The following is a 57,671-nucleotide window of genomic DNA, read 5'->3' as shown; positions in this document are numbered from 1 at the left end:
ACATCGATCCTATCGTTGACCTCGTGCATTACGGTTTGCCGCATTGGATGGAGCACGCGTTCCTCAACGCGGATTATCCAAGCCGCGTCGCGGAATACGCCGCCCGCCTTGCTGAACGCTTCCGTGGGAGGATCAAGTGGTACACGCCGCTGAACGAGCCTCGGATCACCGCATGGTATTGCGGACGTTTGGGCTGGTGGCCGCCCTACGGGCGCAGCTGGTCGAGTTTCGTTGCGGTGATGTTGTCGATCTGTCGCGGAATCGTCGAAACGACCCGTGCGCTACATGACGTCGACCCCGAAATCGTCGCGTTTCACGTCGACGCCACCGATGTTTTCGAGTCGAGCGACCCCGCCTTGGCCGAGGAGGCAGAGCGGCGTCAAGGGATCGTGTTTCTCGCGCTCGATCTCATCAGCGGGCGCGTCGATCCGCGCCATCCGCTGTGGACCTGGCTTCTGACCCAGGCGGCGGCGGAACCGGCGCTGAACGCCTTTCGTGAACGCCCGCTTGAGCTCTCCGTCATTGGGGTGAACCTTTACCCGATCTTCACGCTCAAAAGGATGTCGCGGGACCGTTTCGGGCGACTGCGCGTTCGAATGCCCTACGCGTCGGGCGCGCTCGTGACGAAGATCGGCGAGATGTATTTCGAACGTTACGGCGCGCCGATCATGATCTCGGAAACCGCGACCAAGGGTTCGGTGAGACAGCGACAGGCCTGGCTCACGGACTCCGTCGAGGCGATGAAGACGCTGCGCGCGGACGGCGTTCCGATTGTGGGCTACACATGGTGGCCGATGTTCGCGCTGGTGACATGGGCCTATCGTCAGGGGCTGCGGCCCCTCCACGATCATCTTTTGCAAATGGGGCTATGGGATCTCGATCCCGATCCATCGGGGCGGCTGGACCGTATTGAGACGCCCCTTGTCGACGCCTATCGTCGACTGACGTCCGGTGGCGCGTCTGCGGTGGGTCCGCTCGCGCCAACGCCACGGCTGTCGTAGCGCAGCCTCCACGAGCGATCGGGGAGTAAAGGCATGTTTCAGAGTTTCTTTCTCGCGGGTTTTGAGGGGTCGACAGGCTTCAACCGGCACGGCGAGTGGTTCGATCAGGTCGTCGCGACAGGTCACGACGCCAATGTCGACGAAGACTACGCCGACATTGCGCGACTGGGCTTGCACGCCGCGCGTGAGACCGTGCGTTGGCCGCTCGTCGACTGCCGCGGTCGATACGATTTCTCCTCGCTCGAACCGTTCATCGAGGCCGCAAACCGCCACGGCGTCGGGGTGATATGGGATCTCTTTCACTACGGTTTCCCTCAGGACGTGGACCTATGGTCCGAGACGTTCCCCCGGCGATTCGCCGACTACTGCTATGCGGTGGCGCGCTTCGTGGCCGCGCGCATGGAGGGTCCCTGCGTCTTCACGCCGATCAATGAGCCTTCGTTCATGGCCTATGCCGGCGGCGAGAAGGCGCTGTTCGCGCCATACGGGTCGGGACGCGGCTGGGAGCTGAAGGTCGCGCTCGCGCGCGGCGCAATCGCCGGCATTAATGCGATACGCGCCGCCTGTCCCGATGCGCGTTTCGTCAGTGTCGATCCCTTGTGCCGCGTCGTCTGTCCCAAGGACAGGCCGGACCTTGCGCCTCAGGTGCATGATTTCAATTACAGGCTTGTGTTTCAAAGCTGGGACATGTTGTGCGGCAGGCTTCTGCCCGAACTCGGCGGCAGTCCTGAACATTTGGACGTGGTGGGAATCAATTATTACTGGACCAATCAGTGGGAGTTGAACGACGCGCCCAACGCTGACGGAAACGTGCCGCCGCTTGACGACGATGATCCGCGCCGAGCGCCGCTCTCGGATCTCATTCTCTCCGTTTGGCAGCGTTACGGCCGCGAGGTCATGATCACGGAGACCAGTCACGTCGGGGACAATCGTGGACCGTGGCTGTGCGAAGTGGTCAGCGCTTGCCATGCGCTCTTGCTGCAGAACGTGCCCTTGCGCGGGGCGTGCCTTTATCCGATCCTGGGAATGCCCGAGTGGCATGATCGCGATCTCTGGACGCCTATGGGCCTGTGGGATCCGCTCTGTCACCGCGATCCCGGCGCAGGCCGGCTTCTATGCGAACCGATGGCGGAAGCGCTGCAAGGCGCAGCGCCGCTCGAAGCGCTTCATCAGGCGCAGCAGGAGGCTGAATATCGCGGCGAGCCGCAGTTCAATCTTGCGAGGCGCAAGCGCTACGCGGCGCGTTGACGAGATCCTTATCGCCGCAAGACGTCACTCCGCCGCTTCAGCACGTCTCCGCGCTTTTGAAAAAGCGCCGCCTGAAGAGATGAGCGCGTCGTGGACGCCGCGTTCGACGATTTGTCCTTTGCTCATGACGAAGATGCAATCACAATCGACAACCGACTCCAGACGATGGGTCACGAGAATAATCGTGCGTGATCCTTTCAGCCGGTGCAGCGTTTCTATCAGCCTCCGCTCCTGTTCGGGATCGAGCGCGCTCGTTGGTTCGTCGAGGACGAGGAACGGCGCGTTGGACAACAGCGCGCGCGCAATGGCGATTCGCTGCCGCTGACCGCCGGAGAGATTCGCGCCGCCCTCGGCCAGCATGGTCTCATAGCCATCAGGCAGAGGGTGAATGAATTCGGCGGCGCCCGCGTCTTCGGCCGCTCGTTCGATGTCCGCGCGTGTGGCGTTTTGCCGGCCATAGGCGAGATTTTCTGCGATGGTCGCCGGCAGCACGAGGCTGTCTTGTGCGACGAGCGCGAAATGCGCTCTTAGCGCCTCGAGCCGTACGTTCCTGAAGTCGACGCCATCCAGGCGTAGCGCCCCGCTCGTTGGATCGTAGAACCGAAGCATGAGACTCAAGAGTGTGCTCTTGCCGGCGCCGCTCGCTCCGACGAAGGCCACCATCTGGCGCGGCCGTATCGTTGCCGAAACGTCGGTGAGAATTTGCTTGCCGCTCCCGTAGTCAAAACTTACGCGTTCGAGCGTCAGAGTTCGCGGCTTGCTCGAAATCCAACGCGCCGCCGACGCATCGACAACGGCTTCCGGTTCGTCAAGCACATGAAAAACCCGTCGAGACGCGGCCTCGAAGATGCGCACTTTGGCGAAGAACTCGCTGAGCCATTTCAGCGGGTCCCAAAGCTTGCGCAAGTAGTCGATGAAAATGAGCAGCGTTCCGACAGTCATTCCATCGGCGACGGGCACGAGAAACTGGTCGCGGTACACGAGCCAGCCTCCATAGCCGAGGATGATCGCGCCGCCCACGGACAGGATGCCGTCGCGCGCGAGAGGATAGAGCTGTTCCTGCCAATTCAAGCTCAGCAGCGCCTCGACGCTTCTGCCGACCGCGCCGGAGAAGCGTCTGAATTCGAAAGCCTCGCGACGAAACGCCTGCGCCAAAGGTATACGGGCCATCGCCTGCTGAATGTGCGCGGTCAGATCAGCGTCGATCTGCTTCGAGTCAAGCGCGCGTTTGTGGATCCTGACGCCAAATCGCCAGTTGCTCCATATCATGAAGGGCGCGACGGTAAATGCCGCCAGCGTTAAACTGACGTTTCGAGAGAGAAGAATAAAGGTCATCACGGTGAGCGTTACGGCCGCAACCGAGGTTCCAATCACGACGTCGACGATGCCCCACGGGCCGAAGGCGTCTGTCGTCAGACGATAGATTGAATCGCCCTGCGGTCGGCTGCGGTGATAGGTCAGGCCAAGATTTTGAAGCTTGGTGAAAAGATCGAGCCGCACCCGCGTCGTGCCGCGATAATTGAGATAATAGTTGATCATCATGCGGCCCATCCAGGCCGTATATCCGACGAGTTGCAGTCCAAGTCCGATCGCGACCAGACCCGCGATCTGCCCCGGCTTGTCCTTCGGCAATACGGCAAGGAAGTAGCTGTGTATCCAGTTGCCTTTCGGCTCGCTGGAAAGCACGGAGTCGACAAGCACCGCCAGCGGCCACGCCTCCAGGAGGCCCACGCTCACGGAGATCGCTATCATCGCAACAAGCGCGGCGATCCGCACCCGGTCTTGTAGGAAGTATGTCAGCGCCCGGCGATAAACCGCGACGTCTGTCATGTCTTGCGTAGAATGCATGGCGCTATAACGCGCCAGCTCGCCTAAAGGTCTTCCCAGCCCACGGGTTCGAGCTTGGAGATCGCGGGCGCCGGACCGGCGCTGCGCGCCGCAGCCTCGATCAGCCCGCCAAGCAAGGCCGCGGCGGTTGGGTCCTCTCCCGGAGGATCTCGGAACAGTTTGAAGGTCGAGATCACGACGCGGCCGGTGCCGTAGTTGCGTCCGACCGCAATCGCAGCTGGACGATGAATCCATCCGACAACCAGCGCCGCGTGAACGCGCGCCTGAAAATCAAGGAGATTGCAGCCGGAGATGATATGCGTCGGGATCACACGATCAAACGCATGGTCAAGCAGCGGTCCGCCGGGAATCGCGGCAAACGGACCCTGCCGTCGAAGCCAGGCGAAGGAGGACGCCCAGTCGCCTCTCCAGAGCGTGCCGTCGCGCGCCATCACCTTGACGTTCTGCCAATGGGGAAAAAATGGCGTGAGCGAGCCCGGCGTTTCGGTCAAGAGAACCGCTCGGCCGCCGGCGCGCACATAGGCCGCCAGCGCGGTGGAAGCTTGCGTCTCGATGACGACGTCCGCCGTCTCGGCGCCTTCCGCCAATCCATAGCCAAGCGCCTGCAACCGGTCCCGAATATCGCCGTGCGACGACCATAGCGAAAGCTCCGGCAGTCGAGCCTTCGCATGCACGGCAACGTCGATTTCGTTGCTCGCGAGAAGCCGTCCGTCAAGAGAGCGCAAGCGCAGGGTGAGACGGCGCAGGCAGGAGTGCTCGACCACCGGAAGGGTCACCGACATCATGCCAAGATCGACCACGGCGCCCGGCTCGATGGACGGGATTTCCAGCGTCATCGGCTCGGCGAGCGTTATGTCGAGAGACGCCGGCTCCAACGGATTTGGCCCGCCATGCGCGACGCAGAGCGAGAGCCGAACGGCGTCTCCCGACCAGTAGGCGGGGCGATCAAGCGTGGGCAGAATAACCGTATCGGCATTGATCGAGTGAAAGAGATTGTGAAAAGCGCGCGGGTTCGACCGCATGTCGAGCAGGCCGTTCGCCTCCCAGTGACAATCGGTCAGCTCGGTGATGACGTAGCCGGCGATCTGCGGCTTCCGGCGCATGACCTCGATCTGGTATTTCAGCGCCCGAAACTGTTGCCACTGCGTCGCTTCGACGAAGCTTTCGAACGTTCCGAACACGCGGTCGAGACTCCAGTCTTGAAATCGGTTGCGAACGCCATGCGCATACATGACGCCTTCGCTCCAGTCGTGGCCTGTCTCGAACCACCAGGCTTCGGCGCCGGCCGCGTCTCTCAATTTCTCAGGGTCGGGCAGCCCCCAATTGCCAAATTCCGAGCATAGCAGCGGCTCTTGTCCCGTAATGACGGCGTCGCCCTCGGGGCTGAACAGCCATTCGGCCCTGCCGGCGAGTTCCTCGACGAACTGATCCCAGTCCTCCCGACTATCGGGAATGGCCGCATAGAAATGGAAATCCGCGAGATCGGTCTGCACGTGAAAGCTTGGCGCCAAGGGCGAATTGTCGACGACAAGCCGGGACGGATCGTAGGACTTGAGCCACAGGTACAGCTTCTTCAGCCATGCGCGGTGATAGGCGTCATGGACAAGGTCGACGCCCCAGTTCTCGTTGATCAGCGTCCAGCAAAAGATCGAAGGATGGTTTCCGTCGCGATCGATAAGGCCCTTCAGCGTGAGCTCCTTGCGCTCTCGCGAGAGTTCGGTCGAATCCCCTGCGTTCGGCAGTTCCGCCCAAATCAGCAGGCCAAGGCGATCGGCAACCTCATAGTAGCGCGGGTCCGGCACTTTGATGTGACAGCGCAGAGCGTTCAGCCCGAGTTGCTTCGCCTTGTAAAATCTGTCCTCGAGAAATTCGACGGAGGGCAGGGTGCAGATCGTATCGGGATAATAGTCCTGGTCTAGAGCGGCCCGCAGATAAAACAGCTTGCCGTTGAGATACAATTTCCCGTCGCGGGTCTCGATGCTGCGAAAGCCGAATGTCGTTTCGGCCTGGTCGACGACGACGTCTTTGCGCATCATCGAGACTTGCAGCCGATAGAGATAGGGACTGTCAGGCGACCAGCAGCGCGGCGCAGGCACAAACGAATACAGCAGGGCGTTCTCAACGCCGGCCGCGAGTTTGGCGCATGACTGCGCGACGGCGTTTTCCTCTGCGTCCAAGACCGTTATCATCACGTCGGCGGCATCAGTAAGCGGGCTCTCGAAGCGAACCTGCGCCGAAATTTCTCCGCTCGCCGGCGATGAACGCACGCGCACCGTCGCCACGTGGTCCGCGATCCGCCGTTCGAGATACACGGACTGCCATATCCCAGAGAGTGGGCCGTACCAACTCTGCTTGCCGAACGGCATTTCGGCGAATGGCGTCGTGGGGAATTCGAACGGATCGTCGGTGGGGCTTTCCACCTTTACCTTTATCTCGGCCTTTCCGTTGACGATGCGATCTGTGATGTCGAAATGAAAGGGCAGGAAGCCGCCCACATGGCTACCCACGAATGCGCCGTTAACAAACACATGGGTGATGTGAAAAACGGCGCCAAAATGCAGAAAGACCCGCTGCTCCAGCCACTCTTCCGGTATCTCCACGTCGCGGCGATAGACCGCGACGCCGCCGCGCATGCGCAGATCGGCGAATTGAGCTTGCCAAGGGCTGGGGACAAGAATCGTCCTGCTCTCGGCCGGCTTAGCGCCGTAGCCGAGATATTTAAAGTCCCATGACCCGTCTAGGGATATGCGCGCTGCGCTCACCAAACCTCACCTCGACCAAAAGCGCCGGCGCCGGAGCATCGATGCGTTGGTCGATATAACAATGAGCGATCCACAGACGATTTTCTACATAGCGACCGTCAAAACGCCAGTATTTTTATTCACGACTCAAGCTTAGCCGGATCGCGCGGCCCCGCAGAGTTTAGCTCATCATCGCGTCGCGACTTAACTATTCAGCGGCCACCGAGGCGGTAGCGAAGGCGGCGCTGTTTCGGGCAGGGATCTCCTTATTGATCCGTCGGAACGTCGCGAGCGCCTGTCCGACAACCTGATCCATATTGTAGTAGCGGTAGGTCGCAAGCCGGCCGACGAACCAAACATCTTGCTGCGCGATCGCAAGCTTCTCGTAGCGCTTGTAGACTTCGGCATTTTCCGGGCGCGGCACAGGGTAATAGGGGTCGCCTTCATCGCTGGGAAATTCATAGGTCAAGCTTGTTTTCGGATGGTCCTGACCCGTGAGATGCTTGTATTCCGTCACCCGCGTATAGGCTTCCGTCTGCGGATAGTTGACGACGGCCACAGGTTGATGCCGCCGCTTATCGAGCGTGACATGTTCGAAGCGTAGCGATCGATAGGGCAGCTTGCCGAAGCGGAAGTTGAAATATTCATCGATCGGCCCGGTGAAGATCAGTCGTTTATAGAAGACTTCGTTGCGCAGCTCCTCAAAGTCGGTCTGCAGCATGATATTGATGTTGGGGTGGTCCACCATCCGTTCGAACATGCGCGTATAGCCGTGAAGCGGCATGAACTGGTACTCATCGCCAAAATAGCGGTCGTCGTGATTGAGGCGCGTGGGCACCCGCGCCGTTACGGACTTGTCCAGCTGCGACGGCTCGACGCCCCACTGCTTTTTGGTGTAGCCGCGAAAGAATTTCTCGTAGAGTTCTCGCCCCACCGTGCTGACGACGACATCCTCAGACGTTTTGATCTCCTCACAATGTTCGGCGCGGCTCGCGAACCACTGCGCAAGCTGGTCGGAATTTAACGAGAGACCGTAGAGACGATTCACAGTGTCCAAGTTGATCGGAATGGGCACGAGCATGCCGTCCACATTCGCGAGCACGCGGTGCTCGTACGGGCGCCAACGCGTGAACTGCGAAAGATGCTCGAAGACGGCTTCGGAGTTCGTATGAAAGATATGCGGGCCGTACTGGTGCATGAGCACGCCGGCGTCGTCGTAGCGATCATAGGCGTTTCCGCCAATGTGCGGCCGACGATCGATGAGAAGGACGCGCTCGTCGCGCTGCGACGCGAGCCGCTCGGCCAGCACGCTTCCCGCGAAGCCTGCCCCGACGATAAGCCAGTCAAACAAGTTGCCCCTCCCGCGCTGATTTGGACTCGGCGCCGACGCTCGCGATGTGCAGCATCATCCTCGCCCAGGTTTTGTCCCATGACATTTCTGCAAGATGCGCATCGACGGCGCCGAGCCAGTGCGCCTTCGGCCGCGCCAGCAACAGATCAATCTTGGCGACGAACTCTTCCGCGCTCGACGCGATTTCAACGTGCCCGGCCGCGCCGTAGGGATTGACGACATCGGTGATCGGGGTTGAAACCACCGGCACGCCTGCAGCAAGAAACTCGGGCGTTTTTGTCGGACTGATAAAGCGCGTCGCTTCATTCAACGCGAATGGCATGATTCCGACGTCCCATCCGGATAGGTAATTCGGAAGCTCTTGATACTGTTTGCAGCCCAGCCAATGAATGTTTTCGGCGCGCGGCAGAGATTCCGGGCTGATCTTCGCGGTGGGGCCGATCATCACCAATTGCCATTGCGGCCGAAGCGCCGAGATGCCGGCGACGATATCCATATTCATGCGTTCATCGATCACGCCAAAGAACCCGATGCGGGGATGCGCAATCTCCCTTTGATCATCGGGATCAACGCTGCGGTCTCGCGCGCTCTTGAAGTGAGCGGTGTCGACGCTGCTCGGAAAAACGTGAATGTTGTCGTGTCGCTGACGTTTGGATTCGTACAGGCTCTGTCCGCCGACGAACATGAGATCGCACTTGGCCATCAACTCTCGTTCGAGATCGAGAATGCCTTGCGGCGCTCCAGCAAAAGCGGAAAGCTCATCCATATTGTCATAGACGCGCAGGTTGGGAGTCAGATGGCGAGTAAACTGGAGCGCCATGGGCGTATAGTACCAGCTAACCCATCGCGACGGCCGTACATCAGCGAGCAACTCGTTGACGACTCGATGTTGCGCGTTAGTGATTTCGTCCGGCGAGAGGCCTTCTGAAAGAACAGGCGTGACGACAACGACGCCGCAGGCTTCATCCCTTTGGATGTTTACGCCCCCGCCATCTTTAGAAAAGATCGGCTCTTCGACGTAAAACACGCCGAGATTTCTGGCTGCTCGACTCAAAAGATGCTGTGGTCGCTGATAAACGAAGTTCCAACGAAGATGGGAGAAACAAAAAAGATGACTTGGAACTGACATCATGCCCCACCTCAAGCCTTGCCGTTTTCTTTGCTTTTCGGTCTCCCTGAACAAACTCGGGTTCAGCAACTTTGTTCCGACAACATGAACAGTTGGACAGGTTTGAAGGCCGGCCAGTGGCCGCGGGCGCCGCGATCTCCGACACGGTCATTACATCTGTCGGAACAGCGTCTCTAACGGCGCGTTTAAGGCAGGCCTTACAAACGGCGGCGGGCGCGGGTCTACTGGCGGTCACTTATGTGGGAATGGGCGTTAGGTTGGATCGCTCCGGCCGCAACAATGATCGCCGCGATGATGACGGCCGCCAATGCCGGGGCGCGCACCACCGGATGGGGCTTCGTCGTGTTTACAGTCGGCTCCGTCGCTTGGAGCTTGGCGGCGACCTACTCCCATCAGCGCAATCTGCTGCTCACCAACCTTTTTCTCACGGCGGTCAATCTGATTGGCGTCTGGCGGTGGTTGGGCAGGCAGGCAAGGCATGAGGACGGAAGCATCAAGGCCGTGCGCAAGAGCCAGGCGGGCGGCACGCCCACGCTCTTTTCCGCCTCGGCGGCCGTTGGCGCTAGCGTCATAGACGCGAGCGGCGAAAAACTCGGCGTCGTCGTTGATTTGATGCTGAAACGCGATCAGCGCGGCCTCGCCTATGTGGTCATCGCCGAATATGAATTGGGCGGCGTCGGTGAAACGCTACGCGCCGTTGATCCGGCGTGCATAGAGTTCACGGACGGCGTTGCGCACATCAAAATGTCAAGGAAGGAACTCGACGCCCTGCCGGCGCTTCAAACCGATGACTGGCCCAGCGCCTTACCGCCTGCCGCGCAGCGAATCCCGGGCGCATCGGATCGAGCCTGAATATGGCCGACGCGCATGCGCCGGCCATTCTTCATCCGCCAAACCTTAGTCGCGCGGATAGCTGCTGCCCGAGTTCCACATCGCGCCCAGCATAAATCCCGCGGCCACGGCCATAAGCACAGTCGTCGTTGGCTGACTGCGCGCCGACTTCTCTATGGCCTGCCGGAAATTGCCGATCACATCGCCGGCGCGTCCGGCGACTTCGCTGCCCTTTTCCTGCACCGTCGACATCGCCGATCCGGCTTGCTCCATGGTCTGATTGATGCGTTGCCCGACTCTGTCGGCCGCCGCCATTGCTTTGTCGCCCATGACCGCGGCAGTCTCGCTGATCGGGCGATCCGATTGTCGGATGCGCTCCAGTTCTGGCGTCGCCATTCTTGCCTCCATCCTCGAAATAGTTCGAGCCTCGCCTTAACCCCCCGGCGTCATCGTTGTTCCAATCGCGAAAAAGGGCCTTGGGCGTCGCTGTTCGCAGCCGTTCAGCGGAACGTCTACGGCGGCTTGATTTGAATGATCTACGCTTTATTTCCTGAAAGTGCTTGCGCTTAACTGGCGCGTCCAACGCAGTTCGCGTCGCATGTGAGCGAGCCGGAGAGGAAGATCTCGGGATGGCGAACACGGCGATGTGGCGGGCGGACGACGTCGGAGGTTCGGCGGTCGAAGATACAGACCTCCTCACAGAGGCGCGTCGGAATTGCGAGACGAGCGAACTCTACGACGAAGCGATCCGACGCGGGGAGGGGGTCGCAGCCTCGACGGGTGGACTGGTCGTGGAAACCGGCGCCCACACGGGGCGATCACCGAACGATAAGTTTATCGTCTGCGACGCACTGACTGAACCGACGATCTGGTGGGACAACAATCTCTCGATGAAGCCAGAGCAATTTGCCCGGCTGCATCAGGACATGCTGACGCACGCGCGTCGCATGACGCTCTACGCTCAGGATCTCTATGCCTGCGCCGCGCCAGCGCATCGGTCAAATATTCGCGTTTTGACAGAATACGCTTGGCATTCGCTCTTTGCGCGGCACCTTTTTACCCCGGTTGAGCGCGCGAGGAGTTTTGAGCCGCAGTTGACGGTTCTCGATCTGCCCTCCTTCCGGGCCGATCCATTGCGGCACGGGTGTCGCTCCTCGACAGTGATCGCCATCGATTTCTCACGAGGCGTCGTGCTCATCGGCGGCACCCAATATGCGGGAGAGATCAAGAAATCGATCTTCACCTATCTCAACTACATTTTGCCCGCGAAAGGCGTGTTGCCGATGCATTGCGCCGTCAATGACGGCGAGGGCGGATCGGCGGTGTTTTTCGGTCTGTCTGGCACAGGCAAGACGACGCTTTCCGCCGATCCGACGCGCAGCCTGATTGGCGACGACGAGCATGGCTGGGACGCGAATGGCCTCTTCAACTTTGAAGGCGGCTGCTACGCCAAGGCGATCCGGCTTGCGCAGCATTCTGAGCCCGACATTTACGCCGCGTCTCACCGCCGCGGCGCGATTCTGGAGAACGTGGCATACGATCCCCGCGCGGGGCGGTTCGACTTCGACGACGATTCGAAAACTGAAAACACGCGGATCGCCTATCCGCTCGACTTCATCTCTAATGCTTCGAAGACCCGTCGCGCGAGCCATCCACGGAACATCGTGATGCTGACGTGCGACGCCTTTGGCGTGCTGCCACCGATTGCGCGTCTCACGCCCGCCCAGGCGATGTATCACTTTCTGTCCGGCTACACCGCCAAAGTCGCGGGGACCGAGCGCGGCGTCAAAGAGCCCCAGGCGACGTTCTCCGCCTGCTTTGGCGCGCCCTTCATGCCACGCCGGCCGACGGAATACGCCGATCTGCTGCGCGAGTTCATCTGTTCCAGCGAAGCGAACTGCTGGCTGGTGAACACCGGTTGGTCGGGCGGACCCTATGGGATCGGACGTCGAATGCCGATCGCGGCGACGCGCGCTTTGCTTCAGGGCGCTCTCGACGGGTCCCTTACGCAAGCCGACTTCCGCACGGATCCCTCCTTTGGTCTGTGCGTGCCGACGTCCGCGCTCGGCGTCGACTCAAAAATGCTGGATCCTGTCCAGACGTGGGCCTCGCGCGAAGATTTTGACCAGATGGCTAAAAAGCTGATCGGAATGTTCGAGGCGAACTTCAGCCGTTTCGCCCCCGTCGTCGACCAGCAGGTGCTCGACGCCCAGCCCGGCGTCGTCCGATAGCCAGGCGCGCGACTTGCGCAAACAGAGTCGCGCAAGCAGGACGCAACTTGAAACTTCGCTGATCCGAGAAATATAGGCTCTATCTTGGTGCGCCGTCGGAGGATGCGCATGCGCCACTGGACGCCTACTTTCGACTTTGATCTCGGCGACGTCGCCGACCGCGTGCGCAGCGCGACCGAAGCCTTCGCGACGGCGGAAATTGCGCCGCGGGCGCAGCAGATCGATGCGCAAAACGCTTTTCCGCCGGATCTTTGGCCCAAGCTCGGCGCGCTCGGCGCGCTGGGTCTGACCGTGCATGAGCAGTATGGCGGCGCGGGCATGGGTTATCTGGAACATGTGCTGGCGATGGAGGAAATCAGCCGCGCCTCAGCGTCGGTCGGACTGTCCTATGGCGCGCACTCCAATCTCTGCGTGAATCAGATCCATCGTAACGGCTCGGACGAACAAAAGCGGCGATACCTGCCCAACCTCGTCTCGGGACAAAACGTCGGGGCGCTCGCGATGTCGGAGCCTGGCGCCGGCTCCGACGTCACGGACATGAAGCTAAGCGCGGTGAAGCGCGGCGATCGCTATGTTCTGAACGGCAGCAAGATGTGGGTGACGAACGGTCCCGACGCCGATGTCGTGATCGTCTACGCCAAAACGGATCCAGGCGCCGGCTCGCATGGCATAACGGCCTTTATCGTCGAGCGCGTCTTTCCCGGATTTTCATCAAGCGCGAAGCTCGACAAGCTCGGCATGCGCGGCTCCAATACATGCGAACTCGTATTCCAGGACTGCGAGGTTCCCGAAGAAAACGTGCTCGGCCTTCCCGAGCGGGGAGTCAATGTGCTGATGAGCGGCCTGGATTACGAGCGCGCCGTGCTCGCCGGCGGTCCGCTTGGAATCATGCAGGCCTGCATGGATGTCGTGCTTCCCTATGTGCACGAACGCAAGCAATTTGGGCAGCCGATCGGCGAGTTCGAACTCATGCAGGGCAAGCTCGCCGACATGTACACGGCGGTCATGGCGACGCGCGCATATGTCTATGCGGTCGCGAAGGCAAGCGATCGCGGCCGCGTGACCAGAAAGGATGCGGCGAGCGCGATCCTTTTCGCCGCTGAACGAGCGACATGGATGGCGCTCGAATCCATTCAGTGCCTCGGCGGCAACGGTTATATGAACGAATATCCGACGGGCAGATTGTTGCGCGACGCCAAGCTTTACGAGATCGGCGCGGGAACAAGCGAAATTCGCCGCATGCTGATCGGGCGCGAACTCTTTCAGGAGACAGCCTGATTTTGGATTTACGATATGCCCCGCCTCGATAGCCTTGTTCATCCAAAAGACGCCGATTTCGCCAACAATCACCAAGTGATGACCGATCGCGTCGCCGAGTTGAGGCGGATTGCGGCGGATATTCGAGCAGGTGGCGGCGAGCAGGCGTGTAAGCGGCATCTCGCCCGCGGCAAAATGCTCGCGCGTCAGCGCATTGACGCGCTTGTCGATCCCTTTTCGCCCTTTCTCGAAATTGCGCCATTTGCGGCCCACGGCATGTATGACGGGCGTGTCGCGGCGGCGGGAGTCATCGCTGGCGTCGGGCGGGTGCGCGGCCGCGAATGTATGATCGTGGCCAATGACGCGACGGTCAAAGGCGGTGTCTACTTCCCCTTAACTGTAAAGAAGCATCTGCGCGCGCAAGAGATCGCCGCGCAGAACAACTTGCCCTGTCTCTATCTCGTCGATTCAGGCGGCGCCAATCTGACGAGCCAGGAGGATGTGTTTCCCGACCGCGATCATTTCGGCCGGATTTTTTACAATCAGGCCACGATGTCTTCGCGCGGCATTGCGCAGATCGCCGTCGTCATGGGTTCGTGTACCGCCGGCGGCGCTTATGTTCCGGCGATGAGCGATGAAACGATTATCGTGCGCAACGAAGGCGCGATATTTCTGGCGGGTCCGCCTCTCGTCAAAGCGGCGACGGGCGAAGTTGTGACCGCCGAGGAGCTTGGCGGCGCCGACGTTCACTGCCGCCGTTCTGGCGTCGCCGATCATTGCGCTGAGAATGACGCGCATGCGCTGCAGATCGCGCGGGATATCGTCGGCAATCTCGGGCCTTCCGGCGCCGTCACCGTTCCGGTGAGAAAGCCTGCGGATCCCTACTACGACCCCGCTGAGATCTACGGTCTGTTGCCGCAGGACCCACGAAAGCAGTTCGACATACGCGAGGTGATTGCGCGCCTCGTCGACGCGAGCGAATTCGAAGAATTCCGCAAGCTGTATGGTCCGACGCTTGTGACAGGTTTCGCGCACATCCATGGCTATCCCGTCGGGATCGTGGCCAATAACGGCGTCTTGTTTCCCGAGAGCGCGCAAAAGGGCGCGCATTTCATCGAGCTTTGCGCGCGACGAAAAATACCCCTGCTGTTTTTGCACAATACGACGGGCTTCATGGTCGGGGCGAAGTATGAAAGCGCCGGCGTCGCCAAGGAAGGGGCGAAGATGGTGACGGCGGTGGCGACGGCCGCGGTGCCGAAGCTCTCGATCATCGTCGGCGGCAGTTTTGGCGCCGGCAATTACGCCATGTGCGGACGCGCCTACTCTCCGCGCTTTCTATGGATATGGCCCGGCGCGCGCATCGGCGTCATGGGCGGGGAACAGGCCGCGAGCGTGTTGACCCGCGTCAAACGCGAGGCCATGGAGAAACAGCACAAGGCTTTCTCGGAAGAAGAGGAAGAGGATTTCGCGCGCCCGATTCGCGAGCAATATGAGCGGCAGAGCCTGCCGCTCTATTCCAGCGCCCGACTTTGGGACGACGGCGTTATCGACCCGCGCGACACGAGACGGATTGTCGCTTTGGCGTTATCCTTCGCGCTGAAGGCGCCGATCGAAGAAACGCGCTTTGGCTTATTTCGCATGTGAGTCATGTGCAATGACGACTTTGCTGCAATCGATTGACGCGAACGGCGTCGCGACTTTGACGCTGAACCGTCCAGACAAGCGCAATGCGCTCGACTATGAGCTTATTGGCCTTCTGAAGAATGCGCTCGAAGAATTGGATGCGCGCGCGGACGTCCGCATCATTACGCTTGAGGGCGCGGGAGACTATTTTTGCGCCGGCGGCGACATCGGCTCGATGATCCGCGTCGTGCAGCGTTCATCGAGCGCCAATGAACAGGACGCCCTGGCGCTCGCCCGAATGCTGCGGGTTTTGGACACGGTGTCAAAGCCGACGATCGCCTTGGCCAAGGGCGTCGTCGTCGGCGGAGGCGTCGGTCTGCTTGCGTGTTGCGACATCGTCGTGGCCGCCGACGACGCGTCATTCTCGCTCAATGAGGTGCGGCTGGGCTTGCTTCCGGCGATCGTCGCGCCCTTTCTCATCCGGGCCATAGGCCTGCGGCAGCTGCGCCGATATGCTTTGACAGCGGAGCGCTTTTCCGCCGCCGAGGCGCAGAAATTGGGTCTCGTCCATCGTGTGGCGCCAAGGTTGGAGGTCAATTTGGCGCATGCGGCGATCGTCGCGGACTTGCTGCGCGGCGCGCCCGGCGCGCAGGCGGACGTCAAGAGCTTCTTTGCGGAATGCTATGGCCACGGCGTCGACGCGGAACTCTTGCGCGAGGCCGCGCATCGTCTCGCCGCAAGACGATCGAGCGCGGAGGCGCAGGAAGGTCTCTCAGCCTTTCTTGAAAAAAGAGCGCCGCACTGGATCGCGGCCGATTGAGATGATGCGTAAGCTCCTCATCGCGAATCGCGGCGAGATCGCTTGCCGAATCATACGTACCGCGAAAAGGCTGGGCGTCGCGTCCGTCGCCGTTTATTCCGAAGTCGACGCACATGCGTTGCATGTCGAACTGGCCGATGAAGCCTATCTTCTCGGACCCGCGCCGGCGCGCGACAGTTATCTGTCGATCGGGAAGATCATCGAAATTGCGCATCGTTCCGGGTCGGACGCCGTACATCCGGGCTATGGTTTCCTGGCCGAGAATGCGGACTTCGCCGAAGCCTGCCTGGCCAATGGGTTGATCTTTGTCGGGCCTCCGCCCCACGCGATGCGGCTGCTTGGCTCCAAGAGCGAGGCCAAGGCCGCGATGGTGCGGGCAGGGGTGCCTGTGGCGCCGGGGTCGTCCGGGGGCGACGACGCTGAATTGTGCGAAGCGGCGCGCGCCATCGGCCTTCCAGTGCTCGTGAAGGCGTCCGCCGGCGGCGGCGGCAGGGGCATGCGCATTGTGCGCGCGCCGGAAGAATTGTCGTCGGCGATCGAAAGCGCGCGGCGTGAAGCGGGCGCCGCCTTCGGCGATGACACGCTGTTCATCGAGAAATATTTCTCGGGCTATAAGCACGTCGAAATCCAGATTTTCGCGGACTCCCATGGCAACGTCGTATCTTTTCTTGAGCGCGACTGTTCGATGCAGCGCCGCCACCAAAAGATCATTGAAGAAACGCCCGCGCCCGGTCTAACGCCCTCGTTACGTGCGCGGATGAGCGACGCGGCGATCCGCGCCGCCCGCGCCGCTGGCTACACCGGCGCAGGCACGGTCGAATTTCTCGTCGGAGAAGACCACTTCTATTTTCTCGAGATGAACACGCGGCTGCAGGTCGAACATCCTGTCACCGAGATGGTCTCGAAGCAGGATCTCGTCGAATGGCAGTTGCGCGTCGCCTGTGGCGCGCCGCTTCCCTTGACGCAGAGCGACCTGAGGATGAGCGGCTGCGCAATTGAAGCGCGGATCTGCGCGGAAGATCCTGCGCGCGGGTTCATGCCTTCGGTTGGCGAGATCGCCCATTTTCGTGCGCCGCGGGAAACGCCTTTCTTGCGCATCGACTCAGGCGTGCGCGCCGGGGATCGCGTCACGCCCTATTATGATTCGCTGTTGGCGAAACTCATCGTCTTCGGCGAAAATCGCGAGCAGGCGTTGCGTCGCCTGCAGGGGGGACTAGACGCGGTCGAGATCGTTGGCGTCGCCACAAATCTCGATCTGCTGCGGGCCATCTCCAAAAGCGACGCGATGGCGGCCGGCGATTACGACACGGAATATGTCGGGAGCAATATCGCTATGCTGACGTGCGCCGCGGTTCCGAGCACGGATTGCGACCGCGTCCTTCTTGCGGCGGCGGCAGCGGTTTTCCTGGCCGACTCTCGGCGCTCCGCGCTTGAAGCGAGTAGATCGCTCGGCGACGATTGGTCGCCCTGGGCCGGAACGGACGCGTGGCGGCTCTACGAGCGCGCTGATCATGAACTCAGGGTGACGCATGCGGGCCGGACGCTTGTTGCACACATCATGCGTCCGCAGGACGGCGGCTTCCTGCTGAATTTTGGCGACGCGGTCACGGAAGTTGGCGTTCAAACTGTCGCAGGTCGCCTCTCGTTGCTTGTGGACGGCGTTAAGCACGAAGTCTCAACAGTCGCTTTGGATCATGGCCTTGTCGTCATTCTGCGCGGGAAAAACTATGTGATCCACTGGGCGAAAGCGGCAACCTCCTCGCAAAGTGAAGGACCATCGAACGAGCAAGTGCTGGCCCCGATGCCGGCGACCGTCACGCGAGTTGCGGTGAAGCCGGGCGACGCCGTCAGCAAAGGCGAGACGCTCGTCGTCTTGGAGGCGATGAAAATGGAGATTGCCATGGCCGCGCCGCGCGATGGCGTCGTCAAAAGCGTCGCCTGCGAAGTGGGGGACATGGCGATCGAAGGCGCCGAACTCGTCACGATCCTGCGAAAGGACGAGGAGTGAGCTTTCCTGCGCGCATCAGCATCGTGGAGGTCGGCCCTCGCGACGGCCTGCAGAACGAGACGGTGACGTTGTCGCCGCAGACCCGGGCCGAACTCATCAGCCGTCTTGCGGCCGCGGGCCTATCGCGCATCGAAGCCGGAAGTTTCGTCTCCCCTACGGCCGTGCCGCAGATGGCGCACACGGATGAGACTCTTGCGCTTGCGCCAAGGCAAAATCTGCGGCTGAGCGTGCTGGTTCCAAACCTGCGCGGACTCGCGGCGGCGCTTGCGGCCGGGGCGGACGAGATCGCTGTGTTCGCTGCGGCGTCGGAGACGTTTTCAAAGCGCAATATCAATTGCTCGATCGAGGAAAGTCTCACGCGATATGCCAAAGTCGTCGCGGAAGCCCGGCGATACGGCGTCATGGCCCGTGGCTACATTTCCTGCGTCTTAGGCTGTCCGTACGAAGGAGAGGTCGATAGCGGTCGAGTGGCGTCGGTCGCCTCCGCTCTTCTGGAAATGGGCTGCTTCGAGGTCTCGCTCGGCGATACGATCGGCGTGGGCGCGCCGCTGCCCGCCCGCCGAATGGTCGAAAGAGTGGCGCGCGTCGCGCCGCTCGACAAAATCGCGGTGCATTTTCACGACACCTACGGACAGGCGCTCGCCAATATTTTCGCGTGCCTCGAAGTCGGCGTCAGCGTTGTCGACAGTTCGGTCGCCGGCCTTGGCGGATGTCCTTTTGCGCCCGGCGCCGCCGGAAATGTAGCGACCGAGGACGTCGTCTATATGCTTGAGCGAATGGACGTTGAAACCGGCGTGTCGCTCGATCGACTCTTGGAGGCCGGAGCTTTCGCCTGCCGCGAGTTGAAGCGCGTGCCGGCGAGCCGTGTGGCGCAAGCCTATGCCGCCAGATGCGGCGATCCGACTGAAGCCCCTTGCGTCGCTGACTTGCCAAAAAGCTTCGACGCGACAGATTAACGTCAACAATTGCGGTGAATGGCCGAATGTCGTCCTATTTCGAATTGAGCGCCGAGCAGCAAGCCATTCGTGAATTGGCGCGAGACTTCGGACGCGATCGCCTTGCGCCCTTTGCTCTCGACTGGGACCGCGAGCATGTGTTTCCGACAGACACGCTGCGCGAGGCGGCGGCGCTCGGCATGGCGGCGATCTTTGTGCGAGAGGCTTCCGGCGGCACGGGGCTGACGCGCTTTGACGGTGTGCTGATCTTCGAGGCGCTCGCAATGGGCTGTCCGACGATCGCCGCTTATCTCTCGATTCACAATATGTGCGCGGGCCTGATCGACGCTTTCGGAACCGAACGCCAGATCGATGCATGGCTGCCAAAGCTCGCCACGATGGAGGTTCTCTCGAGCTACTGCCTGACGGAATCGGGCAGCGGTTCGGACGCTGCGGCGCTACGCACGCAGGCGCGGCGCAGCGGCGATCACTACGTCTTGAATGGCGCGAAGCAGTTTATCTCGGGCGCCGGCGCGGGCGGCGCCGACCATCTCTATGTGGTCATGGCGCGTACCGGCGAGTCGGGGCCGCAAGGCATTTCGGCCTTCGTCGTCGAGGGTGGCGCGCCAGGCCTCAGTTTTGGCGCGCTCGAGCGAAAAATGGGCTGGAACGCCCAGCCGACGCGCGCCGTCATCTTCGACGACTGCCGCGTGCCGGCCGAAAATCTCATCGGACGCGAGGGCGACGGATTCAAGATCGCCATGGCCGCGCTCGATGGTGGGCGGCTCAACATCGCCGCCTGTTCGCTTGGCGGGGCGCAATCGGCCTTCGACCATAGTCTGCGCTACATGGCGAGCCGCAAGGCGTTCGGACGCGCGCTCGACGAGTTCCAGGCGCTGCAGTTCCGGCTCGCGGATATGGCCACGCAGCTTGAAGTCTCGCGCATATTCCTTTGGCGCGCGGCGGCGGCGCTTGACGTCAAGGCGCCAGACGCCACGACGCTATGCGCCATGGCCAAGCGCGTCGTGACCGACGCGGGCTTCGTGGTGGCCAATGAGGCGCTGCAATTGCATGGCGGCTACGGATATCTTAGCGAATATGGCGTCGAGAAGATTGTTCGCGACCTTCGCGTCCATCAAATTCTCGAAGGCACGAATGAAATCATGCGCGTCATCATCGCGCGCTCGTTATTGAAGTGAGCTTATGGATCTCGTCGCTTCGCGAGAGGGCCGTCTCGGACGTATCCTCCTCAACAGACCACAGGCGCTCAACACGCTGACGCTGCCGATGGTGCGCGAGTTCCGGCGCGCGCTTGACGACTTCGGGAGCGACCCAAGCGTCAGCGCCGTGCTCGTCACAGGGGCCGGCGATCGCGGTCTGTGCGCTGGCGGCGATGTGAGGATTCTTTACGAACTGGAGCGCTCGCAAAAGCGGCTTTTCGCCGACTTTTGGCGCGAGGAATATGCGCTGAACGCCCGCATCGCCTCCTTTCCCAAACCCTATGTCGTGATCATGGATGGCGTCGTGATGGGCGGCGGCGTGGGCATATCTGCGCATGGCAACCGGCGAGTGGTCACGGAGCGAAGCCGCGTCGCGATGCCGGAGGTCGGCATTGGATTCCTTCCTGACGTTGGCGCGACCTGGCTTCTTTCGAGAGCGCGCGAAATCGGCGCCTATCTGGCGCTTTCGGCGACGTCGGTGGCGGCGGCGGACGCGATAGAGGCCGGTCTTGCGGATGTTCTAATTCATGCGGAGGACATTTCGCCGCTGATCGACACGCTGGCGACGATAGGAGCCGCCGAAGACGTCGATGTTGCCTTGCGGCGCCTCGCCCGCCACCCAGGGAGCGGCCGACTCTCGCTGCACAGGCCGTTGCTCGCTGCAGCGACGGCGCATGAGAACGTCGCAGACGTGGTCGCCGCCTTCGAGCGTGAAGGGTCGGAATTCTCGTTGCGTGCGGCGGAGGACATCGGCGCGAAGTCGCCGACGGCGCTGAAAGTGACGCGCGCATTGCTGCTGCGCGCCGCGGGAGCGCCTGACGTCGAGACGTGCCTCACGAACGAATTCAAGGCGGCGTGCCGTATGCTGTCGACCCATGATCTTTATGAAGGCATCCGCGCCGCGATCATCGACAAGGACCGGCGCCCGAGATGGTCTCCGGACCGGCTCGACGTGGTGAGCGACAAAATCGTCGAAAACATTCTCGCCGGGGACGACACGCCGCTGCCGGCGTTCAAAAGTTGGGATTCGACCCCATATTCCGCTTGGAGGGGTTAGCTCGCCAGCCGATGAGGAGATTGTCATGAGCGCTGCCGCACCGGTCGCCATCGTCGGCGCCGCGCGCACCCCGATCGGCGCGTTTCTGGGAGAATTGAAGGACGTTTCGGCGCCGCAGCTCGGCGCGCACGCCATCGAGGCGGCGGTGACCCGCGCCGGCCTGGCGCCGAACGACATCGACGAAGTCGTCATGGGCTGCGTGCTTTCGGCAGGCCTTGGCCAGGCCCCGGCGCGGCAGGCGGCGCTCGGCGCCGGGTTGCCGGAGACGACGGGCGCCGTCACCATCAACAAGATGTGCGGCTCTGGAATGAAGGCGGTGATGCTCGCGAGCGACCAGCTCGCCGTTGGAGGCGCGCGGATCGCGGTCGCTGGCGGCATGGAGAGCATGAGCAACGCGCCTTATCTGCTCGATCGCGCGCGCACCGGTTATCGAATGGGACACCGCAAGGTCCTCGATCACATGTTTCTGGACGGTCTGGAGGACGCCTACGAAAAGGGTCGGCTGATGGGCTCCTTCGCGGAGGATTGCGCGACGGAGTATCAATTTACCCGCGAGATGCAGGACCAATATGCGTCGACGTCGCTGGCGCGCGCGCAACGCGCAACGAGCGACGACTCTTTCGCGCAGGAGATCGCGCCAATAACCCTGGGAAAAGGCGGCAACGCGCGCGCCATCGCCAGCGACGAGCTGCCCGGCAAGGCCAAGGCGCAGGATATCGCCCGGCTGAAACCGGCCTTCAGGGAGGACGGCACGATCACCGCCGCCAACGCCAGCGCGATATCCGACGGCGCGGCGGCGCTCGCGCTGATGCGCGTCGACGAGGCCGAGCGCGCCGGCGCGACGCCGCTCGCCGTCATTCGTGGCTATGTCACGGTCGCAGGCGCGCCGAGCCGCTTTTCCGTCATGCCGATCGAAGCGATCCGCAAACTCCTGGACCGGGTGGGCTGGGCGGCGAACGACGTCGACCTCTTCGAGATCAATGAAGCATTCGCCGTCGTCGCCATGGCGGCGATGCGCGAACTGGACTTGCCGCATGAGAAGGTCAATGTCCGTGGCGGCGCCTGCGCGCTCGGCCATCCGATCGGCGCGTCGGGCGCACGGATCATCGTCACGCTTCTCGCCGCTCTGGAAGCTAAAGGCCTAAAAAGGGGCGTGGCGGCGCTCTGCATCGGCGGCGGAGAAGCGACCGCGATGGCGATCGAGCGTCCGGCCTAGCCCCAGCGCCTCAGTTGCATGATCTTGCGCAGCCGGTCGGTCGAAAGTTCCATCGCGGCGTTGACAGGAGAGACGCTCTCGGCGCGCGACCGCTCCAGCGAGAGCCGCGTGTTGCGCCCGATTTTTTCCTCTATCGCCGCGAAGGCCGCCGCTTCGCCGCCGCCGCTATATTCAATGCTCGCGCAGATCACGCCGCCGGCGTTGGCGATGAAATCCGGGACGCTGACGATTCCCCGCGCGAACATCATGCGTTCCGCCTCGACGGTGGCGGGAATATTCGCGCCCTGCACCACCAATTTACAGTCGAGCATGTCAACATTGTCCGCGCGCAGCACGTCGGGGCGCGCAGCCGGGATGAAGATCTCGCAAGGCAAGGCGATGAGCGACTCGGGGTCGATGGCGCGCGCGCGCTCCAGATCGCCGACGCTCTTGCCCTGGCGCTTCAACGCGGCGAGCGCCTCGATATCGAGCCCATCCTCGTCAGCCACCGCGCCGCGGCTGTCGGATACGCCGACCATTCGCGCGCCTTTGCTCGCCAGAAACCGCGCAGCGTGTATGCCCACGGCGCCAAACCCCTGCACGACGATGCGCGCTCCGCCTAGTGAAACATCGGCGAAGGGCGCGGCTGCGCAGGCAGCGATCATCACGCCAAAACCCGTGGCTCCGATTTCATCGAGAGGAATGCCGCCAATCTCCGCCGGGAGACCGACCGAGCGGCCGATTTCGTCATGCACCCAGGCCATCGCCGTCTCGTCCGTGCCCATGTCGGGTCCGGGAATATAGTCGACGAGCTGCTCAATGGATTTGGCGAACACGCGAATGAGCCGTTCTTTGTCGGCCGGCGCCATATCGGGATCGCCGAAAATCACGGATTTTGCGCCGCCATGCGGCAATCCGCAGGCCGCGTTCTTCAAAGTCATCGCCCGAGCGAGTCGGAAGCACTCCGTGACGCTGACGTCCGGCGCCATACGTGTGCCGCCGATGGCGGGACCTGCGGCGACATTGTCGATGACGACGACGGCGCGCAGTTCGACCGAAGGCGACCAGATGTGGACGATCTTCGCGGGGCCAAATTCGTCTCGAAATGAGAAAGGATCGATTTCCGATTTGGCGGGCATGATCGGTAAATTGGACAATCGGCCATACAGTCAAGCCCGCAGCTGAGCCCCTTTTCCTGCGCTGCGGCGCCGGGAAATCGCCAAAAAAAATGTCGCAGAGCCGTGACCTCGCGTATCGCCGCGCTACTTCGCTCATCAGGAGCGGGGCGATGGGAAACATTGAGATGGGCTTCGATCTCCATATGGATCTTGTTCAGCTGTTGTCGCCGAGCGGCGAGATCAGCAAGGCGGCCAGCAATTCGGCGAAAGATATCGAGCGACTGGTCCGATTCTATCGCGCGATGACGCGAACCAGAATCTTCGACAACAAGGCGATCAGTCTTCAACGCACCGGGCAGCTGGGCACGTTCGCGTCGGCGCTCGGCCAGGAAGCGATCGGCGTCGGGGCGGCCGCGGCGATGGACGAACGCGACGTGCTCGTGCCGTCCTATCGAGATCATGCGGCGCAATTCTATCGCGGCATGGCGATGTCCGAATGTCTGCTCTATTGGGGCGGCGACGAGCGCGGCAGCGATTTCAAGAATGCGCGAAGCGACTTCCCAAACTGCGTCCCCGTCGCCACGCAGGCCCCGCAGGCGGTCGGCGCGGCTTACGCGTTGATGGCGCGGAAGGAGGATCGCGTCGTCGTCACGTTCATCGGCGACGGCGGCACCTCCAACGGCGCCTTTTACGAAGCGTTGAACATGGCCGGAGTCTGGAAAACGCCTGTCGTGTTCATCATCAACAATAATGGCTGGGCGATATCGACGCCGCGGGAACTTGAGAGCGCGGCGGAGACTCTCGCGCAAAAGGGCGTCGCCGCCGGCGTCGAGGGGCGTCAGGTCGACGGCAATGACGTCATTGCGGTGCATGAAGTCGTGCGACGGGCGATCGACAAGGCGCGATCGGGCGGCGGACCGACGCTCATTGAAGCGCTCACCTATAGGCTCGGCGATCACACCACCGCCGACGACGCATCGCGCTATCGCGATCCAGAAGTCGTGCGCGCGCAGTGGACGCGCGAGCCGATCGCTCGGCTGCGCGCTTACCTTGTGAGCGAAGGCGCCTGGTCGAAAGAGCAAGAGGCGGAGCTGCACAAGGAGTGTGCGGAAGAGGTCGATCGCGAGGTTGCAGCCTACTTGCACGCCTCGCCGCTGAACTCCGACGCCATGTTCGAGCATCTCTACGCAAAGCTCCCGGATACCCTGCAGTGGCAACGCGAAGAAGCGCGCCGATTTGCCCAGCGCAGCGCAAATGGCAACGGAAACGGTCATGGCTGAAATCACTCTTGTCGAAGCGGTCAATCTCGCGCTCGCGCGCGCAATGAGCGAAGACAAGGACGTCCTCCTGCTTGGCGAGGACATCGGCGTCAATGGCGGCGTGTTTCGCGCCACCAACGGCCTGCAGGCGCGGTTCGGCCGCGAGCGCGTCATCGACACGCCCTTGGCCGAAGGCGGCATCGCCGGCGTTGCGGTCGGCATGGCGGCGATGGGGCTGAAGCCGGTCGCCGAAATTCAGTTTTCCGGGTTCATCTATCCGGCGATCGACCAAATCATCAATCACGCGTCTCGTATGCGCAACCGCACGCGGGGGCGGCTGACCTGTCCAATGGTGCTCCGCTCGCCTTGCGGCGCCGGCATCCATGCGCCCGAGCATCACTCGGAAAGTCCGGAGGCGATGTTCGCCCACATGCCGGGGCTCCGCGTCGTCGCGCCCTCATCCCCCGCCCGAGCCTACGGGCTACTTCTGGCGTCGGTGCGCGATCCCGATCCGGTGATCTTTCTCGAGCCCACGCGCCTCTATCGTCTCTTCCGCCAAGAGGTCGAGGATGACGGCGTGGAATTGCCGCTCGACGCCTGCTTCATCCTGCGGGAAGGCGCCGACGCGACGGTCGTCACCTGGGGCGCGATGGTGCCCGAAACGCTCGCCGCCGCTGAAAAGCTCGAAGAAGAGGGCGTGATGATTGAAGTGATCGACGTCGCGACCTTGAAACCTCTCGATGTGGAAACGATCCTGCGTTCCGTCGAAAAGACCGGACGCTGCGTCATCGTTCACGAGGCGCCGCGCACGGCGGGCTTTGGCGCCGAGGTCGCCGCCGAAATCGCTGAGCGCGCGCTTTACTCGCTGTTGGCGCCCATCAAGCGGGTCACCGGCTATGACGTGGTCGTGCCGCTGGCGAAGCTGGAGAAGCAATATATTCCAAGCGTGGACCGCATCGTCGACGGCGTTCGGCAAGTGATGGAGGCGTCATGAACATCTTTCGTCTTCCCGATCTCGGAGAGGGGTTGCAGGAGGCCGAACTCGTCGAATGGCGCGTCGCCGCCGGCGAGGACGTTAAAGTCGATCAGCCGCTCGTGGCGGTTGAAACCGCCAAGGCGGTCGTCGAAATCCCATCGCCTCGGGGAGGCCGCATCGAGCGGCTGTTCGCCTCCGCGGGTGACGTGATCCGCATCGGCGCGCCGCTGGTGGGTTTCGAGGGCGCGGGAGAGGACACGGGCTCAGTGGTCGGCGCCGTTCAGCAGGGCGCTGGCGTCGTGCGCGACCAGCCGATCTCAGTCGGCCACGTCGGCGGCGCGGTGCGGGCGACGCCTGCCGTAAGGGCCCTCGCGCGAAAGCTGAACGTCGATCTCGCCATGGTGACGCCCTCCGGCGCGGACGGGCTGATCACGACGCAGGACATCGAGCGCGTCGCGCGCATTCTCAGCGAGACAGAAGCCGCCGAGCCGCTGCGGGGCGTGCGCCGCGCCATGGCCCATAATATGGCGCAGGCGCAGGGGGAGGTGGCCGCGGCCACGATCGTCGACGACGCGGACATCCACGCGTGGGCCGCCGGGACAGATACAACCATCCGTCTGATCCGCGCTCTTGCCCAGGCCTGCAAGGCGGAGCCTGCGCTCAACGCCTGGTTCGAGTCTCATGCCTTCGCGCGCCGCGTGATGAAGAAGATCGACCTTGGCGTCGCCGTGGACCTCTCGGAAGAGGGCCTGTTCGTTCCTGTCTTGCGGGATGTCGGCAATCGTGACGCGCAGGACTTACGCAAAGGTCTGGACCGCCTGCGGCAGGACGCAGCGGCGCGACGAATTCCGCCCGAGGAGCTGCGCGGCGCGACCATTACGCTTTCAAATTTCGGCATGATCGCCGGGCGCTACGCCGCCCCGATCGTGTTGCCGCCCACGGTCGCGATTCTTGGGGCCGGGCGGATCCGCGACGAGGTGGTCGCTGTCGATGGCGCGCCAGCGGTGCATCGGATTTTGCCTCTGAGCCTGACCTTCGATCACCGCGTCGTCACCGGCGGCGAAGCAGGCCGCTTCCTGGGGGCGGTGATCGCCGATCTGACGCTCGCGGCCTAAATCTATTCGGCGTCCGGCTGCGCCTCTGGACGCGCTTCCATGAAAGCGGGGTGCGCGGCGCAAGCCGCCTCCACCGCAACGATGCGCGGGCAGGTGTCGAGGGAGACGTCAAAGCGTCGCGCGTTGTAAACCTGCGGAACGAGGCAAATGTCAGCGAGCGAAGGCGCTGCGCCAAAGGCGAAGGGGCCAGCCGCGATGAGCGCCTCGACCGCTGTCAGACCCTCTGCGATCCAGCGTCTGCGCCAAGCGGCGATCTGATCGTCCCTCGCGCCGAATTCCCCTTGCAGCGCCTCTATCACCCGCAGATTGGCGAGCGGATGAATCTCGCAGGCGATCGTCAACGCCGCCGCCCGCGCCTGCGCCGCCAGGACGGGGTCCTTTGGCAAGAGCGGCGGCTGAGGCTTCAGCGCGTCGAGATAGTCTATGATCGCCAGCGACTGGGTAATGAGTCGACCGTCATCAAGTTGGAGGGTCGGCACGATGCCCAGCGGGCTCTTCGCGCGATAGCCGGGATCACGCTGTTCGCCGTGCAAGAGATGGACGCGGCGGCGTTCCACAACGAGCCCTTTGAGCGCGATGGCGATCCGCACGCGATAGGCCGCCGACGAGCGATAATAGTCGTAAAGGATCATAGGCCTTTAACCGGATCGGGAACGCAATATCTAAATAGCAGGTCAGCCAAAGCTGTATATAGGGCCTGCTCATGGACTCGACGCTTGGCGGCGCTGGAACGCTCGCCGAAAACCCGATGGGAACGGACGGATTCGAATTTGTCGAATTCGCGCATCCCGATCCCGCGCAACTCGCCTCGCTGTTCGAGAAGATGGGCTTTGTCGCCGTCGCGCGTCACCGCTCCAAGGACGTGACGCTATATCGGCAGGGGGAAGTGAATTATGTGCTGAACGCGGAGCCTCACAGCTTCGCCGCCGAATTCCAGAAGGCGCACGGCCCGTCGGTGTGCTGCATCGGCTTCCGCGTCGTCGACGCCGCAAAAGCGATGCGCCGCGCTATTTCTCTGGGCGCCAAGCCTGTCGCCTTCGGCGTTGGCCCGATGGAGCTGAACATTCCCGCCATCGAAGGCGTCGGAGGTTCGCTCATCTATCTCGTCGACCGTTATGGCGATCAGGGTTCGATCTGGGACATCGACTTTAGGTGGATAGGAGAGCGCGATCCTAATCCTCCAGGCGTGGGGCTGACCAATATCGACCATCTGACTCACAATGTTCGGCGTGGCCGCATGGACGCGCTCGCGGCATGGTATGAGCGCATCTTCAATTTCCGTGAAATTCGCTACTTCGACATAGAAGGCAAGATGACGGGCTTGCGCTCTCGCGCCATGACGAGCCCCTGCGGCAAGATTCGTATCCCGATCAACGAAAGCGCCGACGAAAAAAGTCAGATCGAGGAATTCTTGGACGCATACAGGGGTGAAGGGATTCAGCACATCGCCTGCGCGTGCCGGGACATTTACGAGACCGTTGTCGCAATGCGCAATAACGGGCTCGATTTCATGCCGGCGCCGCCGGACGCCTATTATGAAGCGCTGGAGCATCGGCTTCCTGGCCACGGAGAGCCGACGCAGCGTCTTAAGGAACTCGGCATTCTGGCCGACGGACTCACGACGGACGCCCACCGTCTGCTGCTGCAGATTTTCTCCAAGACGGTCATCGGACCCATCTTCTTCGAATTCATTCAGCGCAAGGGCGATGAAGGTTTCGGCGAAGGAAACTTCCGGGCGCTATTTGAATCGATCGAAGAGGATCAGATCCGCCGCGGCGTTTTGAACCGGGCGGTAGGCTAGGCATGTCGCCCCCGCGCTATTTGCATGGCTTCGGCAATGAGTTCGAGAGCGAAGCTCTGCCCGGCGCGTTGCCGATGGGGCAGAACTCGCCGCAGCGGTGCCCTTATGGCCTTTACGCCGAACAATTGTCCGGCTCGGCATTCACCGCGCCGAGCCATCTCAACAAACGCTCCTGGCTCTACAGGATACGACCTTCCGTCCTGCACGTCCGCAACCCCAGGGACATCGAGCAGAGCCACTGGAAGACCGCGCCCTGCCGCGAGGCTGACGCGCCGCTCGGGCAGCTGCGCTGGGGCGCGAGCGACGTCCCAGAAGACGCAGGCTCCTTCATCGAAGGAATGCGCACCATCGTAACCGCGGGCGATTGCAGCCTGAGAATCGGCATGGCGGCGCATCTCTATCTCGCCGGCCAGTCGATGGTCGACGACTATTTCTACGACGCCGACGGCGAGTTGCTGATCGTCCCGCAGTTCGGCGACCTGCGCACCTTCACCGAGTTCGGCCTCATGGAATGCTCTCCCGGTGAGATATGCGTCATACCGCGCGGCGTGAAATTTCGGGTTGAGCTCTCGGCGGGCCCGTCTCGCGGCTATGTCTGTGAAAACTACGGCGCGCCATTTACATTGCCCTATCGCGGCGTCATCGGCGCGAATGGACTCGCCAATCCGCGCGACTTCTTTTCGCCGACCGCCGCGTTCGAAGACAAGGAAACGCCCTGCCGCCTCCGCGTCAAATGGGGCGGCCGCTTCTATCGCTGCGACATCGACCATTCGCCGCTCGACGTCGTCGCCTGGCATGGAAATTACGCGCCCTATAAATATGATCTGCGAAAATTCTGTCCGGTCGGCGCCGTGCTGTTCGATCATCCCGATCCATCGATATTTACGGTGCTGACCTCTCCTTCAGACGAAAGCGGCGTGGGCAACGTCGATTTCGCGATTTTCCCGCCGCGTTGGCAAGTCGCGGAACATACGTTTCGGCCTCCGTGGTATCATTTGAACATTATGAGCGAGTTCATGGGTTTGATTTACGGACGCTACGACGCGAAGCCGTCCGGCTTCGAGCCCGGCGGCATGTCGCTGCACAATGCGATGCTGCCGCATGGCCCGGACGCGGAAGCTTTCGAGCAGGCCTCTGAGGCCGATCTAAGCCCGGTGAAGATCGACGACGCTCTCGCCTTCATGTTCGAATCCCGACTGCCGCTCTATCCGACCTCTTTCGCCATGTCGCTTGAAACCCTGCAGCAAGATTACGCGGAGTGCTGGTCGGATTTGCGCCGCAACTTTACCGGCAATGGACCGTGAAGCTCGCATCCCTGAAGAGCCGACGGGACGGCGCCCTCATCCTCGTCTCGCGGGATCTCACGCGGGCTGTTGCGGCCGGCTTCGTCGCGCCCACTCTGCAGTCGGCGATCGAAGACTGGGAAACCGTCGCGCCGGAGCTGCGGGCGCTGGCGGCGCGGCTCGAATGCGGACTTCGCGAGAGCTTTCCCTTTCGCGAGCAGGATTGCGCCTCGCCGCTGCCGCGCGCCTATCAATGGGCGGACGGCTCGGCATATGTCAATCATGTCGCGCTCGTCCGCAAGTCGCGCGGCGCCGAGATGCCGGAGAGTTTTTGGAGCGATCCGCTGATGTATCAGGGCGGCTCCGACGTCTTCCTTGGCCCGCGTGACGCCATTCCCTTGCTCGATGAAAAGCACGATCTCGATCTCGAAGCCGAAGTCGCCATCGTCACCGATGATGTGCCGATGGGCGTGACGCCACAGGAGGCGCGCGAGCACATCAGGCTCGTCATGCTGGTCAATGACGTGACCTTGCGCGGGCTGGTCCCTCCGGAGCTTTCAAAAGGCTTCGGCTTTTTCCAGTCAAAGCCCCCTTCCGCCTTTTCTCCGGTCGCCGTGACGCCTGACGAGCTTGGCGACGCCTGGGACGGCGGGCGACTGTCGCTGCCGCTGCTGTCCTTCGTCAATGGCGCGCCGCTCGGCCGGCCGGACGCCGGAAAGGATATGACTTTCGACTTTCCGCGTCTCATCGCGCATGCGGCGCGCACGCGCGCGCTTTCCGCCGGCACGATCATCGGCTCCGGCACCATCTCCAACCGGGACGCCGACGGCGGGCCCGGCAGACCGATTGCACAGGGGGGAGATGGCTACTCCTGCATCGCCGAGCAGCGCGTGGTCGAGAAGCTCATCGAGGGCGCGCCGCGCACGCCATTTCTGACGACGGGGGATGTGGTGCGCATAGAGATGCGCGCCGCCGATGGGCGCTCGATTTTCGGCGCCATCGAGCAACAGGTGGCCAACTCAAGGCCTCAGGGTTAACCGGACGATCGGTGAAGGGCTTCCTCATCCTGAGGAGCGTGCGCAGCAAGCGTCTCGAAGGACGAGGAAGCCCGTTTTCGCGTAGTTTTCCTTCACCCTCGTGCTTCGAGACGGCTCCTGCGGAGCCTCCTCAGCATGAGGGTGAGGAAAACAATTGTTCACCCAATTCTGCTGTAGGATTAAGCGCTGCGCTTGGCGCGGAAATAATGGAAATCGCCGCGCGAAATGATGCGGTCTGCTGGCGCGAGCTCATGCGCCGCTAAATCAGAAGCGTTGCGCAGGCGATCATAGATGGGGCCGAAATCCTGATAACCGTCGGCGAGAAGCTTCTCGAAGCTTTCGATGACGAAATATGTCTGCTGAAAATCGCTGATGATGTAATTCGTCCGCATGACGCGTTCGAGCTCGAAGGCGACGCGGTTCGGCGACGAGTCTTCCAGCGAAAAGATCGTCTCGGAAGGCGAGGACATGATTCCAGCCCCGAAAATGCGCAGCCCTTTCGCCGTCTCGATCAGGCCGAACTCGATCGTGTACCAGTAGAGCCGCGCGAGATTGTGGAGCTGCCCGCGCGCGAGCGCGCGTCGGCCGCCCTTGCCATAGGATTCGAGAAAGCGCGCATAGGTCGGATTGGCGAGGAGCGGCACATGGCCGAAGACGTCATGGAAAACGTCGGGCTCCTGCAGATATTCAAGCTCCGACTCCGGGCGAATGAATGCGCCGGCGGGAAAGCGCCGATTGGCGAGATGATCGAAGAAGGCGTCGTCGGGAATCAGCCCGGCCACCGGAACGACGCTCCAACCGGTCATCGCCCCTAATCGGCGGCTCAGATCCGCGAATTCCGGAATGCCGGAGCGCGACAGTTCGAGCTGTTGCTTCGCCTCGAGGAACTCGTCGCAGGCCCGGCCGGGCAAGAGCTTCGCCTGGCGGGCGAACAGCCTGTTCCAGCGATCGTGCTCCTCGTCGCTGTAGGAGGCCCAATTCTGATCTATCGTCCAGTCCGCCTGTCGAGGCGCCTGCGCGTATCTATTCTTGCTTTCGCTCGTGAGCTGCAGTCCCATCGCGGGTGTCCGTCGTGGAAGCCGTCTCTCTCCGACATATAGGCGCGCGGTCTCGTCTTGCGAGGTGACAACGGCCGGACGCGCCTTAGATGAGCGAACATGGAAGAGCTTTCGCATTTTATCGGCGGTCGCCGAGTCAAGGGAAAGTCGGGCCGTTTTACTGACGCCTATGAGCCGATGACGGGCGCGGCGATCTCGCGCGTGCCGCTCGCCAGCCGCGACGAGGTGCGTGAGGCGATCGCCGACGCCGCCGCAGCGCAGCGAGAATGGGCGGCGGTCAATCCGCAGCGCAGAGCCCGCGTGCTGATGAAATTCGTCGATATCGTCGGACGCGAGAAGGAGAGGCTTGCGGCGATTCTCGCGCGCGAGCACGGCAAGACGCTCGCCGATGCGCAGGGCGAGATCCAGCGCGGCGTCGAAGTCGCCGAATTTTGTATTGGCGTGCCGCATCTGATGAAGGGCGAATTTACCGATTCCGCGGCGGCCCGCCTCGACGTTTATTCGATGCGCCAGCCGCTCGGCGTCGTCGCCGGCATTACCCCTTTCAATTTTCCGGTGATGATTCCGATGTGGAAATTCGCCCCGGCGATCGCCTGCGGCAATTCCTTTATTCTGAAGCCTTCCGAACGCGATCCTGGCGCACCCTTGTTTCTGGCCGAACTGATGCTCGAAGCCGGCCTGCCGCCGGGCGTGCTCAATGTCGTCAACGGCGACAAGGAAGCGGTCGACGCGCTGCTGGAAGACCCTGACGTCAAGGCCATCGGCTTCGTCGGTTCGACGCCGGTCGCCGAATATGTATATGCGCATGGCGCCGCCCACGGAAAACGCGTGCAGTGCTTCGGCGGCGCAAAAAACCACATGGTGATCATGCCGGACGCCGACATGGATCAGGCGGTCGACGCCCTGATCGGCGCCGCCTATGGCTCCGGCGGCGAGCGGTGCATGGCGATCTCGGTGGCCGTGCCGGTCGGGGAAGCAACCGCCGACGCGCTGGTCGCTCGGCTCGAACCGCGGGTCGAAAATCTGCGCGTCGGGCCTTCGACCGATCCTTCAGCCGATTTCGGTCCGCTGATCACCCGCGCGCATCTGGAGCGGGTCAAGGACTACGTCGCGCTTGGCGTCCAAGAGGGCGCGAAATTACGCGTCGACGGACGCGGTTTCAAAATGCAAGGCTATGAGAACGGGTTCTACATGGGCGGATGTCTGTTTGACGAGGTGCGGCCGGAGATGCGGATCTACAAGGAGGAAATCTTCGGTCCGGTGCTCTGCGTCGTGCGCGCGCGCGGCTTCGATGAGGCGCTGTCGCTGGCCAATGATCACGAATATGGCAATGGCGTCGCGATCTACACCCGCGACGGCGACGCGGCGCGCGAATTCGCCTCGCGCGTCGAAGTGGGCATGGTCGGCGTCAATGTGCCGATCCCGACGCCGTTGGCCTACTACACCTTTGGCGGATGGAAGCGCTCGATGTTCGGCGATCTCAACCAACACGGGCCGGACGCGATCCGCTTCTATACAAAGACCAAGACCGTTGCATCGCGCTGGCCGGGCGGCGTCAGGACCGGCGCGAGTTTCGTCATGCCGACCTTGTCCTAGCCATGATGCGCGCGGCTTTCATCGGTATGGGCAACATGGGTCGTCCGATGGCGGCTGCGCTGGCGCGCGCCGGCGTTGAGACGCGAGGATTCGACCTTAACGCATCGCTCGTCGAAGCCGCCGCCCAGGAAGGCGTCGCCGCCGCCAATACCTTGCGCGATGCGATCGACGGCGCTGACATTGCGATCACCATGCTGCAGAGCGGCGATCAGACGCTTGCCGTCTGGCGCGAAATCGCGCCTCAGGTTCGCGGCAAGCTCCTCATCGACTGCTCCACGATCGACGTCGAAAGCGCGCGCGCCGCGCATCGGCTCGCGCAGGAGAGCGGCGCGCGCTCGGTCGACGCGCCGGTGTCGGGCGGCGTCGCCGGCGCGAAAGCGGCGACGCTGACCTTCATGTGCGGCGCTGAGCAGGAGGCGTTCGCGGCGGCGAAGCCGATCCTCGAACATATGGGCGCGCATGTGCTTCATTGCGGCGGCGCCGGCATGGGGCAGGCGGCGAAAATCTGCAACAATCTGATGCTCGGCGTCACGATGATCGCGACGGCCGAGGCTTTCGTGCTTGCGGAAAGACTCGGCCTCTCGCATCGGGCGCTGTTCGACGCGGCGTCGATCTCCTCGGGCCAATCGTGGTCGCTCACCACCTATTGTCCCGTGCCGGAGATGACCCCCGCGTCGCCCGCGAACAATGACTACAAACCCGGCTTCATGACCGCCCTGATGCTGAAAGATTTGCGACTGGCGCAGGAAGCCGCCGCGCATGCGGGCTCGGCCTCTCCGCTCGGAGCCGCCGCGACGCAGCTCTACGCGCTGCATCATTCCGCTGGCCAAGGCGGCGCCGATTTTTCGAGCATCATCAGACTCATTCGCGGCAAATAAGCGATTTCGAACAATCTTGATGTTGAAACAAACACGACATAGCGTGCGCCGGCAGGCGCTTGCAACGATCAGCCGCACATTCTCTCCACGTCTTTATAGGAGGCGACACGTGTCGAATCATTTTACCGGCCTCAGTCTCGGTCCGCCGCTTGGCGATCAAAGGTTGGATCTCTGCGACCTCTACGCCTTTCAGTCTCCAAGCGATCCGACTCGGTCGGCGATCATCCTCAACGCCAATCCCGCTTGCGATGAATTTCATCCCGACGCCATCTACCGGCTGAATATCGATAATGACGGAGATTGCCTGACGGACATTGCGATCAGCTATGTATTCTCGCCCAAGCAAAACGGCAGACAGACCTTCGACGTTTACCTGGCGCGCGGGGCAGAGTCGCATTCCCCCGAACCCGTCGGCGAGAAGATCGTCTCGGGCGCGGAAGTCTCCTTCGGGCCTAATCCGAACATCGTGCGGGCAGGCGATTTCACCTTCTTCACAGGCGTTCGCAGCGACGCGTTCTTTTTCGACTACGACGGCATTCTGGCCTTGTACGACACGTCCGGCGGCAGAAATTTCACGGCGCCGCATCTGGGCGGCAAGTCTCCCTGGACCGGCAAGGATTCAAACACCGAAGCCAATGTGCTTTCGACGGTCGTCGAAATGCCGACGAGCGCTCTTGGCGGCAATCCGGCGGTCAGAATCTGGGGACGGTGCAGCGTGCGCGAGGACGGCAAGCTGATTCATGCCGATCGCGCCGGCCATCCGTCGGTCAGCAGCTTCTTCAATACCGACGAAACAAAGGAAGAATATAACGCCAGCGAACCCGTCAACGACCGCGAGCGCTGGCTCGAGCTGTTCATCCATCTGATGGGCCATACGGGCGACTACACGAGGGAAGACGCGATTACGGCGATCGACGAGCACGGCATTCTACCCGATATGCTGAGCTTCGATCCAACGAAGCCCGCGGGCTATCCCAATGGCCGCACCTTCGCCGACGACGTCATCAATTTCCGGTTATCCTTTCTCTCGAAGGGCGACATCCCGCCGGATGGGCTGGAGCCGCATACCGACACTCTGAAAGAGTTCCCCTATCTCGGAACGCCGCACCCGAAGTAAATCGCAGGCGCAATAAAACGGGCGCGCCGCCGGCGCGCCCGTTTTCGTCCTTTGCGTCGTCAAAGATTAGCGGTGCGCGCGAGTTTTCTTCGGCTTGGCGGCCGGCGCGGGGGGCGGCGGCGGCGGGGTCACCGGCATATATTGCAGGCTCACATTGCCGATGCCGGCGGAAACATTGAGGCCGGTGCCAAGGGAGACGGAAACGGGCTGCAGCGAGATGGTCTTGTTCGAGCCGCCCACAAGCACCGCGCCGCCGGCGCCGGCGCCGACTGCGACCGACCCTTCCGCGCCGACATAGTCGCCGGCCAGCGCGCCGGGCGCCACGCTGTTGGTGGCCGCGAGAACCGTCCAAATCATCTGACCCGGACCGCTGATGCCGATATTGGCGCCGACGTTGGTCAGTCTGCCGATGTAATGCTGGGGCGGGCTGCCTTTAGCGTCCGTGTATACGCAGTCGAGCGCCTGATTCTCCATGATGATCATGCCGACGCCGCCGGAAACATGGCAGAGAAGGGTGCCGACTTGCACCGACTGAGCCACGGCGGCGCTGGACGACAGCGCGATGAAAGATATCGCGCACATCGCGCGGCCGAGCGAGAAATGAGACATTATCGACTCCAATTGATGGGTGCGGAACTGAGCCGCGCGGCGGGACTTTAATGGCGAAAAACGCAAAAAGTAACCCCGCAGGGAAGCCCTTGGGCAGTCACAGGATTAATTGCGCACAGTGGATCGCGCCCGAGCCGAGCGGGCGTGGGTTCGCGCCGGAGCGATCCACCGCCGAAAAGCCAGTCGAGCACGGCTCAATGCGCTGGCGCGGCGTTCGAAGCGCCGAGCCGAACTCGGCGCAAAAGCAGGGCGAGCGGGATGATGATGATCGCGACGAGCGCCAGGGCGTGGAAAACGTCAATATAGGCCAGATGGGACGCCTGCGTTTGCATCTGCCGGCCAATCCAGACGATAGCCCGCCGCCGCGCCTCCGACGCCGTTCCGTCCAGAGCCAGAAAAAGCTCTGTGGCGCGTCGTAGCGCCTCCTGAAACGGAATGCTCGACGGAATCGAAGCGCTAATCTGCGCCGCTGCGAAGCGATTTGCGCGTTGAGATTCGGCGACCACGATTCCGCGCTGATCTGCAACCCCGCGCAAATCATCGCTACGCCGCGCCGGCTCCGAATTGCTACAGCCTGCCGATGAGCGCCATCACCACGACAATGGCGAGCAAGGCGCCGACAATGCCGCCGGGGCCATATCCCCACTGAGAGCTATAAGGCCAAGTCGGCAAGGCGCCGATGAGCAACAAGAGCAGAACGACGATGAGGACGGTCGAGAGCATGGACGAACTCCGCTTGTCCGCGCGCCAAAATGCACGACAGTTTCAAGCGCAACTCTCTCGCTGAAATTATGTTCCTTGCGCGTCTGGCGGCGGAAAGCGCGCGCAACGGCCCTGCTTGCTTTCAATTGCCCTGGGCCTACGTTTTTACCGAGAGGCGGCCGCTGCCAGCGGTAGCCCTACACGGAACGGCTCGCGACCTCGGATGTAAAGGCGCGAGCCGTTTTCTTTGAAGCGTTTCCCGCTTAGCGCACAGTTCCTGCAGGCGCAATGTTTAGCCGCGGGTCGTCTTTCGGATCGTAATAGTCGATCTGCCAAGGACCGGTTGCGGTGATCTGGAGCACTGAGTCCTCGTCGACGAAAACATAATGCAGCACGCCGGCGGGCATTGAAATGAAGCTTCCCGCCGGGAGCTTTTCGACTGTGGCGCGGTCGGCCGCCTGCCCTCGACCGAAACTGAATGCGCCGGAGATGATCGTGACAAGCTCGGCCTTGGGATGCGTGTGAGGCGGGACGCGGTATCCTTTGGGCGCCTTGATCCTGACGACGAAGTCGCCTTCTCGGCTGGGATCTCCGTACAGCACCGCCATTTCGGCGCCGCCCGGCAGCGAACTCGGCGCCGCCTCCCATTGCATGTTCTGCGGAAGAAATGCGCGATGCGCTTCGACTGCGCCGCCCTGAGCCGCTCCGCCACAGGCGAGCGCGCCTGCGACGACGATCGCTATTCTTGCTTTCATGAGTCCCTCCCACCGCCGCGATCTGTCTTCCCGCACGACGCCAGGTCGCGTCGGCCCGCGGCGCCTTTAGGGCGAGAGATATAGGGCGAGAGCGACTGCGCTCATCCCTCCGTGCTGGAAAAAGCGTGGAATTGAAAAAGCGTCGCGTTGTCGCCAGGGACAGGCTATCCCCACCAGAAGATCGTCGCGACGATGACGTAAAGACCGACCAGCGCGGCCCCGTCGACGATGTCCGCCCGGCCGTCGACGGTGACCACTGTGACCACCAACACCGAAAGAAACAGCGCCGCCGCAAGAATTGGCGGAATGGCGAGCGTGAACGGCGCCGCGCCGCCCATCGCAAAGCTGACGAGCACCAGAATCGGAATCAGCGCCACGGCGACCTGAAGCGCCGAGTTCAAAATGACGCTGACCGCGAGGTCGGCCTTGCCCTGAGCCGCGAGCCGAACGCCCACGACATTTTCGACGGCGTTGCCGGCGATGGCGACGATGACGAGCCCGGAAAAGGCCTCGCTGATGCCCAAGATTTCAATCGCTGGACCGAGCGCGTCGACGAACCAGTCCGAGACGAAGGCGGCAGCGCCGCCACAGGCGGCGAGAACGGCGATCGCGGCGCCGAGCGACCATGCCTGCACGCGCGCATGCGCTTCAGCCGGCAGCGCACGCTGCCCCTGACTGAGCATCGCCTGGGTGAGCACAACGAAAACGAAAAGAAGCACAATCGCGCAGACGACGGCGAGCTCCTGCTCATGGGCGCCGCTCGGCAGGTGCAACTCCTGTGCGAGCGTCGGCAGCACCAGCGCCGACACCGCCAGCAGAAGCAGCGTCGCGATCATCCGCGGCGTCTGACTTTCGAAGTGAAGAACGCCGCGCCTCCAGCCTCCGGCGATAAAAGCGAGGCCCAGGACAAGAAGCGCGTTCGACAGAATGGAGCCGATCAGCGAAGCCTGCACGACGGTCAGCAGCCCGGCCCTGAGCGCGAAGATGCAAACGAACAGCTCGGGAAGATTGCCGACCGCCGACTGAACAATGCCCGTCGCGGCCGGCGAGAGGTGATTGCCAAGCTGATCGGTGGCTTCGCCAATCACATGCGCGACGCTCGCCAGGGCCAAAGCCGCGGCGATGAAATTGACGATTGGTCCGGCTTCGGCGAAATGCAGCGCCGCGGCGACTCCCACAAGCCCGGCGGCTGGAGCCATCGTCGCGAGAACTTTCCCGTCGGCGGCTGCGCTCATCTGCTTTTCCTTTATTCGGCGACGCGCGCCACAGTCGATCTACGCCTTGCGCGGGCGCCGAGGGTGGATGGAGATTTGAATGAATGCAAAGACGCGCCGGATCGGTCAATCCATCTTTTGCGGCTCTCGACCAAGACGCCTTTCCAGGTCGACGATGCGTCTTGTGGTCTGCAGAACCGTGTCGGGATTGAGGCTGATCGAATCGATTCCCAAGCGCACGAGGAACTCGGCGATTTCAGGATAATCTGAGGGCGCCTGGCCGCAAATGCCGCAGTGACGTCCGTTTCGCTGTGCGCCCTCGACCGCCAATCGGATGATCTCCTTGACGCCTTCGTCGCGCTCGTCGAAGTCGAAGGCGACGATCTCGGAGTCGCGGTCGACGCCGAGCGTCAGTTGCGTCAGATCGTTCGAGCCGATCGAGAAGCCGTCGAAGTGCTTGGCGAATTGATCGATAAGCATGACGTTGTTTGGAATTTCGCACATGACGTAGATCTCAAGCCCGTTCTTGCCGCGTTCGAGACCGAGCTCGCGCATCAGCGCAATGACCTTCTCCGCTTCTTCGATCCGGCGGCAGAAGGGAATCATCAGCTTGATGTTCGTCAGACCCATCTCGTCGCGCACGCGGGTCATTGCGGCGCATTCGAGTGCGAAACCTTCCCGGTAAGCAGGGTGGGCATAGCGCGATGCGCCGCGAAAGCCGATCATCGGATTGGCTTCCTGCATTTCGAAAACCTCGCCGCCGAGCAATGAGGCATATTCATTGCTCTTGAAGTCGGACATGCGCACGACGACGGGCTTTGGATAAAATGCCGCGGCGATCGTGCCGACGCCTTCCGACAAGCGCTTCACGAAGAATTCGCTGGGGCTGGCATAATTTGCGGTCAGTTTCGCAATCTCGGCGCGTTCGCGCGCGCCGAGCCGCTCCGGGTGAACGAGCGCCATCGGATGCGCCTTGATCGAGTCCGCAATGATGAACTCCATGCGCGCGAGGCCGACGCCGTCATTCGGCAACGCCGCAAGCCCGAAGGCGATATCGGGATTGCCGACATTCATCATCACATGCGTGGCGGGTTTCGTCAGAGTCGACAGATCGACGCGCTCCACGTCGAACTCGATGGCGTCCTCGTAGACCTTTCCGACATCGCCCTCGGCGCAGCTCACCGAGATCATGTCGCCGGTGCGAATGAGGCGCGTCGCGGCGTCCGTGCCGACGATTGCCGGAATGCCTAGTTCGCGCGCGACGATCGCCGCATGGCAGGTGCGACCGCCGCGGTTCGTCACGATGGCGGCGGCCGATTTCATCACCGTGCCCCAGTCGGGCGACGTCGTATCGGCGACGAGGATCTCGCCGGGAATAAATGTTGAAAGCTCGCTGACGTGCTCGATCACGCGCGCCTTGCCGCTGGCGATCTTTGCGCCGACGGCGCGTCCTTCAACTTTCACCGCGCCGTGCTTCGTCACCTTGTAGATTTCAGCGATGTTCCGGTCGCGGCGGGACGCGACCGTTTCCGGGCGGGCCTGAACGATGTAGAGCTGGCCGTCCAGGCCATCCTTCGCCCATTCGATGTCCATCGGGCGGCGCGCGCCGGCTTTGGCGCTATAATGGTCCTCGATCTCAATCGCCTGGCCGGCGAGCGTCAGCGCTTCTTCGTCGGAGATGCAGAATTTCTCTCTTTCCTTGGCGTCGGTGGGGATGTTGCGCGTCGTCGCCCGGCCCCGATCCGAAAAGACCATCCTGATTTTTTTGGCGCCCCGCGCGCGCTTCAAAATAGCGCGCTTGCCCTGCCGATAGGTGGGCTTGAAGACGTAAAATTCGTCCGGGTCGACCGCGCCCTGGACGACGTTTTCGCCAAGGCCGTAGGCGCCGGTCAGGAAGACAACGTCCTCGAATCCGCTTTCGGTGTCGATCGTGAAGATGACGCCGGACGCCGCCAAATCCGAGCGCACCATTTTCATCACGCCGACGGAGTTGAACACTTTGAAGTGATCGAACCCATTGTCGATGCGATAGCGGATGGCGCGATCGGTGAAGAGGCTCGCAAAGCAATGACGGATCGCGTCGAGAACGGCGGCGGGGCCGCGCACATTGAGATAGGTGTCATGTTGTCCGGCGAAACTCGCGCTCGGCAAATCTTCCGCCGTCGCCGATGAGCGCACCGCGACCGTCAAATCGGCTCCATATTCCTCGGTGAGGCGGGCTAGGGCGGTGCGGATTTCAGCCTCGACATCCGGGGGCGTCGGCGCGCCATAAACGATATCGCGGGCGCGCGCGGCCCGCTTGGCGAGATCATCGACGTCAGACGGGTTCAATCCGTCGAGCGTCTCTTTAAGCGCGGTCCAGACGCCCGCTTCATCGAGCGTATAGCGATAGGCTTCGGCGGTGACGGCGAAGCCATTGGGCACCAGGATGCCCTTGGCCGTCAGCTCCTGGTACATTTCGCCAAGCGAGGCGTTCTTGCCGCCCACCAGCGGCACGTCGGCGATGTTCACCTCGTTGAAAAAACGAATATATCGCCCGGAAGCCCAACGCGCCGGCTTTGTCTCTTTGGAAATCGGGGAGTCGGCCATTCTATTCATGACGAGCTCTTTTGGTAAGGGAGCGTGCGCGAGGTCCCTGGGCTATTGCGCCATAATTATTACAGCTGCGCGGTGATATTGAGCGCTTACACAGAATTTGTGTGAACAAGGCACGTTTTCAGTCGCATCGGCGCTCATAGTAGCTTAAGCATTGGCCCTTGGAGGCCGATCTGTCCTAGGAAAAAACGCTTACCCCGCTGGTTATGGTTAAAACTTGACCTAATGGTCGAGATTTGGCCGGATTCTGGGCCATAATAGGAATCTGACTGGACGGCTGGCCCAACCCAGCTCGTGCGATGGCGGGAGGCGCAAATGGATTCGCTGGATCTGGATCAGGTGATGGACGAAATCATCCCGAGAGGGGACAACAGGCCGCTGGCGCCGCCGGCGCCGAACTTTCCTGTCCGTCAGCGGCCGCGCGCCACTGACGACGCCACGGCGGCGCTGGACCTCGTGTCCCAGGCCGCCGCGGCGATCAAGGAGCTCGAAAAGCAGTCCGCTCAGGCGGTGGCGCGCGCGCATAGCGCCGCCAATGCGGTGAGAGAGAAGCTGGAGCGCGCGGAAGACCGCGGCGATCGCGCCGAAGCCGCGCTGCGCAAATCGGAGTCGGAAGCCGCCGAACTCTCCGCGGCCCTCATTCAGACACGGAAAGATCTCGAGGGGGTGCAGTCGCAGCTTGCGGCGCGGCAGGCCGAACTGTCGGCGATGGAGCAGCGGGCGGTCGCGGCCGAAAAGCGCGCCAGTGAGGCCGACGCCTCGGTTCAAAGGATCGTCGACGCGATTCGCACCCAGCTTCCGGTCAAGGTGGCCGAACAGGCGAAGCCTGCGGCCTGAGTTCCAAGAACGGGACCAGTCAGCCGCGCGGGGCGCAAAAAGATCCCGACGCGCTTACGCGTCAGGATCAAATTGCGCGACGAGCGGTGGCCTCCGGCGAAGCCGCAGTCTCGCCTGCGGCGTTCGCGCAAGCATTGGTCCGGCGCACGCGTGGCGCCATTTCCTGAAAAATCTTCAAACTGCCTGTCACCCTCGCCGGATGCGCGCCTTTGGCGCGACGCTTCCCTCTTCACCCCTGCGCGCCGCCGCGTTGAGCCAAGCTGGGAACAAAGCGGACTTCCGCCGGATTTCCCTTGGGGCGCTCGGCTCGAGCTGAGACGCAGCTGACGCTAGCCCGCTTCAGGTCGCCGGCTTCCGAGGCTGAGGGAATCGACTCATGGTCCGTAGTCCAAGCATCTTCCTGATCGCTTTCGCGGCGTTTGGCGTTGGCGCGCTTGCGCAGGGCGAAAACGCGTCAGCCGCGCAGCAAGAAGCGCCGGAAGCCAGCCAGAAGCAGCGCGCCTGGATCAAGGTCTCTTCGGCGCAGAGTCTTTTGGATCAGGAGCTCATCAGTCGAGACGGCCGGCGCGTCGGCCGCATCGAAGCGGTGATGCTCAACCTCGCGAGCGGAGACGCTGTTTTTGCGGTCGCCTCGCCCGAGGGCGAAGGACGCGAAAGCGCGAAGCGGATGCTGATTCCGTTTGGCGCGCTCGCGCTCCAATTCTGGTCTCAGGGACCCATTCAGATTGAGCACGCCTACGACAAAATCATTCAGGACAGTCCGCGTGTCACTGTCGACAGACTGAAAGATTGGATGAATCGCGACCGAGTCGCCGAGAGCTACCGCCGATACGGCGTTCCGACTCCCTACGGCTATGTTGTGCCTCCGGACCCGAACCGCGAACGCCTCCCGGATCGCTACCTTCTGGTTAGACCTGATCGCGTTCCTGGTCCCCTTGCCAAGAAGCAGCAAGCCGATCGAACGCTCGCCGATGAGCTGCGTGGGGCGCAGGTACGCAAGCAGAACGGCGAAATAGTCGGCGAAGTCGAATATGTGATGCTCGATCTGGGTAACGGCAGGGTCGCCTTTGTGCTCGTGTCCGAGGGAAACACTTGGACTCCCATCCCACTCCAGGCGTTCGCATGGTCTTCGGACAAGGGCCTGACGGTGTAAGGCGCTACGTCGCCGGACGCGTTCCAGCCCGCGAGCAAGACCGGCCTGCCAACGCGGGTTGGGCGCTCCGAACTCGAAGCGCTCTACAAGCGATTCGATCTGCGTCCCTATCAAGAGCAAAGCCGACTGAACTGATCTTGCTCAGCAGGCTGACTTTAACGCAGCGTCTGGCAGGGGGCGATAAAGACAGCTGCAAGGCTCGACCACAACACGCCGGCGCTCGACAGCAGGATCAGCAGCAACGTCGCGCGCATCTGAAATTCCGCTGACAGGGCGACATCGCCGTCGCTCTCCACCACATAGCGGCGCCAACGGCGCGCCGCCCGCGCGAGGAAAACCAGAAGCGCAAGCGCGACGCCGCCCGCCAAAATCACACTCGCCCGTATGATTTGCGGCTCCCGGGACCAGCCGAGAACGCACATCAGCGTGTGTCCGCCATAGACGAAAAGAAAATGCAGGCCCCAGACAATCGGACCGGCGAGCAGAAAGGCGATGATCGTCGTCAGCGACCAGCGAGCATGCGCAGCCTTGCCTGCATGCGACATCGTCTACTCCAGCATTCGCGGAAAGCCATAAATGAGCAGAAATCCAAGGAGCCCTTGCGCGGCTGTGTAGTAAGCGAGCAGCACAGCGCTTTCGAATGATATGCGCCGCTGCGCATCGAGTTTTCCGGTAAAGAGACGCGCCAGGGCGAATCCGGTCATCACCACGACAGTCGCCACGAGCTGCCCTGTCAACACGATCGCTAAATAGACCATCGCGCCATAGGATGTTTCACCCGGCCGTAAGCCGGATTGCCACTGAGCATAGCCCTCTACCGCAAGGCCGCCCACGAGGCATGAAGCGCCGGCAATCATCAGGAGCGCCGCCGGTAGGCTGATCGAACCGGGTTTTGGAAGCGCACGATCGGCCATTCTGAACGCAAGAATGCTGAGAAGCATCAGCGACGCGCCGGTCGCCGCCCAGCGCAGGTCCGGAAGCGGCGACGCGCCAACGACGGGCCAGACTTGCGGGCTGACGGTCCAAAGATAGAGGTAAGAGAAGACGAACGCGATGTAGAGCGATCCCGCCACGAGGATCAGCACGATCATCGCCCACCATGCGTGCGACGAGGGTCCGGACATATAGGTGGGCAGACTGATCCCGCCGCCGATTTCGACGCGTCCGCGCGGCGGCGGGTCGAGCTGCCAGCACCAGACGAGCGTGGCGAAGATGGCCACTGCGCCGCAGACAAGCGCGATCGCAACGGCCTTCACCGTCAGCAGCAGAAAGAAAGCGGCCGTGAAGACCGCAGAAAACATGTGCGCCCAGCCGGGTCCCGGCATTTCAAGGAGATATTCCGGGCGGGCCTCAATGGGCGAGGTGACGATCGTCTCGCGACGGCCGGTTGCGGCGTTCGGCAGATAATAGGCGCCCGCGGCGACGTCTTCGGCGAGATTGGCTTGATCCCATAGAGGGTAGCGACTCGTGACGATCGGAACGCTGCGCATCGAATAGAGATCGCTCGGCAGCCATTCCAGCGTTCCGGCGTCCCAGGGATTGGTCTGCGTTCTCTGCGTCTCCCAATCGCGTCGGAAACGCACAAAAAGATCCACGACGAACACCAGCACGCCGAGCGCGAGAATGAAGGCGCCAATGGTCGACGTCATATTCAGCGCGTCCCAGCCCATGGCGCTTGGATAGGTCCAAACTCGCCGCGGCATGCCGAGGAGACCGGAGATGTGCATGGGGAAAAAGGCGACGTTAAAGCCCACGAACATCAGCCAGAACACGTAGCGCCCAAGCGGCTCCGAAAGCCGGTTCCGACTGATCATCGGATCCCAGTAGTAGAAGGTCGCAAAGAGCGGAAACACCATGCCGCCGACGAGGACGTAATGGAAATGCGCGACGATGAAATAGCTGTCATGCGCCTGGAGATCGAACGGAACGACCGCCACCATGACGCCCGTCAGACCTCCGACCGCGAAGATGAAAAGAAATCCGAGGATGAACAGCGATGGCGTGGTGATTCTGAATCGATCGCGCGCCGAGGCGATGGTCGCGATCCATGAGAAGACCTGAATGCCAGAGGGCACTGCGACCGCCATGCTCGCCGCCGAAAAGAAGCCGAGGCTCAGCGCCGGAATGCCGGTGCTGAACATGTGATGCACCCAAAGGCCGAAGCTGAAGAAGCCCGTGGCGATCAAAGCGACGACAATCAGCCGATAACCGACGAGCGGCCTTCGCGCCATCGTCGGCACGATCATGGATACAAGACCGGCCGCGGGGAGGAAGATGATGTAGACCTCCGGGTGCCCGAAGAACCAGAAGAGATGCTGCCACAGCAACGGATCGCCGCTCTGGGCCGCATTGAAGAAGGGCCAGCCGAAGGACCGCTCGATCTCGAGCATCATCGTCGCGAGGATCACGGCGGGGAAGGCGAAGACAATCATCGCCGCAAAGACCAGCATCGACCAGCCAAAGAGCGGCATCTTGTCGAGCGTCATCCCCGGCGGCCGCGTGCGCAGCATCCCGACGATGATTTCAATGGCGCCCGCAATGGCGGATATTTCGATGAAACCGATGCCGAGCAGCCAGAAATCGGCGTTATCTCCAGGCGAAAATCTTGTCAGCGTCAGCGGCGGATACATGAACCAGCCGCCGCTCGGCGCGAGTCCATAGAAGATCGTCGAGAAGAACACGAGGCCGCCGATCACATAGGCCCAGACGGCGAAGGCGCTGAGCCTTGGAAAGGGCAGGTCGCGCGCGGCCAGCATCTGCGGCAGCAAAATGACGCCGAGCGCCTCCATCACAGGCACGGCGAAAAGGAACATCATCGTCGTGCCATGCACGGTAAAGATCTGGTTGTAGAGATCCTGTCCGATGAAGCGATTGTCGCCGTGCGAAAGTTGGACGCGCATGATCAGCGCCAGCACGCCCGCGAGCAGAAAGAACAGAAAGGCCGCGCCGATATAGATGACGCCGACGAGACTGTTGTTGATCTCGCTGATTTTTCGCCACCCTGGCGGATAGGCCCAGACGCGCTCAAGCTCTTCAAGTTCGCCTGGCGGCCGCGGCGTTTCGTTTGGAAGGCGCTTCGGGTCGCTTTGTCCTTCAGGCATGGGCGCGCGCTCTAGGCGCCGTCCGGGCGATAAATCCGCGCGCGCGAGCGATTGTCCTCCATGTCGAAAAGCCACCGCGAGGCGATGGAGACCCCGGTGAGGACATAGCTTGCCGGGCAGGCCGCCAGCATCAGCAAGCCGGCAAGGCGCTGATCCGCCAACATTGTCTCCGTGGTCGTTCCCCAACTCGCAGCGCTTGTGTCGAGAACGCGCGGCGCGAACACGAGAAGCACGCCGAGAAGGCAGGCAAGCTTGCCGGTGATCGCGAGCGCCGCGACGCCGCGCCAACGCGCGACGCCGGTATCGCCGAGAATCGCCAGCCAGAACAGCAGGGCGGCCGCCAGCAGCGACGCGTGCATCAGGAGATGCGCGGTCGGATGCCGCTCGACATAGGCCGACGCCCCCGGCGCATGCCACGCATAGAGCAGGGCAAGCTGCGCCACGGTGACAATCGCCAAGGCGCGACCGGTCGCAAGGACCGGCGCCGATGTGAAGCGCATCCACAGCACAGCCAGAAAAGGCGCGAGCGCGCTCATGAGCAAAATGTGCGTCGCCATGTGAGACGCGCGAGGCCCGAGGCCCGGACCCGCGGAAGCGGCAAGTCCGACGGCGCAGACGACAATCCCCGCGACGACGATCTTCGACCGCGAGTCCCAAGCGGCTTGGGCGGGGCGCGCGCCGTCCGCCGTCGATGCAATCGCCAATTTCGTTCTGCTCATCGCTTCGTTGGTGCGAGTTATGAATAGGGACCATATTGGCCAGCGCGCCGGTCAATCCAGAGCTTGCGGCGGCTATTGAAACGTCTGCCCCGTCGCCTACTGTGTAAACTTGGGGCGGCAAGCGGCGTAGACGTGGACAAATTTCAGATACTTCCCCATCTCGCGGCGCTTGCCGGCGCCTATGCGCTCGCATTGCCGATCGGCTGGGATCGGGAGCGACAGGAGCGCAGCGCTGGGCTCCGTACCTTTCCGCTCGTCGCTCTTGCCTCCTGCGGATTTGTCCAGGCGGCTGAGCAATACATGGCGAATTCGCCTGACGGCATGGCGAGAATCATCCAAGGCGTCATCACCGGAATTGGTTTCATCGGCGGCGGCGCCATTCTCAAGCAAGGCGCGGCGGTTAAGGGAACTGCGACGGCGGCGAGTCTGTGGGCCACGGGCGCTATTGGCGCCGCGGTCGGTCTCGGCAGCTACGACGTTGCGGTTGCGATCGCGATTTTCACTTTTGTGACGCTCAGGGCGATCACGCCGCTCGAAAATAACGTGCCGGTCGACGACGATTCGCGCGCAAACAAAGATTCCCGCGTGAACAAAGATCCAAGCTCATAGAATTTACCGCTGCGTCGCGGTTTCGCTCACGCAGAAGCGCTGGCGCGATGGCGGCTGGGGAACCGCGTCGGCGGCGCCGAGGAACATCGACCACGTCTCGGGGTTCTATCGCCTGACGAAACGGGACTGAATCATGGAGTTTCAGTTGGACGCAGCCTGGGAGCGGCTTCAGAACATTTGGCAGGGGTTCGTCGCAATTCTGCCGAACCTTGCCTTCGGACTCTTGGTCTATTTCGTCGTTTACCTGTTCGCCCTGGGCGTCGGACGCGGCGTCGCAAGGGTCGCGACCCGTTCGGGACAGCCTCGACACATCGTCAAGATTTTCTCCAGGCTGGGTCGCGGCGCCGTTAACCTGATCGGCGCGATCATCGCCCTGTCCGTTGTCCTTCCTTCGCTCGACGCCGCTTCCGTGTTTGGCGCCCTCGGCATTGGCAGCGTGGCCGTCGGCTTCGCGGCGAAGGACATATTCCAGAATATGCTCGCCGGCATACTCTTGCTGGTCACGCGGCCATTCCATATCGGCGATCAGATCGTTAGCGGCCCGCATGAGGGAACCGTCGAGGACATTCAAATCCGCGCGACTCTGCTGCGCACCTATGACAGTCGCCGCGTCGTGATTCCGAACAGCGAGCTTTATACCAATCGAGTCGTGGTCAATACCGCCTATGAGGCGCGGCGCATTCATCTCATGATCACGATCGGCGTGAGCGACGAAGTCGACAAGGCGGGCGCAGTCATCCTTTCCAGTATCGCGAAAGTCGACCGCGTGCTGCACGAACCGAAGCCTGTCGTGCTGTTCCAAGGCCTTGGCGATTTCGGCGTCAATCTGGAGGTCTGGATCCAGCCGACGATCATGCGCGAGGTCGTCGAATCGACCGACGAAGTCTATCGCGCCATTGCGCCCGCTTTAAAGGCGGCCGGCGTCGACATGCCGTTCCCGACCTATCAGATCCTCTTCCACGATCAGACTGAGGAAACAGACGGGGAGCGCGGGCGTCAGCGCGAAGGTTGGCCGCCGCCGAGCGGAACTGCGCCGCCGCGCAAGCAAAGGCGCGATCAGGCGGCGACGCCGACTCGAGCCGGCGAATTGTTTCACGGCGGCTAGGCGACCGCTTTGCTTTGCATGAGCCCTGTGGAGAGCGGAATGGATCACTCGCAGCAAACGCAACAGGTCACGCAGACGAGACTGCTGGCGATCGTCGCCTTCTTGCTCGTCGCCTTTGCGTTGAGACAAACCTACGCCGTGACGATGCCGCTCGCGGCGGCCTTTGTCGTGATCGCCGCTGTCTGGCCCGTCAAACCATGGCTGCAGCGCTATGTGCCGGAGACGCTCAGCAACATCGGCACGATTCTGGCGCTGCTCGCGGTGCTGGCGGCTTTCGCCGGCGCCATTTCCTTTTCCGTCGCTCAGATTGGGCAGGCTTTTGGCGATAATTCTGAAAAGCTGCAGCAGCTCTACGAAAGGGTCTCCGCTTGGGTGCAGGGCTGGGGCGGCTCGATCGGCGGAGTCGGCGGCTACGGCCGGATGATCGACTTCGCACAACAGACGCTCACGAGCGTCTACAATGTCATTGCCTATATCGGCGTCATTGGCGTGCTCGTCGCCTTCGGTCTCCCTGAAGTTGCGAATCTGCGTGAGAAGATCGGACAGCAACTCGGCGGGCGTGAAAGACGCGAACTCGTCGACGCCGTCGACACGACCGCCGGGAAAATCCGCCAATATTTTTGGGTATTCACCCTGACGAGCATAATCACCGGCGTGGCGACCCTGGTCTGGTCGCTGGTTCTCGGCCTGGATCTGGCGATGGTCTGGGCGCTGCTGAATTTCCTGCTCAATTACGTTCCGGTGATCGGCAATATCATCGGCATACTGCCGCCGACGCTTTATGCGTTCATGCAATACGATGGCTGGACGGCGCCGACGATCGCCTTCCTGGGCTTTACGGCGATTCAGATCGTGATCAGCAATGTCATCACCCCTATGCTTGAGGGCCAGCGATTGTCGCTGACGCCGCTGGCGATTATTGTTTCACTCCTTGTCTGGACCTGGATCTGGGGAATCGCCGGCGCCTTTATCGCCGTTCCGCTGACATCCGCGCTGATCATCCTCTGTCAACATTTTCCGAGCGTTCGTTGGATTGCGACGCTGCTCTCGGACGATCAGGCGGAGAGCGCCGCCTCGCCGGAGGAATCCGAGATGGCCACTCGCCGCTCCGCCTGATGACGCAGTCGAGGCGCGGCTGATCCGCCCTCGACCTTGGAGGCGTCCTCAGGCGATGAGGCAGGCGTTGCTCTGCAGGTGGCCGAGCACGCGATCGACGTGCTCGGTCGCGCAGAGCGCGATGTCCGCCGGCTCGACCACTGTCTGGCCGGCCCGCTGAAAGGTCACGCGGCCGGAGTCCGCTGCGGCGATCGTCGCGGCGATCAGGGCCTCACGGTCGGCGCCGCCGTCGAGCAGCGGCGTCACCACCTGGGCGACGACATCGAGGCGAATCGGCTCGTGGCGCAGATTGGCCGAGTGCAGAACGCCGGCGGCCGCGTCGGCGCGCAGCATGGGGCAGGCGACAGGCTTCTCCGAAAGCGACCGCGCCATCCGGAAGGGCTCAGTCGAGGCGGTCACTAAGCCGACGACCGCCATGCGCAGCAGCGCGTCGGCGATTCTGGATCGCATCGCCTCGTCAACCGGGGCGCCGCGCACCTCCATCGCTGCGACGATGTCGTCGACCGAACTCGACTCGGGCAGGCGCGCGACGAGTGCTTCCATGGCCTTGCGTACATCAAGGTCCGGTGTGGAAAACCACGCCCCCGAGCCGTCGGCAAAAAAGGCCGTGCCTTCCTCCTCGCGCGAAAAATTGAAGTCCGCCCGGGCCATGAAATGCAGCCCATCGAGCGCGTCCGGCATAATCTTGCGGACGCATTTGCCTTCCCGCTCTTTGTGGATGAGCAGGGTCTGCCGGAAGGTCCGGCCGGTGAAAATGTCCATATGCTGCTCGAGCGACACCTGATTGTCGCCTGCGAGCGCGCGCAGCAGAGGCGCCGCGGCCGGATTCATATTCTCGGGCATCATCGCCGAGAGGGCCGCCTCGCCGAGATAGGCCAATCCGCGGCCTCCAGCGCTCGCCATGAACTCCGAGAAACTGCACGGTTCGTTGCAGTCTTCGAGAAATTCGTGGCCGATGTAGGAGTCGTCAGCGTTTCTCAGGTTATTCGCCTCGGCGCGAAAGATTCGGCCCCAGGTCGTCTCCGCCGGCGTGTTCTGCTCCAAAAAGGACAGCATTTCGCGGGCGCGGGCGACGCGCTCGCGCAGCGAGCCATGCGGCCCGACGTGCAGCCCCAGCGCGTCGCGCAAGGTCTGCCGCAGCCGCCATCCAGGTTGAACATTGTAGCTGATGAAGGCGACGCCGTTTGGCGCCAGATTGTCGCGCGCGATCCGCAAAATGGCGTCGCGCACCTGCTCGGGCACCCAGCTGTAGACGCCGTGGCATATAATATAGTCGAAGCCGCCGTCCTTGGAACGAAGTTCGGTCAGACTCTGACGGCGCAGATTGATGTTGGAGAGGCCAAGGGCGGCGACTCGCTGCTGGCCTTCCTCGATCTGCCGCTGCGACAGGTCGACGCCCAAAAAATAAGCGTCGGGGTGGCGGGCCGCGAGTGGAATGAGATTGCCGCCGGCCGCGCAGCCGAGTTCCAAAACGCGGGCGCGCGAAAGGTCGGCCGCCTGCAGTTTGAAGATGCGGGCGATTGCGCCGAGCCGCGCCGGATTGGTTTGCGGAAATGGATGCGAGACATAAGGAAGATCGTCGTAAGAAGCGGCGTTACGCGCAATGGCGGCCTGCACGGCCGTGCCGAAGTGAGTCGTCATAAGCAAGATTCCAGAGCCTAAAGGAGTTTCATTCTCCACTTGGCCCGGCGAATTTGCAATGTCGCGAGATTCGCGTCGCGCTCATCGGTCGAGAATCGGTCGTTAACCGTCTTCAACCGCAAGAGTCGCTCGTTAACGATATTCGAAGAAGGCAAGCCGCCCGTCAGGAGTCGACTTACGTAGTTCTACTACGCCACATTCATGGTGTGGCGGCTTCAGCCGTTCACTTCAATGATTTGCGATTAGCTGGCAAGTTCGTTGCGCTTTTCTGCGCGCCTCCCGCACTGTCTCCAATTTATCACAGCTGCCCGAAATGTGGTCAAAGCTCGCGCCAAACAGGGCGTTCTTCGTTGACTGTGCATGGCTGGATAAATTTTATTCGTCGGGACCACTTCTCCGCGGCTCGGCAAAAATCGCGGTTCGGTGCTCTTCGCAGTCCTAAGGAACGGGAACTGATCATGACCAACCTGTCTCAGAAACTCATCAAGCCCAAAAATGGTTCCATCGCACTCCGCCGCGCTCTGATGGGCGGCTCCGCCGCCGTCGCGATGGGCGTCGCCTTCGCCCCGACTTCGGCGAGCGCGTTTGAATGCGTGAATTCGATTTTCGGCGCCGGTCCGATTTTCACCGGCACCGACGGTGGCCTCGCCTCAAATACGGCCTGCGGCGTGGACGCGACGGCGACCGGCAAGGAAAGCACGGCGGTCGGTAACGACACCAAGGCGACGGCTCCCGGCTCTGTCGCGCTCGGGTCGGACACTGACAACAACGGCATCGGCACTTCGGCCACGGGCAAGAACTCGACCGCGGTCGGCGGCGACGCCTTCGCCTCGGGCGTCGGCAGCACGGCCGTCGGCGGCGATAACGGCAAGAATGGCGCATCGGGCGCGACGGCGGGCGGCGCGGACTCGTCCGCTTTCGGCGCTGACGCCGAGGCTCTCGGCGATGGCGACACGGCCCTTGGCGCCGCTTCGAAGGCCGAAGGCACCGAGTCGGTCGCGATTGGTCATAACGCCCAGACGACGGCGGCGGCGCGCGAATCGATCGCCATCGGCGGCGGCCCCCTCGCGGCTAACGCCACCAAGGCGACGGCGCATGGCGCGACGGCCATCGGCACGGGCGGTAACATCGATCCGGGCGCGCAAGCGAACGGCGAAGGTTCCGTCGCGATCGGCGGAGTCACGTCCGCTGGCGGCACGCCGGGCGCCGTTGCGAACGGCAAGGGCGCGATCTCGATCGGCAACCAGTCGGTCGCCGGTGCGGACAGCTCGACGGCGATCGGCGGCAGCAGCAAGGCCAATCTGGCTGGCGCGACCGTCGCGAAAGGCGCAACGGGCGGCACTGCGATCGGCGGCGGCGACGGCACGACGGCTGGCGCCAAGGTTCTGAGCAAGAACAGCATCGCCATCGGCACTGGCGCCGAGGCTGGCGCCAACGGCCCCAACGCGATCGCCATTGGCACCAACGCCAAGGCCACCGACTCGGTCGCGATCGGTCTCAACACGACCGCGTCCAACAATGGCACCGCTGTCGGCGACGGCTCGGTCGCGAACGGCAAGTTCAACTCTGCTGCATATGGCACCAACGCCAAGTCCACCGCCAACTCCAGCACGGCCCTCGGCTCCGGCACGCAGGCCTCGGGAGATTTCTCGACGGCGATCGGCGGCTCGAACGCGAAAGCGACCGGCCTCGAGGACGTCGCGATCGGCGCCAACACCACGGCGAGCGGCACGTTCTCGACCGCGGTCGGCAACAACAACAACACGTCGGCGTTCCAAGCATCGGCTTTCGGCAGCGGCAACAACGCTTCGAAGGACCAGGCTACGGCGATCGGCGCCAATAACTCCGCCACGGGAAATGACTCGACGGCGGTCGGCTCCGGCAATACTGCAACCGGGGCCAATTCGTTCGCAGCCGGCACTGGCTCGAAAGCCATCGGAACCAACGCTGTCGCCATCGGTAATGGCGCGTCGGCTGGCGCCAAGGGCGCTGATGCGATCGCGATCGGCACCGGAGCTACGGCGACCGACTCGGTTGCGATCGGCAAAAACTCTCTGGCGTCTGGCAGCGGCACGGCGGTCGGCGACGGCTCGGTTGCGACAGGTCTCTTCTCCTCCGCCTATGGCTTCGGCGCCACGGCGGCGGGCAGCCTCGCGTCGACGGCTATGGGTTCTGGCGCCACATCCAACAACAGCGCCGGATCGGTTTCGATGGGCAACCTGGCGAATACCGACAACAGCGCCGGTTCTGTGGCGGTGGGCCTTGGGGCTAATTCCGCTGGAACGGCTGGCTCGACCGCGCTCGGCGCGGGCGCGAACAACAATGGCTTCAATGGCTCGACGGCTCTGGGTCTTGGCGCGACCAACAACGCCAACAACCAGATCATGCTCGGCACGGCGGCCACCACCTACCAGGCGCCTGGCATCACGTCTGCCGCGAGCCTGGCCTCGCAGGTCGGCGTGACCAAGTTCACCACTACGGACGCCCAGGGTCATCTCGCGACTTCGGCCTTCGGTCCGCAGGACATTGCCGGTCTCCAGGCCGGCGTGTTGGGCCTGTCGCAGAGCGTGTATGACCTCGGCAGATCGGTGCAACGCGGTTACGAAGGCACGGCTGTCGCTGTCGCGCTCGGCGGGGCCAGCTACCTGCCGGACCACAAATGGTTCTCGGTCACCGGCAACTTCGGCACCTTCCGTGGTCAGTACGGCCTTGCCGCTCAGGCGCAAATGCGCGTGAACGACTGGATGGTGGTCAATGCCGGCATCGGCGCGGGTCTGAAATACGGCGGCGTCGCCGGTCGCGCCGGCGTGACCCTGGCCTGGTGATCATGATCGTGAAGATCAAGCACATAATGCTCGCGGCCCTAGTGGCCGCGAGTTTTTTTCCGACGATGGCTTCGGCGCAATCGCCAAAGCCGGCTCCTAAGCCTGGGCCCTCAAGGCCGGCGCAGGCGCCCAGGCCCGCCGAGATCGACAAGAATGGCGTTCTGATTCTAATCCGCTCGACCCTACTTGCGCTCGATCAAGCCAACAAAACCGGCAATTATACTGTGCTGCGCGATCTCAGCGCGCCCGGCTTTCAGACCAATACGGCCGCCCGCCTCGGCGAGATCTTTGCGTCCCAACGCAAAGACAATCTCGACCTCTCGGGGGTCGCCGTGCTGGAGCCGCAGCTCAGCATGCTGCCGCAGATCGAATCGAACGGCATGATGCACATGGCGGGGTTTTTCCCCTCCGTGCCGACGCAGATCCGCTTCGAACTGCTCTATGCGCCGGTCCAGGGCCAGTGGAAGCTGTTCGGCCTCTCCGTTTCGCTGGGATCTTCGGCGCCGGTGGCGCCGAGCGACGCGCCAGCCCCGAGCGCCGCGGCGCAGCCAAAAGGCGGGACGGGACTTCGCTCCTCAGGGCAAAAGCCCTGACGGCGTTTTGAAAAGGAGCGCTGGCAAAGCGCCGGGACGGTTCGCCGCCCCGGCTTTTTTAGTTCAGTTCGGCCAGCACTTGCGGCCGTAAGGGCCGAGATGGAAACCGGGCGGGCAGGGCCGTCCAAAGCGGTAGCCGCCCCATTGTCCGCCCCAGCGGCAGCCGCCATAGGGGCCGCGATGACCATAGGGGCCGCATCCGCCATAAACTTGCACGATCGGCGCCCCCGCCGCCGCACTCGGCGCCAGCGGCATGGCCGCGTGGGCCGGCGCGGCCAAAGCGGCCACGAAAACCAGCGCGAGACCCGTCCTCAATTTCATCTCCAATCTCCTCCTTAAGCCGGTCCAAATGCGGCTTGCGCCGCGTACGAGAATATCTGCGCGCAAACCGAAACTTGGCAATTGCAATTTGCGATTTAGGTTAGTGCCGACACGGCGATGTTCATACAATGTTCTTGCGCTGAGATCGCGCGCCAGCTAAGCTGTTGACGATTGCCGAAAAGAATTTCTCGGGAGCGCACGATGGCGGTGAGGGTGGCGACGGTCGCGTTTGAAGGCGTCGAGGCCCGTCCTGTCGACGTGCAAGTGCAGATTTCGAGCGGCGCGGTCGTCTTCAACGTCGTCGGCCTCGCCGACAAGGCCGTCGCCGAGTCGCGCGAGCGGGTGCGCGCGGCGCTGATCGCTTCCGGTCTGGCGCTGCCGGCGAAAAGAATCACCGTCAATCTCGCCCCCGCCGACATGCCCAAAGAAGGAAGCCACTATGACGTGCCGATCGCGCTTGGCGTGATGGCCGCCATTGGAGCCATTCCCTCCGACGCGCTGGAAGGATTCGTCGTGCTTGGCGAACTGGCGCTCGACGGAACGCTAACGCCGACGGCGGGCGTCCTGCCGGCGGCGGTGGCCGCCAACGCCCGGGGCTTGGGACTGATCTGTCCGAGCGAATGCGGGCCGGAAGCGGCCTGGGCGTCGAGCGATATGGAGGTGATCGCGCCGCGCTCGCTCATCCAGCTCGTCAATCACGTCAAAGGCGCGCAGGTTCTGGCCCCGCCTCAGCCGGCGGTGCGCAGGCTCGCCGCCGATCAGCCCGACCTTTCCGACATCAAGGGACAGGAGACCGCCAAGCGCGCGCTCGAAATCGCCGCCGCCGGCGGCCACAACCTTCTGATGAGCGGCCCTCCGGGCGCGGGAAAATCGATGCTCGCCGCGCGGCTGCCGTCGATCCTGCCGCCGTTGACCCCGCGCGAATTGCTGGAAGTCTCAATGGTTCATTCGGTGGCGGGGCAGATCGCCGGAGGCGAACTGACCGACCGGCGGCCATTTCGCGCGCCCCACCACTCCGCCTCGATGCCGGCGCTGGTCGGCGGCGGCTCCCATGCAAAGCCTGGCGAGATTTCGCTCGCCCACAACGGGGTGCTTTTTCTGGACGAATTGCCGGAGTTTCAACCGCAAGTTCTGGACAGCCTGCGCCAGCCGCTCGAGACGGGCGAGGTGGCGGTGTCGCGCGCCAATCATCGCGCCGTCTACCCAGCGCGTTTTCAGCTTGTCGCGGCGATGAATCCGTGCCGTTGCGGTCATGCGATGGATCCGGGCTACGCCTGCAAGCGCCAACCCAACGAACGCTGCGTCGCGCAATATCAGGCGCGGCTTTCGGGGCCGCTGCTCGACCGTTTCGATGTGCAGATCGAGGTGCCGGCGGTGACCGCCGCCGATCTCGTGTTGCCGCCGCCGAGCGAGAGTTCGCGGCAGGTCGCGGCGCGCGTCGCGCGGGCCCGAGAGATTCAGCGCGCCCGTTACGACGCTCTCTCCCTGCCAAGGGTCGCCGCCAACGCCGCCGCGCCGGCGGCGGTGATCGAGCGCGTGGCGCGTCTCGACGCCAGCGGCACAGCGCTGATTCGGGACGCCTCCGAGCGCTTCGGCCTGACGGCGCGCGGGTTTCACAGGGTCTTGAAGCTCGCGCGCACGATCGCCGATCTCGACGGCGCTGAAACCGTCGGCCGACCGCATCTCGCGGAGGCGCTTTCCTATCGCGCGGGACTTGCGTTCGGGCGCCTTGCGGCCTGATATGGGCGCATGTCCTTAAACCATATTGTGATTTTGGCCGCGGCGCAGCTCGTCATTCTGATGCTGGCGGCGTCCATTTACATTGCCCTGCGCGGGCGTGGCCGCGAAAAGGTCGAGGCCGAGCTCGAATCGCTGCGCGACGAAATTTGGGAGCTGCGCGCCGCCGCGGCGGCTCGCGACAGAGCGGAAGCCGCCAGTCTCGCCAAGTCGCGCTTTCTCGCAGCGGTCAGCCACGAATTCCGCACGCCGCTCAATGGCGTCATGGGCTTGGCGCAGCTTCTCGCGATGACCAAGCTCACCGCC

Annotated in this window: 49 protein-coding genes (2 of these 49 only partly in view); 30 read left to right on the top strand and 19 right to left on the bottom strand. The window is 62.7% G+C overall.

Annotated features, from left to right (window positions below):
* Both IYX23_RS19335 and IYX23_RS19330 read left to right on the top strand, forming a co-directional pair.
* Nucleotides 1–1,001, top strand: partial view of a family 1 glycosylhydrolase gene (locus tag IYX23_RS19335; protein WP_196394574.1) — the 3' portion only. 292 nt of this gene lie to the left of the window's left edge; the window shows 1,001 of its 1,293 coding nt (coding positions 293–1,293); its start codon lies off the left edge, out of view; the stop codon is at nt 999–1,001.
* A 33-nt stretch (nt 1,002–1,034) separates the two neighbouring features.
* On the top strand, nt 1,035–2,249 hold the full coding sequence (locus IYX23_RS19330) for a glycoside hydrolase (protein ID WP_196394573.1): 1,215 nt from the start codon (nt 1,035–1,037) through the stop codon (nt 2,247–2,249).
* Nucleotides 2,250–2,273: 24 nt separating this feature from the next.
* On the opposite strand, the gene IYX23_RS19325 is transcribed toward IYX23_RS19330, so the two are convergent.
* From IYX23_RS19325 to IYX23_RS19310, 4 genes are all read right to left on the bottom strand, one after another.
* Nucleotides 2,274–4,079, bottom strand: a complete 1,806-nt coding sequence (locus IYX23_RS19325) for an ABC transporter ATP-binding protein (RefSeq protein WP_246716959.1) — start codon at nt 4,077–4,079, stop codon at nt 2,274–2,276.
* 41 nt (nt 4,080–4,120) lie between these two features.
* Nucleotides 4,121–6,859 (bottom strand): sugar-binding domain-containing protein, encoded by a 2,739-nt coding sequence (locus tag IYX23_RS19320; protein ID WP_196394571.1) that lies wholly within the window; start codon nt 6,857–6,859, stop codon nt 4,121–4,123.
* A 187-nt stretch (nt 6,860–7,046) separates the two neighbouring features.
* Nucleotides 7,047–8,189, bottom strand: coding sequence for a UDP-galactopyranose mutase (gene glf / locus IYX23_RS19315; protein ID WP_196394570.1), 1,143 nt, complete (start codon nt 8,187–8,189; stop codon nt 7,047–7,049).
* Complete coding sequence (locus IYX23_RS19310; RefSeq protein ID WP_348643692.1) at nt 8,182–9,216, bottom strand: glycosyltransferase; 1,035 nt, start codon at nt 9,214–9,216, stop codon at nt 8,182–8,184. The genes glf and IYX23_RS19310 overlap by 8 nt, the downstream gene beginning before the upstream one ends.
* Nucleotides 9,217–9,609: 393 nt before the next feature.
* Between IYX23_RS19310 and IYX23_RS19305 the strand changes: the two genes are divergently transcribed.
* Nucleotides 9,610–10,170, top strand: coding sequence for a PRC-barrel domain-containing protein (locus IYX23_RS19305; protein WP_246716957.1), 561 nt, complete (start codon nt 9,610–9,612; stop codon nt 10,168–10,170).
* Between the two features lie 45 nt (nt 10,171–10,215).
* Here IYX23_RS19305 and IYX23_RS19300 read toward each other — a convergent pair whose 3' ends face one another.
* Nucleotides 10,216–10,545 (bottom strand): hypothetical protein, encoded by a 330-nt coding sequence (locus tag IYX23_RS19300; protein WP_018409202.1) that lies wholly within the window; start codon nt 10,543–10,545, stop codon nt 10,216–10,218.
* Between the two features lie 233 nt (nt 10,546–10,778).
* Between IYX23_RS19300 and IYX23_RS19295 the strand changes: the two genes are divergently transcribed.
* The 9 genes from IYX23_RS19295 to IYX23_RS19255 all read left to right on the top strand — a co-directional run bounded on the left by IYX23_RS19295 (nt 10,779) and on the right by IYX23_RS19255 (nt 22,516).
* Entirely contained in the window at nt 10,779–12,380 is a 1,602-nt protein-coding gene (locus tag IYX23_RS19295) for a phosphoenolpyruvate carboxykinase (RefSeq protein ID WP_196394568.1), read from the top strand.
* Nucleotides 12,381–12,488: 108 nt separating this feature from the next.
* Entirely contained in the window at nt 12,489–13,658 is a 1,170-nt protein-coding gene (locus IYX23_RS19290) for an isovaleryl-CoA dehydrogenase (protein ID WP_196394567.1), read from the top strand.
* Nucleotides 13,659–13,736: 78 nt separating this feature from the next.
* Entirely contained in the window at nt 13,737–15,281 is a 1,545-nt protein-coding gene (locus tag IYX23_RS19285; protein WP_281431806.1) for a carboxyl transferase domain-containing protein, read from the top strand.
* Nucleotides 15,282–15,291: 10 nt separating this feature from the next.
* Nucleotides 15,292–16,080, top strand: coding sequence for an enoyl-CoA hydratase-related protein (locus IYX23_RS19280; protein ID WP_196394565.1), 789 nt, complete (start codon nt 15,292–15,294; stop codon nt 16,078–16,080).
* A 1-nt stretch (nt 16,081) separates the two neighbouring features.
* Nucleotides 16,082–18,088 carry a biotin carboxylase N-terminal domain-containing protein gene (locus IYX23_RS19275; protein WP_196394564.1) on the top strand — a complete coding sequence of 669 codons (2,007 nt, stop codon included), beginning with the start codon at nt 16,082–16,084 and terminating at the stop codon, nt 18,086–18,088.
* Nucleotides 18,085–19,044, top strand: a complete 960-nt coding sequence (locus tag IYX23_RS19270; protein ID WP_196394563.1) for a hydroxymethylglutaryl-CoA lyase — start codon at nt 18,085–18,087, stop codon at nt 19,042–19,044. Before IYX23_RS19275 ends, IYX23_RS19270 begins: the two co-directional genes overlap by 4 nt.
* A 26-nt stretch (nt 19,045–19,070) precedes the next feature.
* Nucleotides 19,071–20,222 carry an acyl-CoA dehydrogenase family protein gene (locus IYX23_RS19265; protein ID WP_196394562.1) on the top strand — a complete coding sequence of 384 codons (1,152 nt, stop codon included), beginning with the start codon at nt 19,071–19,073 and terminating at the stop codon, nt 20,220–20,222.
* 4 nt (nt 20,223–20,226) lie between these two features.
* Nucleotides 20,227–21,300 carry a 3-hydroxyisobutyryl-CoA hydrolase gene (locus tag IYX23_RS19260; protein WP_196394561.1) on the top strand — a complete coding sequence of 358 codons (1,074 nt, stop codon included), beginning with the start codon at nt 20,227–20,229 and terminating at the stop codon, nt 21,298–21,300.
* A 25-nt stretch (nt 21,301–21,325) separates the two neighbouring features.
* Entirely contained in the window at nt 21,326–22,516 is a 1,191-nt protein-coding gene (locus tag IYX23_RS19255; RefSeq protein WP_196394560.1) for an acetyl-CoA C-acyltransferase, read from the top strand.
* Here the strand turns inward: IYX23_RS19255 and IYX23_RS19250 are convergent.
* Entirely contained in the window at nt 22,513–23,634 is a 1,122-nt protein-coding gene (locus IYX23_RS19250) for a Glu/Leu/Phe/Val dehydrogenase (protein ID WP_196394559.1), read from the bottom strand. The two genes, IYX23_RS19255 and IYX23_RS19250, sit on opposite strands and share 4 nt — an antisense overlap.
* A 149-nt stretch (nt 23,635–23,783) precedes the next feature.
* Here IYX23_RS19250 and pdhA point away from each other — a divergent pair, with 149 nt between their 5' ends.
* From pdhA to IYX23_RS19235, 3 genes are read left to right on the top strand one after another with little or no spacing between them, the layout of a single operon-like run.
* Entirely contained in the window at nt 23,784–24,893 is a 1,110-nt protein-coding gene (gene pdhA, locus IYX23_RS19245) for a pyruvate dehydrogenase (acetyl-transferring) E1 component subunit alpha (RefSeq protein ID WP_196394558.1), read from the top strand.
* Entirely contained in the window at nt 24,886–25,866 is a 981-nt protein-coding gene (locus tag IYX23_RS19240) for an alpha-ketoacid dehydrogenase subunit beta (protein WP_196394557.1), read from the top strand. Before pdhA ends, IYX23_RS19240 begins: the two co-directional genes overlap by 8 nt.
* Nucleotides 25,863–26,963: a dihydrolipoamide acetyltransferase family protein gene (locus IYX23_RS19235; protein WP_196394556.1), complete on the top strand. Its 1,101-nt coding sequence runs from the start codon at nt 25,863–25,865 to the stop codon at nt 26,961–26,963. The genes IYX23_RS19240 and IYX23_RS19235 overlap by 4 nt, the downstream gene beginning before the upstream one ends.
* Before the next feature lie 2 nt (nt 26,964–26,965).
* On the opposite strand, the gene maiA is transcribed toward IYX23_RS19235, so the two are convergent.
* Nucleotides 26,966–27,595, bottom strand: coding sequence for a maleylacetoacetate isomerase (gene maiA / locus IYX23_RS19230; protein ID WP_196394555.1), 630 nt, complete (start codon nt 27,593–27,595; stop codon nt 26,966–26,968).
* A gap of 71 nt (nt 27,596–27,666) precedes the next feature.
* Between maiA and hppD the strand changes: the two genes are divergently transcribed.
* The 3 genes from hppD to IYX23_RS19215 are packed head-to-tail and all read left to right on the top strand — an operon-like array spanning nt 27,667 to nt 31,084.
* Nucleotides 27,667–28,764 carry a 4-hydroxyphenylpyruvate dioxygenase gene (gene hppD / locus IYX23_RS19225; protein ID WP_196394554.1) on the top strand — a complete coding sequence of 366 codons (1,098 nt, stop codon included), beginning with the start codon at nt 27,667–27,669 and terminating at the stop codon, nt 28,762–28,764.
* 2 nt (nt 28,765–28,766) lie between these two features.
* A complete protein-coding gene (gene hmgA / locus IYX23_RS19220; RefSeq protein WP_196394553.1) occupies nt 28,767–30,068 on the top strand; it encodes a homogentisate 1,2-dioxygenase in 1,302 nt (433 codons plus the stop codon).
* Nucleotides 30,065–31,084 carry a fumarylacetoacetate hydrolase family protein gene (locus IYX23_RS19215; RefSeq protein WP_196394552.1) on the top strand — a complete coding sequence of 340 codons (1,020 nt, stop codon included), beginning with the start codon at nt 30,065–30,067 and terminating at the stop codon, nt 31,082–31,084. Before hmgA ends, IYX23_RS19215 begins: the two co-directional genes overlap by 4 nt.
* Nucleotides 31,085–31,263: 179 nt before the next feature.
* Here IYX23_RS19215 and phhA read toward each other — a convergent pair whose 3' ends face one another.
* Nucleotides 31,264–32,142 (bottom strand): phenylalanine 4-monooxygenase, encoded by an 879-nt coding sequence (gene phhA / locus IYX23_RS19210; RefSeq protein WP_196394551.1) that lies wholly within the window; start codon nt 32,140–32,142, stop codon nt 31,264–31,266.
* Between the two features lie 99 nt (nt 32,143–32,241).
* Between phhA and IYX23_RS19205 the strand changes: the two genes are divergently transcribed.
* The 3 genes from IYX23_RS19205 (at nt 32,242) to IYX23_RS19195 (ending at nt 35,733) form a co-directional block, all read left to right on the top strand.
* Complete coding sequence (locus IYX23_RS19205; protein WP_196394550.1) at nt 32,242–33,738, top strand: CoA-acylating methylmalonate-semialdehyde dehydrogenase; 1,497 nt, start codon at nt 32,242–32,244, stop codon at nt 33,736–33,738.
* A gap of 2 nt (nt 33,739–33,740) precedes the next feature.
* Nucleotides 33,741–34,616: a 3-hydroxyisobutyrate dehydrogenase gene (mmsB, locus tag IYX23_RS19200; protein ID WP_196394549.1), complete on the top strand. Its 876-nt coding sequence runs from the start codon at nt 33,741–33,743 to the stop codon at nt 34,614–34,616.
* Nucleotides 34,617–34,725: 109 nt separating this feature from the next.
* The gene (locus IYX23_RS19195) at nt 34,726–35,733 is read left to right on the top strand and encodes a DUF4331 family protein (RefSeq protein ID WP_196394548.1); all 1,008 of its coding nucleotides are present in this window, start codon (nt 34,726–34,728) and stop codon (nt 35,731–35,733) included.
* 66 nt (nt 35,734–35,799) lie between these two features.
* On the opposite strand, the gene IYX23_RS19190 is transcribed toward IYX23_RS19195, so the two are convergent.
* From IYX23_RS19190 to ppsA, 6 genes are all read right to left on the bottom strand, one after another.
* Entirely contained in the window at nt 35,800–36,342 is a 543-nt protein-coding gene (locus IYX23_RS19190; protein WP_196394547.1) for a DUF992 domain-containing protein, read from the bottom strand.
* 194 nt (nt 36,343–36,536) lie between these two features.
* Nucleotides 36,537–36,848: a hypothetical protein gene (locus IYX23_RS19185; RefSeq protein WP_196394546.1), complete on the bottom strand. Its 312-nt coding sequence runs from the start codon at nt 36,846–36,848 to the stop codon at nt 36,537–36,539.
* A gap of 61 nt (nt 36,849–36,909) precedes the next feature.
* Nucleotides 36,910–37,065 (bottom strand): DUF3309 family protein, encoded by a 156-nt coding sequence (locus IYX23_RS19180; protein ID WP_196394545.1) that lies wholly within the window; start codon nt 37,063–37,065, stop codon nt 36,910–36,912.
* A 242-nt stretch (nt 37,066–37,307) separates the two neighbouring features.
* Nucleotides 37,308–37,799: a cupin domain-containing protein gene (locus tag IYX23_RS19175; protein WP_196394544.1), complete on the bottom strand. Its 492-nt coding sequence runs from the start codon at nt 37,797–37,799 to the stop codon at nt 37,308–37,310.
* A gap of 164 nt (nt 37,800–37,963) precedes the next feature.
* Nucleotides 37,964–39,034 carry a sodium:proton exchanger gene (locus IYX23_RS19170; protein WP_196394543.1) on the bottom strand — a complete coding sequence of 357 codons (1,071 nt, stop codon included), beginning with the start codon at nt 39,032–39,034 and terminating at the stop codon, nt 37,964–37,966.
* A gap of 105 nt (nt 39,035–39,139) precedes the next feature.
* Nucleotides 39,140–41,602, bottom strand: a complete 2,463-nt coding sequence (gene ppsA / locus IYX23_RS19165; RefSeq protein WP_196394764.1) for a phosphoenolpyruvate synthase — start codon at nt 41,600–41,602, stop codon at nt 39,140–39,142.
* Between the two features lie 321 nt (nt 41,603–41,923).
* On the opposite strand from ppsA, the gene IYX23_RS19160 reads away from it, so the two are divergent.
* Together IYX23_RS19160 and IYX23_RS19155 are read left to right on the top strand one after the other, a co-directional pair.
* Complete coding sequence (locus IYX23_RS19160) at nt 41,924–42,445, top strand: ABC transporter permease (RefSeq protein WP_196394542.1); 522 nt, start codon at nt 41,924–41,926, stop codon at nt 42,443–42,445.
* 376 nt (nt 42,446–42,821) lie between these two features.
* Entirely contained in the window at nt 42,822–43,598 is a 777-nt protein-coding gene (locus IYX23_RS19155; protein WP_196394541.1) for a PRC-barrel domain-containing protein, read from the top strand.
* Nucleotides 43,599–43,753: 155 nt separating this feature from the next.
* Here the strand turns inward: IYX23_RS19155 and IYX23_RS19150 are convergent, their stop codons facing one another.
* Genes IYX23_RS19150 through IYX23_RS19140 form a run of 3 tightly spaced genes read right to left on the bottom strand, consistent with a single transcriptional unit; the run spans nt 43,754 to nt 47,418 of the window.
* Nucleotides 43,754–44,143 (bottom strand): hypothetical protein, encoded by a 390-nt coding sequence (locus IYX23_RS19150; protein ID WP_196394540.1) that lies wholly within the window; start codon nt 44,141–44,143, stop codon nt 43,754–43,756.
* A gap of 3 nt (nt 44,144–44,146) precedes the next feature.
* The gene (locus IYX23_RS19145) at nt 44,147–46,699 is read right to left on the bottom strand and encodes a cbb3-type cytochrome c oxidase subunit I (RefSeq protein ID WP_196394539.1); all 2,553 of its coding nucleotides are present in this window, start codon (nt 46,697–46,699) and stop codon (nt 44,147–44,149) included.
* A gap of 11 nt (nt 46,700–46,710) precedes the next feature.
* A complete protein-coding gene (locus IYX23_RS19140) occupies nt 46,711–47,418 on the bottom strand; it encodes a cytochrome c oxidase assembly protein (RefSeq protein ID WP_196394538.1) in 708 nt (235 codons plus the stop codon).
* A gap of 132 nt (nt 47,419–47,550) precedes the next feature.
* Between IYX23_RS19140 and IYX23_RS19135 the strand changes: the two genes are divergently transcribed.
* The 3 genes from IYX23_RS19135 (at nt 47,551) to IYX23_RS19125 (ending at nt 50,248) form a co-directional block, all read left to right on the top strand.
* On the top strand, nt 47,551–48,027 hold the full coding sequence (locus tag IYX23_RS19135; RefSeq protein ID WP_196394537.1) for an MgtC/SapB family protein: 477 nt from the start codon (nt 47,551–47,553) through the stop codon (nt 48,025–48,027).
* Between the two features lie 133 nt (nt 48,028–48,160).
* A complete protein-coding gene (locus tag IYX23_RS19130; protein ID WP_196394536.1) occupies nt 48,161–49,132 on the top strand; it encodes a mechanosensitive ion channel domain-containing protein in 972 nt (323 codons plus the stop codon).
* Between the two features lie 39 nt (nt 49,133–49,171).
* A complete protein-coding gene (locus IYX23_RS19125) occupies nt 49,172–50,248 on the top strand; it encodes an AI-2E family transporter (protein WP_196394535.1) in 1,077 nt (358 codons plus the stop codon).
* A 48-nt stretch (nt 50,249–50,296) separates the two neighbouring features.
* Here the strand turns inward: IYX23_RS19125 and IYX23_RS19120 are convergent, their stop codons facing one another.
* A complete protein-coding gene (locus tag IYX23_RS19120; RefSeq protein WP_196394534.1) occupies nt 50,297–51,889 on the bottom strand; it encodes a methyltransferase regulatory domain-containing protein in 1,593 nt (530 codons plus the stop codon).
* A 356-nt stretch (nt 51,890–52,245) separates the two neighbouring features.
* Here IYX23_RS19120 and IYX23_RS19115 point away from each other — a divergent pair, with 356 nt between their 5' ends.
* Together IYX23_RS19115 and IYX23_RS19110 are read left to right on the top strand one after the other, a co-directional pair.
* A complete protein-coding gene (locus tag IYX23_RS19115; protein WP_348643695.1) occupies nt 52,246–54,714 on the top strand; it encodes a cell surface protein in 2,469 nt (822 codons plus the stop codon).
* A gap of 26 nt (nt 54,715–54,740) precedes the next feature.
* Nucleotides 54,741–55,307, top strand: a complete 567-nt coding sequence (locus IYX23_RS19110; RefSeq protein ID WP_246716955.1) for a hypothetical protein — start codon at nt 54,741–54,743, stop codon at nt 55,305–55,307.
* Between the two features lie 63 nt (nt 55,308–55,370).
* Here IYX23_RS19110 and IYX23_RS19105 read toward each other — a convergent pair whose 3' ends face one another.
* On the bottom strand, nt 55,371–55,628 hold the full coding sequence (locus IYX23_RS19105) for a hypothetical protein (protein WP_196394532.1): 258 nt from the start codon (nt 55,626–55,628) through the stop codon (nt 55,371–55,373).
* 201 nt (nt 55,629–55,829) lie between these two features.
* Here IYX23_RS19105 and IYX23_RS19100 point away from each other — a divergent pair, with 201 nt between their 5' ends.
* Together IYX23_RS19100 and IYX23_RS19095 are read left to right on the top strand one after the other, a co-directional pair.
* Entirely contained in the window at nt 55,830–57,368 is a 1,539-nt protein-coding gene (locus IYX23_RS19100; RefSeq protein WP_196394531.1) for a YifB family Mg chelatase-like AAA ATPase, read from the top strand.
* Nucleotides 57,369–57,377: 9 nt separating this feature from the next.
* Nucleotides 57,378–57,671: the 5' end (the start) of an ATP-binding protein gene (locus IYX23_RS19095; protein ID WP_196394530.1), read on the top strand. The gene runs 1,422 nt beyond the window's last position; 294 of the gene's 1,716 nt are visible here — the first part of the coding sequence; its start codon is at nt 57,378–57,380; the stop codon falls past the right edge of the window.

The organism is Methylocystis sp. L43, from assembly GCF_015709525.1.
Lineage (GTDB): Bacteria > Pseudomonadota > Alphaproteobacteria > Rhizobiales > Beijerinckiaceae > Methylocystis.
This window is presented reverse-complemented; position numbering and strand designations above follow the sequence as displayed.

What these genes read in the sequence shown, in the direction of transcription:
- IYX23_RS19285 (WP_281431806.1), top strand. Translation starts at nt 13,737, where the DNA reads ATGACCGATCGCGTCGCCGAGTTGAGGCGGATTGCGGCGGATATTCGA.
- IYX23_RS19155 (WP_196394541.1), top strand. Translation starts at nt 42,822, where the DNA reads ATGGTCCGTAGTCCAAGCATCTTCCTGATCGCTTTCGCGGCGTTTGGC.
- IYX23_RS19305 (WP_246716957.1), top strand. Translation starts at nt 9,610, where the DNA reads ATGATGACGGCCGCCAATGCCGGGGCGCGCACCACCGGATGGGGCTTC.
- IYX23_RS19325 (WP_246716959.1), bottom strand. Translation starts at nt 4,079, where the DNA reads ATGACAGACGTCGCGGTTTATCGCCGGGCGCTGACATACTTCCTACAA.
- IYX23_RS19140 (WP_196394538.1), bottom strand. Translation starts at nt 47,418, where the DNA reads ATGAGCAGAACGAAATTGGCGATTGCATCGACGGCGGACGGCGCGCGC.
- maiA (WP_196394555.1), bottom strand. Translation starts at nt 27,595, where the DNA reads ATGATCCTTTACGACTATTATCGCTCGTCGGCGGCCTATCGCGTGCGG.
- IYX23_RS19235 (WP_196394556.1), top strand. Translation starts at nt 25,863, where the DNA reads ATGAACATCTTTCGTCTTCCCGATCTCGGAGAGGGGTTGCAGGAGGCC.
- hppD (WP_196394554.1), top strand. Translation starts at nt 27,667, where the DNA reads ATGGACTCGACGCTTGGCGGCGCTGGAACGCTCGCCGAAAACCCGATG.
- IYX23_RS19160 (WP_196394542.1), top strand. Translation starts at nt 41,924, where the DNA reads ATGGATTCGCTGGATCTGGATCAGGTGATGGACGAAATCATCCCGAGA.
- IYX23_RS19125 (WP_196394535.1), top strand. Translation starts at nt 49,172, where the DNA reads ATGGATCACTCGCAGCAAACGCAACAGGTCACGCAGACGAGACTGCTG.
- IYX23_RS19240 (WP_196394557.1), top strand. Translation starts at nt 24,886, where the DNA reads ATGGCTGAAATCACTCTTGTCGAAGCGGTCAATCTCGCGCTCGCGCGC.
- IYX23_RS19250 (WP_196394559.1), bottom strand. Translation starts at nt 23,634, where the DNA reads ATGCCCGCCAAATCGGAAATCGATCCTTTCTCATTTCGAGACGAATTT.
- IYX23_RS19170 (WP_196394543.1), bottom strand. Translation starts at nt 39,034, where the DNA reads ATGAGCGCAGCCGCCGACGGGAAAGTTCTCGCGACGATGGCTCCAGCC.
- ppsA (WP_196394764.1), bottom strand. Translation starts at nt 41,602, where the DNA reads ATGGCCGACTCCCCGATTTCCAAAGAGACAAAGCCGGCGCGTTGGGCT.
- IYX23_RS19175 (WP_196394544.1), bottom strand. Translation starts at nt 37,799, where the DNA reads ATGAAAGCAAGAATAGCGATCGTCGTCGCAGGCGCGCTCGCCTGTGGC.
- pdhA (WP_196394558.1), top strand. Translation starts at nt 23,784, where the DNA reads ATGGGAAACATTGAGATGGGCTTCGATCTCCATATGGATCTTGTTCAG.
- IYX23_RS19150 (WP_196394540.1), bottom strand. Translation starts at nt 44,143, where the DNA reads ATGTCGCATGCAGGCAAGGCTGCGCATGCTCGCTGGTCGCTGACGACG.
- IYX23_RS19255 (WP_196394560.1), top strand. Translation starts at nt 21,326, where the DNA reads ATGAGCGCTGCCGCACCGGTCGCCATCGTCGGCGCCGCGCGCACCCCG.
- IYX23_RS19295 (WP_196394568.1), top strand. Translation starts at nt 10,779, where the DNA reads ATGGCGAACACGGCGATGTGGCGGGCGGACGACGTCGGAGGTTCGGCG.
- mmsB (WP_196394549.1), top strand. Translation starts at nt 33,741, where the DNA reads ATGATGCGCGCGGCTTTCATCGGTATGGGCAACATGGGTCGTCCGATG.
- IYX23_RS19280 (WP_196394565.1), top strand. Translation starts at nt 15,292, where the DNA reads ATGACGACTTTGCTGCAATCGATTGACGCGAACGGCGTCGCGACTTTG.
- IYX23_RS19205 (WP_196394550.1), top strand. Translation starts at nt 32,242, where the DNA reads ATGGAAGAGCTTTCGCATTTTATCGGCGGTCGCCGAGTCAAGGGAAAG.
- IYX23_RS19265 (WP_196394562.1), top strand. Translation starts at nt 19,071, where the DNA reads ATGTCGTCCTATTTCGAATTGAGCGCCGAGCAGCAAGCCATTCGTGAA.
- phhA (WP_196394551.1), bottom strand. Translation starts at nt 32,142, where the DNA reads ATGGGACTGCAGCTCACGAGCGAAAGCAAGAATAGATACGCGCAGGCG.
- IYX23_RS19100 (WP_196394531.1), top strand. Translation starts at nt 55,830, where the DNA reads ATGGCGGTGAGGGTGGCGACGGTCGCGTTTGAAGGCGTCGAGGCCCGT.
- IYX23_RS19275 (WP_196394564.1), top strand. Translation starts at nt 16,082, where the DNA reads ATGATGCGTAAGCTCCTCATCGCGAATCGCGGCGAGATCGCTTGCCGA.
- IYX23_RS19300 (WP_018409202.1), bottom strand. Translation starts at nt 10,545, where the DNA reads ATGGCGACGCCAGAACTGGAGCGCATCCGACAATCGGATCGCCCGATC.
- IYX23_RS19330 (WP_196394573.1), top strand. Translation starts at nt 1,035, where the DNA reads ATGTTTCAGAGTTTCTTTCTCGCGGGTTTTGAGGGGTCGACAGGCTTC.
- IYX23_RS19130 (WP_196394536.1), top strand. Translation starts at nt 48,161, where the DNA reads ATGGAGTTTCAGTTGGACGCAGCCTGGGAGCGGCTTCAGAACATTTGG.
- IYX23_RS19190 (WP_196394547.1), bottom strand. Translation starts at nt 36,342, where the DNA reads ATGTCTCATTTCTCGCTCGGCCGCGCGATGTGCGCGATATCTTTCATC.
- IYX23_RS19180 (WP_196394545.1), bottom strand. Translation starts at nt 37,065, where the DNA reads ATGCTCTCGACCGTCCTCATCGTCGTTCTGCTCTTGTTGCTCATCGGC.
- IYX23_RS19105 (WP_196394532.1), bottom strand. Translation starts at nt 55,628, where the DNA reads ATGAAATTGAGGACGGGTCTCGCGCTGGTTTTCGTGGCCGCTTTGGCC.
- IYX23_RS19110 (WP_246716955.1), top strand. Translation starts at nt 54,741, where the DNA reads ATGCTCGCGGCCCTAGTGGCCGCGAGTTTTTTTCCGACGATGGCTTCG.
- IYX23_RS19120 (WP_196394534.1), bottom strand. Translation starts at nt 51,889, where the DNA reads ATGACGACTCACTTCGGCACGGCCGTGCAGGCCGCCATTGCGCGTAAC.
- hmgA (WP_196394553.1), top strand. Translation starts at nt 28,767, where the DNA reads ATGTCGCCCCCGCGCTATTTGCATGGCTTCGGCAATGAGTTCGAGAGC.
- IYX23_RS19290 (WP_196394567.1), top strand. Translation starts at nt 12,489, where the DNA reads ATGCGCCACTGGACGCCTACTTTCGACTTTGATCTCGGCGACGTCGCC.
- IYX23_RS19260 (WP_196394561.1), top strand. Translation starts at nt 20,227, where the DNA reads ATGGATCTCGTCGCTTCGCGAGAGGGCCGTCTCGGACGTATCCTCCTC.
- IYX23_RS19145 (WP_196394539.1), bottom strand. Translation starts at nt 46,699, where the DNA reads ATGCCTGAAGGACAAAGCGACCCGAAGCGCCTTCCAAACGAAACGCCG.